Annotated in this window: 57 protein-coding genes, 2 tRNA genes and 1 pseudogene (1 of these 60 running past the window's edge); 23 read left to right on the forward strand and 37 right to left on the reverse strand. The window is 65.0% G+C overall.

Going from position 1 to position 54827, the window contains the following annotated elements:
* The first annotated feature begins 547 nt into the window (after positions 1-547).
* The 4 genes from dctP (at position 548) to RXV88_RS11875 (ending at position 3937) form a co-directional block, all read left to right on the forward strand.
* Entirely contained in the window at positions 548-1561 is a 1014-nt protein-coding gene (dctP, locus tag RXV88_RS11860) for a TRAP transporter substrate-binding protein DctP (protein ID WP_316293106.1), read from the forward strand.
* Between the two features lie 73 nt (positions 1562-1634).
* Positions 1635-2264 carry a TRAP transporter small permease gene (locus tag RXV88_RS11865; protein ID WP_316293109.1) on the forward strand — a complete coding sequence of 210 codons (630 nt, stop codon included), beginning with the start codon at positions 1635-1637 and terminating at the stop codon, positions 2262-2264.
* Complete coding sequence (locus RXV88_RS11870; RefSeq protein ID WP_316293110.1) at positions 2264-3664, forward strand: TRAP transporter large permease; 1401 nt, start codon at positions 2264-2266, stop codon at positions 3662-3664. Before RXV88_RS11865 ends, RXV88_RS11870 begins: the two co-directional genes overlap by 1 nt.
* 84 nt (positions 3665-3748) lie before the next feature.
* Complete coding sequence (locus RXV88_RS11875; protein WP_316293259.1) at positions 3749-3937, forward strand: PLD nuclease N-terminal domain-containing protein; 189 nt, start codon at positions 3749-3751, stop codon at positions 3935-3937.
* Between the two features lie 23 nt (positions 3938-3960).
* Here the strand turns inward: RXV88_RS11875 and RXV88_RS11880 are convergent, their stop codons facing one another.
* Complete coding sequence (locus RXV88_RS11880) at positions 3961-4761, reverse strand: response regulator (RefSeq protein WP_316293111.1); 801 nt, start codon at positions 4759-4761, stop codon at positions 3961-3963.
* Between the two features lie 108 nt (positions 4762-4869).
* Between RXV88_RS11880 and RXV88_RS11885 the strand changes: the two genes are divergently transcribed.
* The 5 genes from RXV88_RS11885 to RXV88_RS11905 are packed head-to-tail and all read left to right on the forward strand — an operon-like array spanning position 4870 to position 8993.
* Positions 4870-5034: a NepR family anti-sigma factor gene (locus RXV88_RS11885; RefSeq protein WP_316293113.1), complete on the forward strand. Its 165-nt coding sequence runs from the start codon at positions 4870-4872 to the stop codon at positions 5032-5034.
* Positions 5031-5588, forward strand: a complete 558-nt coding sequence (locus RXV88_RS11890) for an RNA polymerase sigma factor (protein WP_316293115.1) — start codon at positions 5031-5033, stop codon at positions 5586-5588. Before RXV88_RS11885 ends, RXV88_RS11890 begins: the two co-directional genes overlap by 4 nt.
* A complete protein-coding gene (locus RXV88_RS11895; RefSeq protein WP_316293117.1) occupies positions 5588-7303 on the forward strand; it encodes a sensor histidine kinase in 1716 nt (571 codons plus the stop codon). The genes RXV88_RS11890 and RXV88_RS11895 overlap by 1 nt, the downstream gene beginning before the upstream one ends.
* A 17-nt stretch (positions 7304-7320) precedes the next feature.
* Positions 7321-8268, forward strand: a complete 948-nt coding sequence (locus RXV88_RS11900) for an amidoligase family protein (RefSeq protein ID WP_316293119.1) — start codon at positions 7321-7323, stop codon at positions 8266-8268.
* Entirely contained in the window at positions 8265-8993 is a 729-nt protein-coding gene (locus RXV88_RS11905; protein WP_316293120.1) for a gamma-glutamyl-gamma-aminobutyrate hydrolase family protein, read from the forward strand. Before RXV88_RS11900 ends, RXV88_RS11905 begins: the two co-directional genes overlap by 4 nt.
* Here RXV88_RS11905 and RXV88_RS11910 read toward each other — a convergent pair.
* Complete coding sequence (locus RXV88_RS11910; RefSeq protein ID WP_316293122.1) at positions 8975-9664, reverse strand: PRC-barrel domain-containing protein; 690 nt, start codon at positions 9662-9664, stop codon at positions 8975-8977. The genes RXV88_RS11905 and RXV88_RS11910 overlap by 19 nt on opposite strands.
* A gap of 144 nt (positions 9665-9808) precedes the next feature.
* On the opposite strand from RXV88_RS11910, the gene RXV88_RS11915 reads away from it, so the two are divergent.
* A complete protein-coding gene (locus RXV88_RS11915) occupies positions 9809-9952 on the forward strand; it encodes a hypothetical protein (RefSeq protein WP_316293124.1) in 144 nt (47 codons plus the stop codon).
* A gap of 52 nt (positions 9953-10004) precedes the next feature.
* Here the strand turns inward: RXV88_RS11915 and RXV88_RS11920 are convergent, their stop codons facing one another.
* The 7 genes from RXV88_RS11920 to RXV88_RS11950 all read right to left on the reverse strand — a co-directional run bounded on the left by RXV88_RS11920 (position 10005) and on the right by RXV88_RS11950 (position 16835).
* Positions 10005-10934 carry an AEC family transporter gene (locus RXV88_RS11920; RefSeq protein ID WP_316293126.1) on the reverse strand — a complete coding sequence of 310 codons (930 nt, stop codon included), beginning with the start codon at positions 10932-10934 and terminating at the stop codon, positions 10005-10007.
* Between the two features lie 114 nt (positions 10935-11048).
* Positions 11049-11846 carry an MBL fold metallo-hydrolase gene (locus RXV88_RS11925; protein ID WP_316293127.1) on the reverse strand — a complete coding sequence of 266 codons (798 nt, stop codon included), beginning with the start codon at positions 11844-11846 and terminating at the stop codon, positions 11049-11051.
* The gene (locus RXV88_RS11930; RefSeq protein ID WP_316293129.1) at positions 11839-12645 is read right to left on the reverse strand and encodes a TatD family hydrolase; all 807 of its coding nucleotides are present in this window, start codon (positions 12643-12645) and stop codon (positions 11839-11841) included. Before RXV88_RS11930 ends, RXV88_RS11925 begins: the two co-directional genes overlap by 8 nt.
* A 54-nt stretch (positions 12646-12699) precedes the next feature.
* The gene (locus RXV88_RS11935; protein ID WP_316293130.1) at positions 12700-13830 is read right to left on the reverse strand and encodes a DNA polymerase III subunit delta'; all 1131 of its coding nucleotides are present in this window, start codon (positions 13828-13830) and stop codon (positions 12700-12702) included.
* 205 nt (positions 13831-14035) lie between these two features.
* Positions 14036-14659, reverse strand: a complete 624-nt coding sequence (gene tmk, locus RXV88_RS11940; protein ID WP_316293131.1) for a dTMP kinase — start codon at positions 14657-14659, stop codon at positions 14036-14038.
* Positions 14656-15828, reverse strand: coding sequence for a D-alanyl-D-alanine carboxypeptidase family protein (locus tag RXV88_RS11945; RefSeq protein WP_316293132.1), 1173 nt, complete (start codon positions 15826-15828; stop codon positions 14656-14658). The genes tmk and RXV88_RS11945 overlap by 4 nt, the downstream gene beginning before the upstream one ends.
* A gap of 104 nt (positions 15829-15932) precedes the next feature.
* On the reverse strand, positions 15933-16835 hold the full coding sequence (locus RXV88_RS11950; RefSeq protein WP_316293134.1) for an SPOR domain-containing protein: 903 nt from the start codon (positions 16833-16835) through the stop codon (positions 15933-15935).
* A gap of 218 nt (positions 16836-17053) precedes the next feature.
* Between RXV88_RS11950 and RXV88_RS11955 the strand changes: the two genes are divergently transcribed.
* Together RXV88_RS11955 and RXV88_RS11960 are read left to right on the forward strand one after the other, a co-directional pair.
* Positions 17054-17143: transfer RNA gene (locus RXV88_RS11955), tRNA-Ser, on the forward strand.
* A 147-nt stretch (positions 17144-17290) separates the two neighbouring features.
* Positions 17291-17584 carry an Arm DNA-binding domain-containing protein gene (locus tag RXV88_RS11960; RefSeq protein WP_316293136.1) on the forward strand — a complete coding sequence of 98 codons (294 nt, stop codon included), beginning with the start codon at positions 17291-17293 and terminating at the stop codon, positions 17582-17584.
* 47 nt (positions 17585-17631) lie between these two features.
* On the opposite strand, the gene istB is transcribed toward RXV88_RS11960, so the two are convergent.
* The 6 genes and pseudogenes from istB to RXV88_RS11990 form a co-directional block, all read right to left on the reverse strand.
* A complete protein-coding gene (gene istB / locus RXV88_RS11965) occupies positions 17632-18396 on the reverse strand; it encodes an IS21-like element helper ATPase IstB (protein ID WP_316293137.1) in 765 nt (254 codons plus the stop codon).
* The gene (gene istA / locus RXV88_RS11970; protein WP_316293261.1) at positions 18393-19838 is read right to left on the reverse strand and encodes an IS21 family transposase; all 1446 of its coding nucleotides are present in this window, start codon (positions 19836-19838) and stop codon (positions 18393-18395) included. Before istA ends, istB begins: the two co-directional genes overlap by 4 nt.
* Before the next feature lie 157 nt (positions 19839-19995).
* The gene (locus RXV88_RS11975; protein ID WP_316293140.1) at positions 19996-20670 is read right to left on the reverse strand and encodes a hypothetical protein; all 675 of its coding nucleotides are present in this window, start codon (positions 20668-20670) and stop codon (positions 19996-19998) included.
* A 212-nt stretch (positions 20671-20882) separates the two neighbouring features.
* Positions 20883-21542: a recombinase family protein gene (locus RXV88_RS11980; protein WP_316293141.1), complete on the reverse strand. Its 660-nt coding sequence runs from the start codon at positions 21540-21542 to the stop codon at positions 20883-20885.
* 266 nt (positions 21543-21808) lie between these two features.
* Positions 21809-22480, reverse strand: a pseudogene (locus RXV88_RS11985) (YecA family protein).
* Between the two features lie 51 nt (positions 22481-22531).
* On the reverse strand, positions 22532-22837 hold the full coding sequence (locus tag RXV88_RS11990) for a DUF1330 domain-containing protein (protein ID WP_316293143.1): 306 nt from the start codon (positions 22835-22837) through the stop codon (positions 22532-22534).
* A 408-nt stretch (positions 22838-23245) separates the two neighbouring features.
* Between RXV88_RS11990 and RXV88_RS11995 the strand changes: the two genes are divergently transcribed.
* Positions 23246-23968, forward strand: coding sequence for a response regulator transcription factor (locus RXV88_RS11995; protein WP_316293145.1), 723 nt, complete (start codon positions 23246-23248; stop codon positions 23966-23968).
* 257 nt (positions 23969-24225) lie between these two features.
* Here RXV88_RS11995 and RXV88_RS12000 read toward each other — a convergent pair whose 3' ends face one another.
* The 4 genes from RXV88_RS12000 to RXV88_RS12015 all read right to left on the reverse strand — a co-directional run bounded on the left by RXV88_RS12000 (position 24226) and on the right by RXV88_RS12015 (position 26785).
* Complete coding sequence (locus tag RXV88_RS12000) at positions 24226-24939, reverse strand: Arm DNA-binding domain-containing protein (protein ID WP_316293147.1); 714 nt, start codon at positions 24937-24939, stop codon at positions 24226-24228.
* A gap of 149 nt (positions 24940-25088) precedes the next feature.
* Positions 25089-25178: transfer RNA gene (locus RXV88_RS12005), tRNA-Ser, on the reverse strand.
* 166 nt (positions 25179-25344) lie between these two features.
* The gene (locus tag RXV88_RS12010; protein WP_316293149.1) at positions 25345-25656 is read right to left on the reverse strand and encodes a MocE family 2Fe-2S type ferredoxin; all 312 of its coding nucleotides are present in this window, start codon (positions 25654-25656) and stop codon (positions 25345-25347) included.
* Positions 25657-25666: 10 nt separating this feature from the next.
* Positions 25667-26785 (reverse strand): fatty acid desaturase family protein, encoded by a 1119-nt coding sequence (locus RXV88_RS12015; RefSeq protein ID WP_316293151.1) that lies wholly within the window; start codon positions 26783-26785, stop codon positions 25667-25669.
* 138 nt (positions 26786-26923) lie between these two features.
* Here RXV88_RS12015 and RXV88_RS12020 point away from each other — a divergent pair, with 138 nt between their 5' ends.
* On the forward strand, positions 26924-27955 hold the full coding sequence (locus tag RXV88_RS12020; protein WP_316293153.1) for a LacI family DNA-binding transcriptional regulator: 1032 nt from the start codon (positions 26924-26926) through the stop codon (positions 27953-27955).
* Here the strand turns inward: RXV88_RS12020 and iolE are convergent.
* The 10 genes from iolE to RXV88_RS12070 all read right to left on the reverse strand — a co-directional run bounded on the left by iolE (position 27952) and on the right by RXV88_RS12070 (position 40091).
* Positions 27952-28860, reverse strand: a complete 909-nt coding sequence (gene iolE / locus RXV88_RS12025; protein ID WP_316293155.1) for a myo-inosose-2 dehydratase — start codon at positions 28858-28860, stop codon at positions 27952-27954. The two genes, RXV88_RS12020 and iolE, sit on opposite strands and share 4 nt — an antisense overlap.
* A complete protein-coding gene (iolD, locus tag RXV88_RS12030) occupies positions 28857-30698 on the reverse strand; it encodes a 3D-(3,5/4)-trihydroxycyclohexane-1,2-dione acylhydrolase (decyclizing) (protein WP_316293156.1) in 1842 nt (613 codons plus the stop codon). Before iolD ends, iolE begins: the two co-directional genes overlap by 4 nt.
* 2 nt (positions 30699-30700) lie before the next feature.
* Positions 30701-32635, reverse strand: a complete 1935-nt coding sequence (locus tag RXV88_RS12035) for a bifunctional 5-dehydro-2-deoxygluconokinase/5-dehydro-2-deoxyphosphogluconate aldolase (RefSeq protein ID WP_316293158.1) — start codon at positions 32633-32635, stop codon at positions 30701-30703.
* A complete protein-coding gene (gene iolG, locus RXV88_RS12040) occupies positions 32632-33642 on the reverse strand; it encodes an inositol 2-dehydrogenase (RefSeq protein WP_316293161.1) in 1011 nt (336 codons plus the stop codon). Before iolG ends, RXV88_RS12035 begins: the two co-directional genes overlap by 4 nt.
* Before the next feature lie 134 nt (positions 33643-33776).
* Positions 33777-34559 carry an ATP-binding cassette domain-containing protein gene (locus RXV88_RS12045; protein ID WP_316293263.1) on the reverse strand — a complete coding sequence of 261 codons (783 nt, stop codon included), beginning with the start codon at positions 34557-34559 and terminating at the stop codon, positions 33777-33779.
* Between the two features lie 40 nt (positions 34560-34599).
* A complete protein-coding gene (locus tag RXV88_RS12050; RefSeq protein ID WP_316293164.1) occupies positions 34600-35682 on the reverse strand; it encodes an ABC transporter permease in 1083 nt (360 codons plus the stop codon).
* Between the two features lie 97 nt (positions 35683-35779).
* Positions 35780-36724, reverse strand: coding sequence for a sugar ABC transporter substrate-binding protein (locus RXV88_RS12055; RefSeq protein ID WP_316293166.1), 945 nt, complete (start codon positions 36722-36724; stop codon positions 35780-35782).
* Between the two features lie 79 nt (positions 36725-36803).
* Positions 36804-37619 (reverse strand): TIM barrel protein, encoded by an 816-nt coding sequence (locus RXV88_RS12060; RefSeq protein WP_316293169.1) that lies wholly within the window; start codon positions 37617-37619, stop codon positions 36804-36806.
* Positions 37620-37778: 159 nt separating this feature from the next.
* Positions 37779-38807, reverse strand: a complete 1029-nt coding sequence (locus RXV88_RS12065; RefSeq protein WP_316293170.1) for a LacI family DNA-binding transcriptional regulator — start codon at positions 38805-38807, stop codon at positions 37779-37781.
* 120 nt (positions 38808-38927) lie between these two features.
* Positions 38928-40091 carry an alpha-hydroxy acid oxidase gene (locus RXV88_RS12070; RefSeq protein WP_316293172.1) on the reverse strand — a complete coding sequence of 388 codons (1164 nt, stop codon included), beginning with the start codon at positions 40089-40091 and terminating at the stop codon, positions 38928-38930.
* Between the two features lie 149 nt (positions 40092-40240).
* Here RXV88_RS12070 and RXV88_RS12075 point away from each other — a divergent pair, with 149 nt between their 5' ends.
* Positions 40241-40690: a MaoC family dehydratase gene (locus tag RXV88_RS12075; RefSeq protein ID WP_316293173.1), complete on the forward strand. Its 450-nt coding sequence runs from the start codon at positions 40241-40243 to the stop codon at positions 40688-40690.
* A gap of 186 nt (positions 40691-40876) precedes the next feature.
* The gene (locus RXV88_RS12080; protein WP_316293176.1) at positions 40877-41302 is read left to right on the forward strand and encodes a cytochrome c; all 426 of its coding nucleotides are present in this window, start codon (positions 40877-40879) and stop codon (positions 41300-41302) included.
* Positions 41303-41310: 8 nt separating this feature from the next.
* Here RXV88_RS12080 and RXV88_RS12085 read toward each other — a convergent pair whose 3' ends face one another.
* Entirely contained in the window at positions 41311-42105 is a 795-nt protein-coding gene (locus RXV88_RS12085; RefSeq protein ID WP_316293178.1) for a hypothetical protein, read from the reverse strand.
* Positions 42106-42172: 67 nt separating this feature from the next.
* Positions 42173-42964, reverse strand: a complete 792-nt coding sequence (gene trpA / locus RXV88_RS12090; protein ID WP_316293179.1) for a tryptophan synthase subunit alpha — start codon at positions 42962-42964, stop codon at positions 42173-42175.
* Positions 42965-43081: 117 nt separating this feature from the next.
* Here trpA and RXV88_RS12095 point away from each other — a divergent pair, with 117 nt between their 5' ends.
* Positions 43082-43975, forward strand: a complete 894-nt coding sequence (locus tag RXV88_RS12095) for an NAD(P)-dependent oxidoreductase (protein WP_316293182.1) — start codon at positions 43082-43084, stop codon at positions 43973-43975.
* Between the two features lie 351 nt (positions 43976-44326).
* Here the strand turns inward: RXV88_RS12095 and RXV88_RS12100 are convergent, their stop codons facing one another.
* On the reverse strand, positions 44327-44644 hold the full coding sequence (locus RXV88_RS12100) for a potassium channel family protein (protein ID WP_316293184.1): 318 nt from the start codon (positions 44642-44644) through the stop codon (positions 44327-44329).
* A gap of 598 nt (positions 44645-45242) precedes the next feature.
* On the opposite strand from RXV88_RS12100, the gene RXV88_RS12105 reads away from it, so the two are divergent.
* Both RXV88_RS12105 and ppk2 read left to right on the forward strand, forming a co-directional pair.
* Entirely contained in the window at positions 45243-45818 is a 576-nt protein-coding gene (locus tag RXV88_RS12105) for a Crp/Fnr family transcriptional regulator (protein ID WP_316293186.1), read from the forward strand.
* Between the two features lie 68 nt (positions 45819-45886).
* Positions 45887-46816, forward strand: coding sequence for a polyphosphate kinase 2 (gene ppk2, locus RXV88_RS12110; RefSeq protein WP_316293188.1), 930 nt, complete (start codon positions 45887-45889; stop codon positions 46814-46816).
* A gap of 9 nt (positions 46817-46825) precedes the next feature.
* On the opposite strand, the gene RXV88_RS12115 is transcribed toward ppk2, so the two are convergent.
* Positions 46826-47479, reverse strand: a complete 654-nt coding sequence (locus tag RXV88_RS12115; RefSeq protein WP_316293190.1) for a TIGR02453 family protein — start codon at positions 47477-47479, stop codon at positions 46826-46828.
* Positions 47480-47592: 113 nt separating this feature from the next.
* On the opposite strand from RXV88_RS12115, the gene RXV88_RS12120 reads away from it, so the two are divergent.
* The 3 genes from RXV88_RS12120 to RXV88_RS12130 are packed head-to-tail and all read left to right on the forward strand — an operon-like array spanning position 47593 to position 50525.
* Complete coding sequence (locus RXV88_RS12120) at positions 47593-48216, forward strand: DUF1007 family protein (protein WP_316293191.1); 624 nt, start codon at positions 47593-47595, stop codon at positions 48214-48216.
* Positions 48207-49094, forward strand: coding sequence for a hypothetical protein (locus RXV88_RS12125; protein WP_316293193.1), 888 nt, complete (start codon positions 48207-48209; stop codon positions 49092-49094). The genes RXV88_RS12120 and RXV88_RS12125 overlap by 10 nt, the downstream gene beginning before the upstream one ends.
* 60 nt (positions 49095-49154) lie before the next feature.
* Complete coding sequence (locus RXV88_RS12130) at positions 49155-50525, forward strand: MATE family efflux transporter (protein WP_316293195.1); 1371 nt, start codon at positions 49155-49157, stop codon at positions 50523-50525.
* Here the strand turns inward: RXV88_RS12130 and RXV88_RS12135 are convergent.
* On the reverse strand, positions 50512-50910 hold the full coding sequence (locus tag RXV88_RS12135) for a VOC family protein (protein WP_316293197.1): 399 nt from the start codon (positions 50908-50910) through the stop codon (positions 50512-50514). The genes RXV88_RS12130 and RXV88_RS12135 overlap by 14 nt on opposite strands.
* 100 nt (positions 50911-51010) lie before the next feature.
* On the opposite strand from RXV88_RS12135, the gene ychF reads away from it, so the two are divergent.
* On the forward strand, positions 51011-52108 hold the full coding sequence (gene ychF, locus RXV88_RS12140) for a redox-regulated ATPase YchF (protein WP_316293198.1): 1098 nt from the start codon (positions 51011-51013) through the stop codon (positions 52106-52108).
* Between the two features lie 221 nt (positions 52109-52329).
* Here the strand turns inward: ychF and RXV88_RS12145 are convergent, their stop codons facing one another.
* From RXV88_RS12145 to iolC, 3 genes are all read right to left on the reverse strand, one after another.
* On the reverse strand, positions 52330-53154 hold the full coding sequence (locus RXV88_RS12145) for a class II fructose-bisphosphate aldolase (RefSeq protein WP_316293200.1): 825 nt from the start codon (positions 53152-53154) through the stop codon (positions 52330-52332).
* A gap of 70 nt (positions 53155-53224) precedes the next feature.
* Positions 53225-54064 (reverse strand): 5-deoxy-glucuronate isomerase, encoded by an 840-nt coding sequence (locus RXV88_RS12150; RefSeq protein WP_316293203.1) that lies wholly within the window; start codon positions 54062-54064, stop codon positions 53225-53227.
* A 15-nt stretch (positions 54065-54079) separates the two neighbouring features.
* Positions 54080-54827: the 3' portion of a 5-dehydro-2-deoxygluconokinase gene (iolC, locus tag RXV88_RS12155; RefSeq protein ID WP_316293204.1), read on the reverse strand. 230 nt of this gene lie beyond the right edge of the window; only the last 748 of its 978 coding nucleotides appear in the window; the start codon falls outside the window, past its right edge — the gene reads right to left on this strand; the stop codon is at positions 54080-54082.

Here is a 54827-nt window from a genome sequence, read left to right on the forward strand (position 1 = left end):
CGATACCGACCGCGCATACATCTCCTCATAAGCCGCAGCATCGACATTCGCCGCAGCGACAAGATCGTCGGACGGCGGAAAAACCGCCATGCCGGTCGGGTTTGGAGTATGGGTCGTCATATCAGGATCCTCCCTCGGAATGTTTCCTCGGACGGGGCGGTGCCTCTTGGGCGGCCCCGTTACTGCAATTGCCACGAAGATACAGACGTCAGCAAAAAAATAAATAACCTACTGTATTTAAATGTTTAAACTGTCAAAAATTTGCGCTCACTATGGAAAAAATGTAAAAAAACTTACCTTGAACGGATTAAGTGCCTTGCGCTGTTGACTCTTTTGCCACCCGCCAAATGCCGCTGCGTCAAGCGCGTCCGCAGTGTTAGCGCCAATAGTCATCCCCGGCGCGGGTGTGACAAAACGATGCGCCATGCCGCATCGCCGCATCGGGGCCGATTCAGCAAGCGTGACCGAGTCGCTTGCACACCGGGCGCGATCCTCTAAGTTTACGCGCAAGGTGGGACATGCCGCCGTACCCAACGGGAGAGAGACCATGAATTTTGCAGCGAAACTGACCGTGGTCGCCATCAGCGCGACCTTTGCCACCGAAGCTTTGGCGACCGAATGGAACGTGTCCGTCTGGGGCAAGCGCCGCGCCTTCACCGAACACATCCACAAGCTGGCCGAACTGGTCGAGGAGAAGACCGGCGGCGAGTTCACCATGAACATCAGCTACGGCGGTCTGTCGAAAAACACCGAAAACCTCGACGGCATTTCGATCGGCGCCTTCGAGATGGCGCAGTTCTGCGCCGGCTATCACCCCGACAAGAACCGCGCGATCACTGTGTTGGAGCTGCCGTTCCTCGGCGTCGCCAACCTCGACGAAGAGGTTGCCGTCAGCCACGCGATCTACGACCACCCCGCCGTGGCCAATGAAATGGCGCAGTGGAACGCCAAGATGCTGATGACCTCGCCAATGCCGCAGTACAACCTTGTCGGCACCGGCGAGCCGCGCGACGAACTGTCCGAATTCGATGGCATGCGCGTGCGCGCCACCGGCGGTCTGGGCAACGCCTTCCGCGCCGTGGGCGGCGTGCCGACCTCGGTGACCTCGTCCGAAGCCTATCAGGCGATGGAATCCGGCGTCGTCGACACGGTGGCCTTCGCCCAGCACGCGCATCTGTCGTTCGGCACGATCAACCAGGCCAGCTGGTGGACCGCGAACCTCAACCCCGGCACCGTGAACTGCCCGGTCGTCGTCAATATCGACGCCTACGAGGCGCTGTCGGACGAAGAGCGCACCGCGCTCGATGAGTCGGTGGACGAGGCGATCGCCTACTACCTCGAGAACTACGGAAAGCTGCTGGAGCAGTGGGACACCGTTCTGGAAGAGAAGGGCGTTCAGAAGGTCATGTTCTCGGACGAACAGCTGGCCGAGTTCAAGAAGGTCGGCGGCGCGCCGATCCATCAGGCCTGGCTGGAAGAGATGGGCGCGCAGGGACTGCCCGCGCAAGAGCTCTATGACCTGGTCTTCGAGACCCTCGAAAAGCAGCGGATGAGCAACTAAGCGATCCGACGCGGCCCCGGCCTCTGCGCCGGGGCCTCTTGCTTGAACTGCCTTTCATCGACAGGAAAACGCCATGGCCGGAGCCTCTACGGTTTTGCAGGACGACAGCCTGCTCAGCCGCCTCGATCGCGGATTGGAACGGGTCGAACGGTTCACGGCCCTGGTCTCGGGGATCGGGGCCTTCATGCTGATGGTCCTGGCCGTGGTGTCGGTGACGGGGCGGAGTTTCTTCAACAGCCCGCTGCCCGGCTATGTCGACTGGATCGAGTCGGCGATGCCGCTGATCGCGATCTTCGGCATTGCCTACGTGCAACGCAACGGCGGCCACATCCGGATGGACATCGTGGTGGGCCGGCTGAAGGGTCGGGCGCTCTGGATCGCGGAATTCCTGACGACGCTGGGCGTTCTGCTTTTGATGATCGCGCTGGTCTGGGGCAGCTGGGCGCATTTCGACCGCAGCTTCGATTTCAGCGCGCCGAACTGGAGCCGCGACAGCTCGATCGACATCGGGTTGCCGATCTGGCCCTCGAAGCTGATCGTGCCGGTGGCGTTTTCGATAATGGCGCTGAGGGCGGCGTTGCAGCTTTGGGGCTATGGACGCGCCATCGTGCTGGGGCTCGAGCGGCCCGTCGCGGTGCCGCTGATCCAGTCGGCGGCGGAACAGGCGGCGGCCGAGGCAGAACATATTCAGGGGCGCGACTGATGGACAGCATCGAGATTGGCCTGTGGGTCACCGGCGGGCTTCTGGTGATGGTGGTGCTTGGCATGCGGGTGGCCTTTGCCGCCGCATTGGCCGGGATCATCGGACTGATCTGGATCTTCTGGGACAAGCGCGATTACGACATGGCACAGCTGGGCTGGGCCATGACCGTCGCGATCAAGACGGCGGGGCAGGTGCCCCACGGCAAGGTGGCCAGCCAGGCGCTAAGCCTGATCCCCACCTTCATCCTGATCGGCTATCTGGCCTATTACGCTGGTTTGACGCGCGCCCTCTTCGAGGCCGCCAAGCGCTGGATCGCCTGGGTGCCTGGGGGCCTCGCGGTGTCGACGGTCTTTGCGACCGCCGGGTTCGCGGCGGTGTCGGGGGCGTCGGTCGCCACGGCGGCGGTGTTCGCGCGCATCGCGATCCCCGAGATGCTGAAAGTGGGCTACGACAAGCGCTTTGCGGCGGGCGTCGTGGCCGCAGGCGGCACGCTGGCGAGCCTCATTCCGCCGTCGGCGATCCTGGTGATTTACGCCATCATCGTCGAACAGGACGTGGGCAAGCTGCTGCTGGCGGGCTTCATTCCGGGGATCTTCTCGGCCTTCATCTATGCGCTGATCATCATCGGGCTGGCGCTGACGCTTAAGAATTTCGGTCCTCCGGTGACCGGGTTCACCTGGAGGCAACGCTTTGCCAGCCTGCCGCCGGCCCTGCCCATCGTGGCGGTGGTCGTGATCATCATCTTCTTCGTCTATAACCCCTTTGGCGGCGACGCCTGGGGCACGCCGACAGAGGGCGGCGCGGTGGGCGCCTTCATCGTATTCTGCATGGCGGTGTGGCGCGGCATGCGCCTGCCCGAGCTCAAGGATGCGCTGATCGAAACCGCCAAGCTGTCGATCATGATCTTCAGCATCATCTGGGGCGTGCTGATCTATGTCCGGTTCCTTGGCTTCGCCGATCTGCCGAGCGCCTTTTCGGACTGGATCACCTCGCTGCATTACTCGCCGATGCTGATCCTGGTCTGCATCCTGCTGGCCTATGCCGTGCTGGGCATGTTCATGGACGCGATCGGCATGCTGCTTTTGACCCTGCCGGTGGTCTACCCGGCGGTCATGGCGCTGAACGGCGGCGAGATGGTGAGCGCGGCGGACAGCACCTTTGGGATGTCGGGGCCGATGTGCGCGATCTGGTTCGGGATTCTTGTGGTCAAGATGGCCGAATTCTGCCTGATCACGCCGCCCATCGGTCTGAACTGCTTTGTGGTCGCGGGGGTTCGTCCGGACCTAAGCGTGCAGGACGTGTTCCGCGGCGTGACGCCGTTCTTCGTGGCCGACGGGGTGACGATCGCGCTGCTGGTGGCCTTCCCGGCCATCGTGCTCTGGTTGCCGTCGCTCGCCTGACGGGGAACCGAACGCGGGGCGGATGCGTTCTTCCCTCAATGCCGGCGCAACGCAGGCCCGGCTTGAGGGAAGGAGCGGATGATGATGGAAGTTGCAGGTCTTGGCGGGCTGATCGTTCTTGGGCTCGATCTTTGGGCGCTGGTGTCCATCATCGGATCGAGGGCTGGAACCGGCGCCAAGGTGCTGTGGATCCTGCTCGTGATCGTGATGCCCGTGCTGGGCTTCATCATCTGGCTGATCGCGGGGCCGCGGGCCGCAGACAGTGCTGCGTGACCCGCTGAGCCCTCACCCGCCCCTCAGGCGCGGAGCGTTTCCGTCGACGAAAAGAACATCGCCTGGCTGACGGCTGATCGCACCTGATCCTCGGAATAGGGTTTGGCGATCAGGAACGCCGGTTCGGCCCGTTCGCCGGTCAGCAGGCGTTCGGGGAAGGCGGTTATAAAGATCACCGGACGCGAGCCCAGTTCGCCGAGGATGTCGTTCACCGCATCCACGCCCGACGAATTGTCCGCCAGCTGGATGTCCGACAGGATCAGATCGGGCACATCAGAGCCCGCCAGCTTGCGCGCGCCTTCGCGGGTGCGCGCCACGCCGGTCACCCGGTGGCCAAGGTCGGTGACGATGCTTTCCAGATCCATCGCGATGATCGCTTCGTCCTCGATGATCAGCACGCGGCCCGACACCGCATCGGCCATTTCGCGGCGCGCGATTTCGACCAGATGCTGCGCCTCGTCCGCGCCCACCTCCATGATTTCGCCGACCCGGGCGAAATCGAAACCTTCGACCGTGTGCAAAAGCAGCGCCTCGCGGCTGCCGGCGGTCAGCTTGGCCAGTCGCTCCTGCGCCTTGGCGTCGGGGCCCTCGGGGTCGATTTCCGCCGGTGCGCCGGTCGTCACCCAGATGCCGTGGAACACCGCGAAAAGCCCGGTTTTCGGGTCCGAACATTGATCCACGGTCGACCGGTCCGACAGCACGGCCTCAAGCGTGGCGGCGGCGTAATTGTCGCCGCTGGTCTGGTTGCCTGTCAGCGACCGCGCGTAGCGCCGCAAGTAGGGGAGCGCCTCGCCAATGGCCGAGCTCAGTTCTTGTTGTGACATTTTTTTCCCTTGTCATCCTTTTTTCGGGAACCCAACGCATCAAATTAAGGTTGGTTCCCCGGGCCACCGCGCATGCCGCGGGGCCGCAGGCAGCGTATAAGGGAAAAAATGGGTCACGACGACAAAAAGGCAAAGTCGAGCCAGGTCATAGATCAAAGCCTGAAGCAGGTGTACGACCAGATGCTCGAGGAAAAAGTGCCTGACCGCTTTCTTGACCTGCTCGCCCAGCTGAAAGAGCAGGAAAATTCCGGATCGCGGGAGAGCGGTCAATGAGCGCGTCCGACCCGCGTGATGAAATCGTCGAACATCTTCCGGCCCTGCGGGCGTTTGCGCTGAGCCTGACGCGCAACGGCGCGCTGGCCGACGACATGGTGCAAGACGCGCTGGTGAAGGCCTGGACCAAGATCCACCTCTTCGAGCCTGGCACCAACATGCGCGCCTGGCTCTTCACGATCCTGCGCAACACCTATTATTCCAACCGCCGCAAGGCGGGCCGCGAGGTGGCGGATGTCGACGGCATCCACACCGAGGCAGTGTCGGAAAAGCCCGCGCATGACGGGCGGCTGGCGCTGGCCGATTTCAAGGTGGCCTTCGACCAGCTGAGCGATCAGCAGCGCGAGGCGCTGATTCTGGTCGGCGCGTCGGGCTTTTCCTACGAAGAGGCCGCCGGGATGTGCGATTGCGCCGTCGGCACGATCAAGAGCCGCATCAATCGCGCGCGGGCCCGGCTGGCCGAACTCATGCAACTTGACGAAAACGAGGCGCTGGAGCTGACCGACAACGCCACCATGGCGGTTGTCGCCGGTCCGAAATCAGCGACGATCTGATGCCCTGGAAATCGCTGTCCCAGATTTTGCCTTCGGGGTTGGCAGCGCGCATCATTGCGTTTCTCTCCATCGCGCTTGTACCGATCGGCATCATTTCCTTTGTCCAGACCGCGCAGCTGGCCAAGGAAACCCGGCTGCGTTCGCAGCTCGATCTGGTGGCGCTGACCGAAACCGCGGCCTCGTCGGAACGGGCGGCGATAGTGCGGGCGGGCGGGGCGGCGCTGGCACTGGGGGCCGCGGGCGGGGTGTTTCGCGACGACATGGCGGCCTGCCGCGCCTACATGGCGGAGTTCGTGCGCAAGAACCCGGCCTATTCCTTCGTCGGGCTTCTGACCCCGGAAGGCACCATGCGCTGCGCGTCGCGCGCCAACGACATGGATTTGTCGGGCGAAGAGGGCTTCGCCGATCTGATGGGCGCTGCGCAATCCGATATCCACATCGATCCCAGGACCCCGGTCAGCGACCGTCCGGTGATCGTCGTGTCCGAGCCGTACCAGGTGGACGGCGCCTTTGCCGGATATGTCAGCCTGTCGCTACCCGCTGCCAATCTGAGCTTTGACCGGAGCGTACTGGCGCAGACCGACATGGAAGATCTGGTTCTGTTCAGCAAGCGCGGGCAGATCCTCGGGTCGCATATGGGGCGGATCGAAGACGGCGGTCTGCTGCCCCAAGACGCCGATCTGGCGCAGTTGGCCAGCGCGCAATCCTTTTCCTTCGCCAAGACCAGCGCCGACGGCACCGAGAGAATCTTTACCGTCACGCCGCTGGTCCCGGATGTGGTCTATGCCATGTCGATCTGGCCGCGCCGCAGCACCGCGGCGCAGGCGGTGGCGATCAACGGGTTCGCCGGGCTCTTGCCGCTGGCGATGTGGGGGGCAAGCGTTCTGGTGGCCTTTCTGGCGGTCAACCGCCTGGTGATCCGTCCGATCCGGCTGTTGGGGCGGCGGATGGGGCGGTTCGCGCTGACCCGCAACATCTCGACCCAGTGGGTGACCGCGTCGCTGTCGCAGGAATTGCAGGACATGGAGACCGCCTTTGTCCAGATGGCGGAATCGATCCTGCAGGACGAGGCCGCGCAAGAGGACGCGCTGCGCGAAAAGTCGATCCTGCTGAAAGAGGTGCACCACCGGGTCAAGAACAACCTGCAACTGATCAGCTCGATCATGAACATGCAGATCCGGCGCTCGGACGAGGCCGAAACGCGGGCGGTTCTGATGGGGCTTCAGGACCGGGTGAGGACGCTGGCGACGATCTATCGCCAGCTTTACCAGACCGAGGATCTGGGCCATGTGGACGCTGCGCATCTGCTGGGCGACGTGGTGAGCGAGATCCTCCAGCCGCGCCGGGACGCCGCCCGCAGCCGCACCTATGTCGAGCTGAACCCGGTCGAGCTTTACCCCGATCAGGCGGTGCCGCTGTCGCTCTTCGTCGCCGAGGCGCTAAGCAATGCGCTGCGCTTTTCCCCGGCGCCCGAGGGCCGCGTCGAGCTGCGTTTCGGTCCGGTCGACGAAGGCCACGCGCGGGTCGAGCTTTGCAACGACCTGCCGCCCGATTGCGCGGCGGCCGAGGCCTGCGACGGTCTGGGCACCCGCCTGATGCGCGCCTTCGCGATGCAGCTGGGCGGAGAGCTGGAAACCACCCGCAGCGACGGACGGCACAGCGTCGCCGTGACCTTCGCCATTACCGACTTCAAACCCGAAATCGTCGATTACTGACCCTGAAAGGTGGCTCCATGTCACGCGACCTGAAAACCCTGCCAACACCGACCACGACCGACGAAGGCCGCCGCCGCGTCGGGATCGAGGTCGAGCTGGGCGGCTTGCCCGAAGCCAAGGTCGCAGAGATCCTGCGCCAAGAGCTGGGCGGCGAGGTGCGCAAAGATCCCGAAAAGGGCCTGAAGGTCTGCGGCAGCGCCATCGGCGATATCGAGGTCTATCTCGACAGCCGTCCGCTCTACAAACTGAAGTCCGAACTGGGCGAGGCGGTGCAGAACATCGCCCGCCACGTCGTGCCCATCGAGTTCGTGACCGGCCCCATCGCCCCCGAAGACATCCCGCGGCTCGACGCCGTGATGGCGGCGCTCAGGGCGGCGGGGGCGACGGGCACCAGCGCGGGGATCCTTCTGGGCTTTGGCGTGCATCTTAACCCCGAGGTGACCGGCGAAGGGCTGGGGGACGTCCTGCCCACGCTGACCGCCTTTGCGCTGGCCGAGGACGCCATGCGCGCCGAAATGCAGATCGACATGTCGCGCCGCGCGCTGCCCTTCGTCGACCCCTATCCGCGCAAGCTGATCGATGCGCTGGTCAGCGATCCGCCCGCCAGCATGGAGGCGCTGATCGACCTCTATCTCGACCTTGCGCCGTCGCGGAATTTCGCGCTGGATATGCTCAGCTTCTTTGCCCATGTCGACCGTGACCGCGTGGCGGCGGTGATGGACATGGAGTCGATCTCGCCCCGGCCGACCTATCACTACCGCCTGCCCGATTGCCGCATCGATGAAGACGGTTGGGACCTGGCGCTGGAATGGAACCGCTGGGCCCATATCGAGGACATCGCGGCCAATGCGCCACTGATGAAAGCGCTAAAATCCGCCTGGAGGGTGCATCGCGCCTCGCTGACCACCACGCGTGGCGACTGGGCCAAGACGTCGGCACGCCTGATCGAGGAGGCGCTGGCATGACCCGGCCTCTGATCGGTGTCACGGTGTCGCGCCGCACCGGCTGGCGCGTCTATCCGCTGATGGCGCTGAACATCTGGCTGGCCGGGGGGCGGGCGACCAAGTGGCACAGCGCCCGAGAGGTCGACATCGGCACGGTCGACGGTGTGGTGATCGGCGGTGGCGACGATATCGCGCCGACGCTCTACGGCGGCGAGATCCGCGTTGGCGTCCGGCTGGACCCGGCCCGCGACGCGATGGAAAAGGCCGTGCTGGAAAGCGCCTTTGACAGCAACATCCCCATCCTCGGCATCTGCCGCGGTTCGCAGATGCTCAACATCGTTCTGGGGGGCACGCTGCATCAGGATGCCTATTCGGTCTATGCCTCGCGCAAATACACCACGATCCTGCCGCGCAAGACGGTCACGGTCGAGCAAGGCAGCCTGCTGGCGCGGGTGGCGGACCGCGATTGCGTGAACGTCAATGCGCTGCATTCGCAGGCGGTAAAAGATCTGGGCCGGGGCCTGCGCATCGCCGCGCGCGACGAGGGCGGGATGGTGCAGGCCATCGAGCGGGTGCGCGACCCCTTCGCGCTGGGGGTTCAGTGGCACCCCGAACATCTGTTCTATCGCCGCGCCCACCGGCGGCTTTTCCGCGCGCTGGTGCAGGCCGCCAGGGCGCGGCGCGGGGCGCAGATCAGCGACGCCCGCGCGGACGCCGCCGAGACGGCTCAGACCGGCGCGACATAGGCCCCGGCGTGGGGCGCGATCATGTGCCGGGCCAGCGGGTCGCCGGTCTCGACGACCGGGCTTGCGGCGAAGTCGGTCTTGCCGATATCGAGCACCAGATGCCCCGGATCGCCCTCGGCCCGGTGGCGCAGGGCGGTGACCGGCACAATGCGGCAGGCGCCGTTGCGCGCGCCCGCCTCGGCGATGATGAGATGGGTTAGCGCGCCTGCCTCGATGTCGAGGACGAGGTCGGCCAGCTTGCCCAGCTCGCCGTCGCGGGCAAAGACTGGCGCACCGATCAGCTCTTGTCCGCGCAGGTGGCTTTGCAGGATGTATTCGGCGCGCGGATCGGGGTCGTTGTTTTCGGCAGCGCGCTGCGCGGCGGACATGACCAGCGGCGCGTGGGTCGCGCCGAACGGGCCGACCACCAGCGGTGGCATCGCTGCCAGCATCTGCCCCAGCGCTTTTGGCGCGCCGCTCCAGACCGGCGCATCGCGCAGGTCCTGGTCGCTGGCATCGACGTCGAGGGCCGTGCCGTCCTCCGACGGGCTGACGGATGATGCGGCGGCCAGCAGCCAGTTGCTCTCGGTCCAGCCGCCTGTGTCGATGACCACGTAGCGCAACGCGCGCGCGTCACCGGCCAGAAGCACGTCCCTCACAGGGTGAGACGTGCCGGCAATTGTGGCTTGCATGGCTTGAATATCGGTCAGGCGTTTCATCATTGAAAAGGTCCTCCTGCCAATGAAACCCGCATGGGGCGGCGAGAGTTCCGGAACCAAATGGCGTCTCACGGGTTTGAGAGGTGGAACCGAAACACGGACAGAAAGGAGAAAGCGATGACGACGAACCTGTTTCTGGCCGGTCTTGCGGCGCTGACCCTGATTGCTGTCATGATCTTCGCTGTGACGAGCAAAAAGCGCGTGGACGAGGATTTCGACGATACGGACCACGAAAAATCGTCGCTGGCCCGCGACAATTGACGCCCCAGCGGGACGAGCATGAGCCGAGCGTCGGTTTGACCCGCGACGAGGTTCAGGGCAGGAGCGCCAGCCAGACCCAGGCGGTGCCCACCGACAGGATCGTCGCGCTTAGAACCGACGATGCTGCGACGCGCCGCGCGCGGCCGTACATATTGGCGAAGACATAGGTGTTGATGCCCGGCGCCATGGCCGCGGTCAGCACCGCCGAACGGAACGCCCCGGTCGAGAGCTGTGTGAGCGTTCCCATCACCCAGACGATGCTGGGATGCAGGATCAGCGATACCGCGCAGACCATGGCGATGATACGCCCGTCGCCTTGCGGCTTGTAGCGGTAGAGCACGCCTCCCATGGCGAAGAGCGCCACCGGCAGAGCCGTGCGGATCACCATGTCGAGCGCGTCGGTGAAGGGCGTGGGCAGCGCGACGCCAGCAAGGTTGAAGGCCAGGCCGAGCGCGATGCCGATCACCAGTGCATTGCGGAACATCGCGCGCAGCACCTTGCCGGGCACGGCGCCCGCGGGCGTGCCGCGGGCGCGGACCACCTCCATCGCGGTGATGCCGATGCCGTAGCAGAAGGGCGAGTGCAGCGCGACGATGGCGTAATTCGCCTCGAGCGCGTTGGCCCCGTAGGCGCGTTCGGTCATCGCCAGCCCCAGCATCACCGAATTGGCGAAAAGGCAGCAGAAGCCGATGGCGACCGCGTCCTCCCAGTCGCGCTTGAAGAGATGCCGCGCGGCCAGCAGGCCCACGGCAAAGCAGGTGCCCGACCCGGTATAGAAGCTGAGCAGCAGCCAGGGGTCGAGCCCGGCCTGCAGGTCGAGCGTCCAGAGCGCACGGAAGAGCAGGCAGGGGATCGCGAAGGTCTGGGTGAAGCTCATCAGCCCGTCGACGGCGCTGTCGGAGAACCAGCCGCGCCAGACCAGCGCATAGCCCGCGCCGATCACCAGAAAGACCGGCAGAATGACGTCGAGCAGGGCCTGCATCAGATTTTGCGCCGCGGTGCCCGCGTCGCCCGGGCAGGGGGGCGCTGCCCCCCTCTGGCCTGCGGCCATTCACCCCCCGGGATATTTTTGGATCGATGAAGCCGGGGGGCGGGGCTAGTCGGCATAGCGGATCACCATGCCGTCGTAGGCGGGTTCGATGTGATCGGGCGTTTCGGCGGCGACGGTGGCATAGTCGAGGTCGATATGCATGTTGGTCAGCACGCCGCGTCTGGGGGCGGCGCGGGCGATCCACTCCAGAGCGAGGTCGAGATGGGCATGGGTCGGATGCGGCGTGCGGCGCAGCGCGTCGAGCACCCAGCAGTCGAGATCTTGCAGATGCGGCCAGACGTCGTTGGGGATGCGGGCGACGTCGGGCAGGTAGGCGAGGTCGCGGACGCGGAACCCCAGCGCGTCGATGCTGCCGTGATTGACCTCGAAAGGCGTGAGGCTGATGGTGCCCCCAGCGCCCTCGATCTCGAAGGGGCCTTTGATCGTGTGCATGTCGAGGATCGGCGGGTAGGGGCTGTCCTCGGGCTGCACGAAGGCGTAGCCGAACCGCGAATAGAGCGCGTCCTGCGTGTCGCCATCGGCCCAGACCGGCAGGCGGCGGCGCATGTTGAAGACGATCATGCGCAGATCGTCGATCCCGTGCACGTGATCGGCATGGGAATGGGTGTAGACCACCGCGTCGATCTCGCCGATGCCGGCGTCGAGCAGCTGGGCGCGCAGGTCGGGCGAGGTGTCGATCAGCACGCGGGTGGTGCCGGTGTCGGTTTCACGCTCGACCAGCATCGAGCAGCGGCGGCGGATGTTACGGGGATTATTCGGGTCGCAATCGCCCCAATGCCCGCCCAGCCGCGGCACGCCGCCCGAGGAGCCGCAGCCCAGGATGGTGAACCGCAGCTCAGCCATGGGGGGCATCCCAAGTGGCGGCCTTGGCGAAGAGGCGGTTGAAATTGGCCTCGGTCGCGTCGGCGAAGGCGTCGTAGTCGAGGCCGAAGAGCTCGGCCCCGACGGCGGCGGTGTGCACGGTGTAGCCGGGCTCGTTGCGTTTGCCGCGATAGGGCGGCGGCGCGAGGTAGGGGCTGTCGGTTTCCACGAGGATGCGGTCGAGCGGGGCGGCGGCGAAAATCTCGCGCAGATCCATGGATTTGGGGAAGGCGGCGATGCCGGACATCGAGAGGTAGAACCCCAGATCGAGCGCGGCGCGCGCGAGCCCCGCGCCCGAGGAAAAGCAGTGCATGACGCAGGTGTAGGGCTGGGCGCGGTAGCCCTCGGTCAGGATGCGGGCCATGTCGTCATCGGCCGCGCGGGCGTGGATGATCAGCGGCAGGCCGGTTTCCTGCGCGGCCTCAATATGGATGCGCAGGCTTTGCTGCTGCACCTCGGCGCTTTCGGCGGTGTAATGGTAATCAAGCCCGGTTTCGCCGATGCCCACGAATTTCGGATGCGCGGCCAGCGATTTCAGCTGGTCGACCGTGGCCAGGGGTTCGTCGGCGGCGCTCATGGGATGGGTGCCGGCGGCGTAGAAGACGGGGGCGTGGGCCTCGGCGATGGCGCGCACCTGCGGTTCGTTCCTCAGACGGGTGCAGATCGTGACCATGCGATGGACGCCGCCCTCGACCGCGCGCTGCACGATGTCATCGCGTTCCGCGTCGAAATCCGGGAAGTCGAGGTGGCAATGGCTGTCGGTGATCGGGTGTCGGGTCATGGCGGTTCCTTTGCCACGGGATATCTAGGATGGGCCGGGCAGGGTCAAGCAGGGTCAGGCGGCGGGCGCCCTGGCCTGCAGGCCGAGGAAGAGGTCGAGCATCAGCGCCGCCGGATCGACATTGACGCCGCGCGCGTGGCGGGCGCGGTCGCCCGAGGATTGCGCCAGCGCCGCCCATTGCCGGCCGGCGGCGGCGTCGGGGGCGAGACGGCGCAGGATCTCGGCCTCGCCCTGAGCGGCTTCGGGCTGGGGCGGCTGTCCGGTCACGCCGGTGCGGGCCAGCCGCGCCAGCGCCACGTCGATCAGGGTGAGCGCCAGGTCGAGCCGCGCCTCGCGGGTCTTGCCGGCGCAGCTTTCGGCGAGCGCGATGGTGGCGGGGCGGTTGAGCCGGGGCAGGCTGCCCAGAAGGCCGAGGATCTCGGCGTAGAGTTTCAATCCATCGAGGTTCAGCAATCGCACCGCCGCCCCGACCGAGCCCGCCGAGAGCGTGGCCAGCGCGCCGGTCTGCGCGGGGCTTGCCTCGGCCCCGGCCTGGGCGAGGGCTGTGGCCATGTCCTCGGGCCCGAGCGGCGAGAGGCGCAGCTCGCGGCAGCGCGAGCGGATCGTCGGCAGCAGGCGCGCGGGCTGGTGGCAGACCAGCAGCAGCGTGGTGCGGGCGGGGGGCTCTTCGAGCAGCTTGAGGATGGCGTTGGCGGCGTTGGGGTTCATCTCGTCGGCGGCATCGACGATGACCACGCGCCGGCCGCCATCGGCGGCGGAGAGGGCGAAAAAGTTGCGCAGGCCGCGCACCTCGTCGACGGTGAGCTGGGTGCGCAGGCGCTTGGCCTTGTCGTCCCAGCCACGCCGCAGCAGGAAAAGGCCGGGTTCGGACATGGCCGCGATGCGGCGCGCGACCGGGTGATCGGACGGGATGTCGAGCGTGTCGGGCGGAGGCGGCGCGCCGAACATGTCGTCGGCATCAGGGGCGGGGGTGGCCAGCAGGAAGCGCGCGATGGACCAGGCGAGGGTGGCCTTGCCGACGCCGCGCGGGCCGGTCAGCAGCCAGCCGTGGTGCAGCCGGTCGCTGGTGTAGGCGGTCAGGAAATCCTCTTCGGCGGCGCGCTGGCCGATCAGCCGCGCGGTGTCGCGGGGATGCGGCGCGCCGTCGATGCGGTCGGGTTCCGGGCGGTCTGCAAGGTCGGTCATGGCAGAGGGATAGCGCGTCTGCGGAGGCTCGGCCATGGCGAAATGCATCGCTGGGCGCGCGCCATTCCGGGCCAGAGCGGCGGACCGGGGGCAACCTTGTCCCGGGCTTGACCCGGGACCTCGGGGCTGGCCTGAGATGGAGGCCCCGGATCGGGTCCGGGGCTGCGGTGCGCGTGGGGCGAAGACCTGCGCGGACCTGACGGGGTCAGAGCAGCGGCGCGACGACCTTTCGAACCTCGGCGGCGACCGCATCGGTCGGGTGCGCGCCGTCGATGACGCGGAACCGGTCCGAAAACTCCTGCGACAGGTCCAGAAAGCCCTTGCGCATGGCCTGCTGCAACCCCTCGCCAAAGTCCTCGAAGCGTTCCTCGGCCGTCGCGCGGGCCTTGGCCCGCGACAGGGCCTCGCCCGGGTCCATGTCGATCAGCAGCGTCACGTCCGGTTCGACCCCGATCATCAGATCGTGCAGCGTGTCCACCGCGCCGCGCAGATCGCCGCGTGACAAGCCCTGATACATGCGGGTGCTGTCGGCGAAGCGGTCGCAGATCACTACCGCGCCGCGCTCCAGCGCCGGGCGGATGGTGCGTTCCAGGTGATCGCGGCGCGCGGCGGTGAAGAGCAGCAGCTCTGTCTCGGCGGACCAGCGGTCCGGATCGCCCTGGAGCACCAGCGCGCGGATTTCCTCGGCCCCCGGGCTGCCGCCCGGCTCGCGCGTCAGCACGACGTCGTGCCCCGCGGCGCGCAGATGATCGGCCAGCCGGTGCGCCTGGGTGGATTTGCCGGATCCGTCGATGCCCTCGAAGCTGATGAAGAGGCCCTTGCCGCTCACATCGTCCCCTCAGGCCCGCTTTGCAGGCGCTTCAGAAGAACCTGGCTGACCGTCATCATCCTGTTGAAAAACCCGCCGCTGTCGACCGCCTCGGCGGCGAAGAGCGGGACCCGGTGCGCGGGAAGACCATCGGGGCGGATGATCAGCTCGGCCAGTTGCTGGCCCTCGGCGATGGGTGCCTTGATCGGCCCGGTATAGACCACCTCGGCCGCCAGAGGCTGGCCCGGCGTGATCGGCAGCAGCAGGTTGACGTCCTCCTTGGTGACCAGCCCGACGCTGTCGGCGGCGCCCATCCAGACCTCGGCATCGGCCACGCGGGTGCCTGCGCGGGTGACCTCGCGCTCGGCGAACTGGCGGAACGCCCAGTTGACGATGGCCTCGGCTTCTTCGGCCCGGGCGCGGGTGCTGTCGAGCCCGGTGATCGCGAAGATCACCCGACGATCATCTTTCGTGGCCGACCCGACCAGCCCGTAGCCCGCCTCTTGCGTGTGCCCGGTCTTGAGCCCGTCGGCCCCGATCCCAAGCCCCAGAAGCGGGTTGCGGTTCGACACGTTCTGTGGGGCGCGCCCGTCGAATTCGAACCGGCGCTCCGCGAACATCGGATAGAAATCGGGGAAGTCCTCGATCAGCCGTCCGGCCAGCAGGGTCAGATCGCGCATCGACATGCGGTGGCCCGGCGCGGGCCAGCCGCTGGCATTGACGAAGGTCGAGCTGGTCAGCCCCATCTGCTGGGCGCGCTGGGTCATCATCCGGGCAAAGCCCGCTTCGGTGCCGTCGGGGCTGAGCGCCTCGGCAATCACTGCGCAGGCGTCGTTGCCCGACAGCACGACGATACCGCGCAGCAGATCCTCGACGCGCACCCGGTCGGTCGTGTCGAGAAACATGGTCGATCCGCCATAGCTCATGGCGTGGCTCGACACCGGCAGCCGCTCGTCCAGCTTCAGGCGCCCGTCGCGCACGGCCTCGAAAGCCATGTAAAGCGTCATGAGCTTGGACATGGACGCGGGCGGCAGCGGCTGGTCGGCCTCCTTGGCCAGCAGGACCGTGCCCGTGGTCTGGTCGAGAACAAAGGCCGCCTTGGCGCGCGTGTCGAATGCGAGGGCCGCGCTGGACAGGGCGAGCAGCGCGACGAGCGCCGCCAGCGCCGGGCGTATCTGTTTGGCGATCATGATGCGGCCTCCTGTGTCCTGCGCATTGGGGTTTATGCGTTTCTCATATCAACCGCGCGGCCCGGTCGCCACCACTCACAATTGTGTGCACCGTACCGCGGGGATCAGTTGGTGACGGCGTAGGCGTCGGTAAAGCCGGTGCCCTTGATCTTCTTCAGCAGGGTCGAAAGCTCCGACTTGCTCTGCGCCGGTCCGACAAGCACCCGCCAGAAGGTCTTGCCCGAGGAGCTTTGCTGTTTCACCGTCGGGACCATCCCGGCCTGCCGCATTGCCGTAGCGGTGTTGCGGGCGTTCTGTTCGACGCTGAAGATGCCGATCTGGATAAAGGGCTTTTCCAGCGCGCTCGCGGGGCGGGGCGGGGCCGCGGGGGCGGCCGCCGGTGTCGGGGCAGGTGCGGGTGCAGCGCTGGGCGTTGCCTCGGGCGCGTCGAGCGCCGCGGCCGCCGTCGCGGCCACCGGGTCGATCGGGCCTTCCGAGATATCCGACGGCGCGGGCAGCGCCGCGCTCTCGGCGGGTTCGACAGGGTCCGACGCGGGCTCTGGCGCGACCTCTTCGCGGCGCAGCGCCACGACGTTCAGGTTGGCCGGAGCGCCGGCCAGCATTCCAAGCGCCGCGGCGGCATCCGAGGACACCTGGAACCGCGGCCCGGGCGCTTCGCGTTCGCGCCGGAACAGCGCGCCGATGACGAACTGACCGTTCTGTTCGTTGCGGATGATGACCCGCTCGGGGTCCTTGACGTCGGGATGCGCCACCCAGACGCCGCCCAGCGAGGGCCGCCCGTCCCAGAGCCCCGCTTCGCTGGCCTGAAAGATCTCGGGCGCCTCGATGTCGCGTTCCACTGTGCCGCCCGCGCGGGTCACGGCGCCGTCTTCGGCGGGCGCCGCGTCGCGTGCCTGCAGAAACCCCGGCATCTGGCCCTCTTCGCAGGCGGCCAGCAGGCCGAGCCCCGCCAGAAGCGCCAGACCGCGCACCGCTTTTCCGCGCCGAGCCGTGATGCGTCCGATCATGTCATGTCCCTTGCCTGTCGTGCCCGCCATCGCGCGCCGTCCACTCTCTGGTTGCCGGTTGATCCGGTCTTCGATGCCCCGCCCGCGCCGGACCGGCGCAGCTTTGCGCAAAGGTTACCCGGATCGCCGTCACAAGAAAAGCCTGCGCTGCGGGATCGGCGAATTTTCCCGCGCCCCGGCTTTCAGAATCGCCCGCCGCGCGCTAGAGCCCGGCAGACGGAGGTTTGGCAGAGTGGTCGAATGCGGCGGTCTTGAAAACCGTTGGGCGTGAGAGCGTCCCGTGGGTTCGAATCCCACAGCCTCCGCCACCTACACATTTTTTCCGATTTTACTGACCGGCCTAAGGCCACCTAAAGCTCTGATTTCTTAAGATTTCAACCTTGCCTCCGGATTCATTCGCTTTTGTTGTGTTTTGCCTGTACGCTTTCCTTGCGTGGTATGGATAGTGGTACAACATGGCCCTTAGCGGCAGACTTACAAAGAAGCTGGTCGAGAATCTGGGGCCGGGGCGGCACGGCGACGGGTCCGGCCTCTATCTCGTGGTAGACCCGTCCGGCGCGCGGCGCTGGATTGTGCGCGTTACCGTCAAAGGTCAGAAGAACCGCAAGGGCGCACCGCTGCGCACTGACTTCGGGCTGGGCGGTGCCGACATCGTTTCTGTCAACGGCGGCGTAAAAACCTGCCACCTGGGCGGAGCAAAAGTCGGCCAGTTTGGCGCGCGCGCCTTGGAGCTTGCGGCCCTCAATTAGCAAGCACGGTCCAAGGCGCATTGGCCGTCAGGCCAATTCCTTGAGGCTCAGTTTCTGGAGTTGGCGAGGCGGGCGCGGCTCTGGTTGAGGCGGTAGCTTTCGCCGTTCATTTCCAGGATGTTGACGTGGTGGGTTAGCCTGTCCAGCAGGGCGCCGGTCAGGCGTTCGGTGCCGAGGGTCTCGGTCCATTCTTCGAAGGGCAGGTTCGATGTGATGAGCGTGGAACCGCGCTCGTAGCGCTGCGAGATCAGCTCGAAGAGTAGCTCGGCACCGGTCTTACTGAGAGGCACGAAGCCCAGCTCATCGATGATCAGCAGCTTGACCTTGGCCAGTTGCCGCTGGAGCCGCATGAGGCGTTTCTCGTCGCGGGCCTCCATCAGTTCGTGAACCAGCGAAGCGGCTGTCACGAAGGCGACCGGCAATCCCTTTTGGCAGGCGGCCAGCCCCAGCCCGAGGGCGACATGGGTCTTGCCGGTGCCGGACGGCCCAAGCGCGATCACGTTCTCCTTGCGCTCGATCCATTCGCAGCGCGCCAGCTCCAGCACCATCATCTTGTTCAGTGACGGGATCGCCTTGAAGTCGAAGCTATCGAGGCTTTTTACGGCCGGGAACTTCGCCGCCTTGATCCGGCGCTCAACCATGCGTCGTTCCCGGTCGATCAGTTCCAACTCGGTCAGCCGGGCCAGGTAGCGCACATGGTCCACGCCCTCTGCGGCGCAGATGCGGGCCTGCTTGTCATGCTCGCGCAGGAAGGTGGGCAGGCGCAGGGTCTTGAGATGATGGGCGAGCAGCAGTTCGGGGGTGTCCGTCATGCCTCACCGCCGGCCAGCAGGCTCATGTAGGACGCGGCGGAGGTCGTCGCGATATTGGTTCTGGGCAGAAACGGATAGAGGTTCAGATCCAGTCGGGGCGGTCGGCGTTCCACACGGCATAGCAACAGGTGCTTTATGGCGTCGAAGCTGACGGTCCGCATCTGCAATGCGTCTTTGACTGCGAGGTGCAGCATCTCCATCTCGAAGCGCTCCAGAAGCCGTAGAACCTGCACGTACTCTCGTTTGCCAGCCTTACCCTGCCGGGCTTCCAACAAACGCTGCAACGTGGAGAATGCCTCAGGCAGTTCCCACCCCTGCAAGGGCGCTGCCTGATCGAAGGACATGATCTTGCGCTCGATCAGCGGCAGGTAATGAACCGGATCGAACATCATGTCGCCCGTGTCATAAGAGCGGGGATGGTCCGCGATGACCTCGGCTGCGCATCCGATGACGACGCGGTCAACGAAGCCCTTGATCCAGACCTCGCGGTGACCGTAAGCCACGGGCACCGAGTAATCGTTGCCACGGTAGCGCACTTGGGACGTGGACGTGACCTGGCCGCTACGCAGATCGCAGGCCTCAAAGGGTGCGGCGGGTAATTCCCTCATCGCGGCCAGATCGGCCACCAGCCGGTCGCCAATGCTGATCTTGTGCCCGCGCAGGATATCGGCCTGCCGTTTGCGGCATTGTTCTTCCAGGTAATCGTTGAACGCATCCCAATCCGCAAAACGCGGCATCGGCACCATGAAGTTGCGACGCGAATAGCCGACCAAGCCCTCGACCTTGCCTTTGTCATTCCCCTTACCAGGGCGGCCGTAGCGGTCGCCGATCACATAATACGAAAGCATCGCACTGAACCGCTGTGTTCGATTGCGGGTGCCGTCCGGCATGATCTTGGCCACAAGGCAGCGGTCATTGTCGTAAAGGATGGAGCGCGGCACTGCGCCGAAGAAGGCAAAGGCATGCACATGTCCATCCAGCCAGGCTTCGGTGTTGGCCGCAGGATACGCTCGGATGTAGCACGCATCACTGTGCGGCAGATCAAACGCAAAGAAGTACGCCTTCTGCTCGATCCCGCCGATGACAACCAACGCTTCGCCAAAATCCGCCTGGCCATGCCCCGGCGGATGGCTCAAGGGGACAAACATCTCCCGCGAGCCACGCTTGGCTCCACGCACATAGTCTTTGACAATCGTGTAGCCGCCAGAAAATCCACACTCATCCCGCAGACGCTCAAATATCCGTTTCGCCGTGTGCCGTTGCTTGCGCGGACGGTTCTTGTCTTCAAAAAGCCAGCCATCAATGATGGCAACAAACGGATCAAGCTTGGGGCGCCTGATCGGCACTGTCCGCCGATACCCAGGCGGCTCCGAATAGCCCAACATTTTTGCGACACTATCTCGGCTGATCCCAAAATCCCGAGCAATCTGACGCCCGCTCATCCCTTCCTCGAAGTGAGCGTGACGAACCTTCAAATACAAATCCACGGTGAATATCCCCAAGCCCTCCCGAAAATCGAAAGGACAAAAGTGGCCGACTTTTACGCCGCCCGCGACAGCGCAATGCCGCCGCTACCGTGGCCGAGTATTGCTCCGCCGTTCAGAAGCCACTCCTCAAACTCTGTTGAACCTGCCAAAAGAACCAAATTTCTCTTGGTAACGCCTCGTATAAAAGCCCAAAGGCATCAATAACTTCCTCTTTGCATGAAGAGCCGTAAGCCATTGTTTTGCAAAAAACCCCTGGGGATAACTCAGGGAGTTTCACAAGTTCTCTCAGGGGCTTATTTGACGGCTTCCTTCCAAAAATAGACGTTCTCATTTGTCTGGCCGCCATGTTTCGCCAGCTGATATACTCAATTTCAAATATACTCTCTAATATTTTTAAAAAGGCTTGCGTGTCAACCTCCGAAATCCAATCTGCAAATCTCTGCGCGCCTCCAAAATCCCGCTTATAGTTAAAATGACCATATTCATCGAGAATGTGAAAGCTAATGCCATTAAAATGCTCTTTTGCTAAAGATTTAAAATCCTTTGAATTCAATTTCTTTGCGGCAAGAAACTGAGCCTTCAATCCAATTCCAATTACACCGCTCGGTATATGTGTGCCCTGCCATCCTTTTGACAAATAGTAATCAAGAACTGCAATCTCAACGACCTGAGGCTTCGCGCTTTCACCAGAAGACCACATTCGGGGAAGAGCGGAACCATCTTCTGCTTTTTTCCCGACGTGCTCATGTAGTGGGATATAAGTTGTTGGCCAATCAAGGTGCCCCATATAAAACCTCTAAATCTTCAAATCATGTTAGCGGTGAGAGCCTGTACTTTAAGCAATCAAGTGAGATGAGGGTATCGCCCTTGAATCCTCAGTTGCAAGTTTTTTTATTTTGAATTTTTTATCTCGAGAGCACAGGTAGATACAGCGGCCAGAAAAACCTGTACGCCAAAAAACAGAGGGTCCCACGCGCTAACGCAGGACCCCCAACATTGTCAGCCGCGCTTCTTGCGGACTTGTTTTGTGCTCCATCTGTCAAGTTTGGCCTGCGCTTCTGCTGGATCACGTTTGATGCGAGACACCAAGTTCACGTTCAGGTTCAGATCACGTGCAATCTGCGAGACACCAGTGCCGACAGATAGTTGCTCAATGACCTGATTGAGCTGCTCCTGTGAATAGCTAGGTTTGCGCCCGAGATACTTTTGAGGAGCAGTGGCCTTTGCATGGGCAATACCGGCGTCCCTCGCCTGTGCCGTTGCTTCTGCCTGTGCTTCACCAAGAGCAGCCATGAAGGACAGAAGAGCATCACGTATAGCCTTGTGCATTGGATCACGTGGTTTCGCGTCAAAGGTCATGCCGTTGATAACAGTCCGGATGGTCACACCCATCTGCATGAACTCTTGGATCACGTCCTTTACATCATCATAGTTACGCCCAAGACGATCAATCCAGCGCACTACCAGTGTGTCACCCTCTCTGAGTTTATCGAACAGGCGTTTGCCCTGGGGACGTTCCTTAAGTCTTGTGCTGACACCTGACACGCCTTCATCTGCAATCGTGCAATCAATCTCAAAGCCTGCTGCCTCTGCCTGCTTCACTTGGTGTGCGACGGTCTGATCTGCTGTCGAGACTCGGGCATAGAACACAGTAGTCATAGAGGCGAATCCTTATCATATGGGTCATTATCATAGATATCATGTCATATACCCTGATTCAACCCTTGTGACACAGGAATCCAGCCCTATTTCAGTGTGTCGTTAGGGAATACTCTTGTGACATGACTTGGAATGAACAGAGAAGATTAGCCTGCACCCACCTGATGAAAGCTCATCCCCACGGCGGAAATTGAGGCGATTTGCGTCAAGCCATCCTTAACAGACGGTAGGGCTGCCTGTGAGTTGCCATTACTGGGTAGGGTTTGTTAGTGCTCAGCCCAAAACTGACGGATTCCAACAACAGCAGAGGGAATGTCCTGAGCGGCTTGATCAAGGCTCTCGGCAATCTTCTCCTGGGAAATCCCAAGCTCAGAGGCACCGTTTTCATCCAGTAAGTGGTAGAGGATTGGGGTCATTAGAAACCCATGTGTGCCACTCTCGGTGAGCCTCAGCCATTCCTTGGGTCGTAGGGCGACTGCATCCATGAACCCCTCACATCAATCCATTGCGATCACATGGCCTTCCTTGGCCTCCCAGAAGATAGGTTCGACCTCAGGTGTCTCGCTACAAAGCCCTTCAACGATATTGACGTAGAGCACCGTGATCATCCGCAGCACCCAAGAGGGCACATCTCTGGGGTCACCTCCAAGGGCAACTGGAACCCATTCCTCAGCAGCGATCAGCACTGGAGAACAGGCGATCCCGTGCATGAACCCATCAAGGTCCGATAACATCATGCAGTTCTCGGGCCTGTCATCTGAGGACAGGTAATTGTCCAGGTCTTCAAGGTTCATTGAGGCGGCAATCCCGTCTGCTGTGCTGCACAATGCCAGGATGACAGATTGCTCCGAAAATGACCAACTCACCGCAGTTGGGTTCTCTAGATACGACCTATGACGGCTAGAGCACCAGTAGCTGCTTCCACCGACACCAGACATTCGCCAAAATTAAGGCTACGACCGGAGCGCGGACGGAGAGGTCATTCTGGATTATGGAGAAACCGGGCTCGTCTCCAAGGCTACCAAAGTGCTGGTCGCTGATCGTAAGCGGATTTTGCGCGCCGGGGCATACTCGGGACTGTCATACCAAGCCTTGAGCGCCGCCATGTCCGGAAACTCGACGATCACCAAGCGATCAGGAATCCAAGTGGAGCTTGTTTCCAACACTTCGAGTGCTGCGCCTCGGGCGAGGAAACGTCCTCCGAACTTTTCCAAGGTTGCAACAACCGCGCGCTTATAATCTTCGAACAGTTCCGGTTCGGTGATCGTCTCATTGACGATAAGTAGTGCTGGCATAAAAAATGCTCTCTAACTCCCTGATTGGGTAGACAGTAGCCGCCACATTGCCGAATGAACAAATCAAAACGTCCACTCCGGGCTCTTCTGAGACATCTGAGCATTTCCTTCAGATGACCGTTGAGTACCGTCGAGCGGTCGTTCGGTCACCGACAGCCTAACTTTCAGCTCTCAATGCCCGCTTCGACCAAGAACGGACATTCGCGAAAATCGGGGCTACGACTGGAACGCGGACAAATCTGCCCTTCAGTGCTGTGCCTTCAATGGCTGCTTTGAGGTTCTCTCGTGTTCTGTTACAACGCTTTGTGGATTGCAGGCCGAAGGCTGGCCTGTTCTGGATGACGACCAATCTCGCCTCACGAGACCTCCTACATCAGGCGTACCCTCCTACCTTGAAAGGGGTTACGCATGAGTGCTGGACGTATCCTTGTCGTGGACGATGAAGAACCTGTTCGGAAACTCATTCGCAACTGCTTTGAAGATGACGGTTATGATGTAGACGAAGCCGAAAGCATGGCGTCGGCACACACCGCATTGGCCGAGCGGGCATATGATCTGATCACACTTGATACCGTCATGGGATCAGAGAACGGCGCACAACACCTGCAGTCCATCAAAAATCAGCACGGTGTGCTCGTCATCCTGGTCACTGGAAAAAACGAGGTCATAGATCGCGTTGTTGGTCTTGAACTGGGTGCAGATGACTATGTGACAAAGCCGTTCCATGTTCGTGAACTTCTTGCCCGAACCCACGCGCTACTTCGGCGAAAGGCTGGAAACAACGAGAGTGACGCTTCACCTCCCCATGATCACCTTTTCCGCTTTGATGGTTGGTTACTCGACATGAACGCGCGCGAGCTAACTGAACCAGATGGCAAACAAGTCGCTCTCACAACGGCTGACTACAGTCTCTTGCTAGTTTTTCTCAAGAACCCGCGAAGGGTCCTGTCGCGCGATCAACTGATGGATTTGATTGGAGGTCTCAACTGGACGCCACTGGACCGGACCATCGACAATCAAGTGGCAAGGCTTCGAAAAAAGATTGAGCGCGATCCTCAAAAGCCAGAATGGATAAAGTCTGTGCGAGGGGTCGGCTATAGTTTCACTTCAAATGTATCTACTGAAGCATAAGCAGCCGTTCCGACAACGCGCAGCATGCAGTAGAATTGGGCTCTTCTGAGACACCTGAGCAAAATGATCAGATGACCGCTGGACGGCGGTGAACGGCCGTCAGAGCCGACGAAACCGCAGAGACACGCTCGAACGACGGCTTCCAGTGGTACCGGACGTTGGCGGCAATCGAGGTCAGGTCCGGATTGTGGACGAAGCCGAAGCAAACTTCTAACCTGCCAGTGGTCTGACTTGCCTCACGGCGCACTTAGGCTGCTTCAGTACAATCCTCTTTCTCTACCAAGACGCTGGAGGGCCGATATATGGGCATTATCAGAATGGTGGATACCACCAGGGACGTCGCGCCAGTCCAGTGCCCTGTGATGCTTGGCCTTCGCGCCAGCATCGCGGATCGCCGTGACCGGGTTCTCACCCTCTCGGAAGCCTTTGGAGCGCGCCACGTCCAGCACCGTCTTGATCCGTTGCGCCACGCGCCGCGCCGTCTCGTGCTTTTCCGTCCAGATCGGCGACAAGACCGCCAGAACCTCGGGCTGGCCGATGGTATCGACGGGCGGGCGTCCGATCTTGGGATAGGCATGGGTCTCCAGCGTCGTTATGAACTGCGCGGCGTGCTTGGCGTTCTTCCAGGTCGGCAGGCGTTCGACATGCACCTGCCGCGCGATCTCCTCGAAGCCGGGGATGTCCTTCACCCCATGAAACTTCGGATGCAGTCCCGCCCGCGCCAGCCGCGGGTATTCCAGCGCCCGTGCCCGCGCCTCATGGAGGGTTGCCAGATCGGCCCCGCCCAGCCCGAAGTCGGTCCGCAGAGGTTTGCCCGCACGGTTCTTCTGCCTCTTCACCGTCATCCGCACGATCCAGCGCCGCGCGGCGGAGGGGTCAACGACAAGGTAGGGGCCATTGCCATCCGCGTGCAGCCCAGGCCCCAGAGCCTTGACGAGCGCCTTGGTCAGCTTTCCTGAAAGATGTGACATCGGGATTATACCTCACTCCATACCACGCAAGGGAATGAACTGAAGGCAATCGAAAAGAAGCCAAGCGCAAGCTTTGGGTGGTTCTGCCCATATTTTATGGGTTACAACGCATCGTCAACAGTCAGCGCAAATCACAGATTGAGGTAGGGTGGCGGAGACGAAGGGATTCGAACCCTCGAGACGGTTTCCCGCCTACTCCCTTAGCAGGGGAGCGCCTTCGACCACTCGGCCACGTCTCCACCGACGCGTATAGCCAAGCGGGGCTTGGGGTTACAAGGTGAAATCGCGGGAATTTCGAAATTACCATTGGGATTTGGGGCAGCAACGCCTCGGGCGGCGGGCGGTCCGGGTCTGCGCGGGCAAGCTCCAGACGGGCGGCGGCCGCCTATGCGCCTTGCTGGCCGGTCAGATCTCGACCCATACCCGGCCGTCTTCGACCCGCGTTGCATAGGTGTTGAGGTTCACGCAGGCGGGCGCGCGCAGGGCCTCGCCGGTGCGATAGTCGAAGGTGGCGTTGTGCTTGGGGCATTCGATCTCGTACTCCATCACCAGCCCGTCCTCCAGATGCACCTGTTCGTGGGTGCAAAGCCCGTCGGTGCAGTAGAACCCGCCGTCGGGGCCGTGGTAGATTGCGAAAGTGCGGCCCGCGTGATCGAAGCGGATCAGGTCCTCTTCGTCGATCTCGTCGGCCGCGCAGGCGTCGATCCAGTTGGTCATGGGACACTCCTTATTCTGCCGGAACGGCGTTTGGCGTTGCTTTGTCCTGTGCGGCGGCGGCCCCGCCGAGCGCGCTCTGGTGCAGGTCGGTGCGGTAGGGGCGGGCGGTGGGCGGCAGGTCGCGGGTCAGGAAATCGTCGTGATAGGCGAGCTGGCGGCGCAGGATCGGCAGGATTTCCCGATAGGCGTGCCAGATCGATGGGTTCGGGGCAGGCAGGTCGTGCCTGATCCGGGCATGCAGCGCGGGCAGCTGGTGGTAGGGCACCATCGGGAACATGTGGTGCTCGACGTGGTAATTCATGTTCCAATAGATGAACCGGCTGACCGGGTTCATGTAGACCGTGCGCGAATTCAGCCGGTGGTCGAGCACGTTGTCCGCCAGCCCGGCGTGTTGCAGCAGCCCCGTCAGCACATGGTGCCAGGCACCGTAAAGGCGCGGAAGGCCGATCACCATCAGTGGCAGGATCGACTGCATCGCAATTGCAAGCGCCAGCGTCGCGGCATAGATCGCGGTCCAGATCCGGGCGATGCGGATCACCTTGGGGGCTTCGCTCTCGGGGATATAGCTCGCCTCTTCGGGGTCGAGCCGGCCGCTGGCGTTCAGCAGCATCCGCTTCCAGCCGCCCCAGGCGTCCAGAATGCCAAAGAAATTCAGGAAGATGCGGAAGAGGGCAGGGGGCCGCATGGCGACGATCTCGGGGTCGCGGCCGACGATGATCGTGTCGGTGTGATGGCGCGCGTGGCTCCAACGCCAGGTGACCGGGTTGCGCACCATGCAGAAGCTGGCGATCTGGTAGAGCCAGTCGTTGTAGCGCCGTGTCTTGAAGGCCGTGCCGTGGCTGCATTCGTGCCAGCGGCTGTCCATGGCCGAGCCGTGAAGCACGCCGTAGGCCAGCCAGAACGGCGCCGATCCCCACGACGGCCAAAGCGCGATGCCGATCCCCGCAAAGACGATCATCGCGGCGAAAAGCAGGATCGTGTCGCGGATGGCGGGCCCGTCGCTGCGCTGCATCAGCGCCTTCATCTCCTCGCGGGGCACGTCGGTGTGATACCACTCGGCGGCGGCAAGGCCGCTGTCCACAGCGCGGGCCGCGTCGGGGCCCAGCATCGAATAATCGCGTTTTCCCATGGTCTCCTCCCGGGGGCGTTGGCCGGTGTCGGAACCATATCCCCGCGCAGGCGATTCCCGATGGGATTTCGTTGCAAATAACATCAAAAAGCATCAAAAAGTAGGTCCTATATGAGGTTATCACATCAAGAGGGCCGCATGGCGCGCCGACCGACGCTTAAGGATCTTGCCCGCGCCGCAGGGGTTGGCGTGGCAACCGTGGACCGCGTGCTTAACGGCCGGCCGCATGTGCGAGAGGCGACGATCGCGCGCGTCGCCGAAGCCGCCGCGCGCATCGGCTATCCGACGCCGATGCTGGAGGCCCGCCAGGCGCAGGCCGCCGCCCCGCGGCTACGGTTCGGCTTTGTGCTGCACAAGGGAGCGCAGGAATTCTACCGGAACTTTGCGCGCGAACTGGAACAGGCCGTGGCGGCGCGTACCGACCTGCGCGCCAGCTGCGAGATCCGCTTTTCGCCCTCTCAGGCGCCCTCGGATTTCGCGGCAGAGATCGAGGCGGCGGCCGGCACCTGCGACGTGATCGCCACCTCGGCCATCAATCACCCCAGCCTGACCGATACAGTGCAGCGGGTCACCGCCTCGGGCGTTCCGGTCTTTGCCCTGCTCAACGATTTCGCGCCAAGCGTGCGGCAGAACTACCTCGGGCTCGACAACATGAGGGCCGGGCGCATCGCCGCCTGGATGATCGTCACGCAGCTGCGCGATCCGGGCAAGCTGGCGCTCTTTGTGGGCGGCAACCGGTGGCACGGCCACCTTCTGCGCGAGACCGGTTTCCAAAGCTATCTGCGCGAATGCGCGCCGGGGTTCACGCTGCTGGACACCAAGGTCAACCTAGAGACCCGGCAGGTGACCTATGAGGCGACGCTCGATCTGCTGAACCGCCACCCGGATCTGCGCGGCATCTACGTGGCGGGTGGCGGCATGGAAGGCGCCATCGCCGCGCTGCGCGAGCTGCGCCCGCCGGGCAAGGTGGCGCTGGTGGTGAACGAGCTGACCTCCGACAGCCGCAGGGGGCTCGCGGATCGCTATGTCAGCCTGGTGATCGGCACACCGCTCGCGTCGCTCTGCCGCGATCTGGTCGGGCTGATGGCCAAGGCGGCCGGGGACGGGCCGAACGCGCGACCCGGCCAGCACTTCCTGACGCCCGAGCTTTACTGCCCGGAATCCGTCTAGCCCTCTGCCACCTCGATCCCGGCGGTGCGGCACATCCTCAGAATGCTGTCGTACCCCAGCTTGGCATAGTCATGAGGCGGGGCTTTGGCCGGGTCCTGTTCGGCTTCGACGACGATCCAGCCTTGATAGTTCATGGCCTTCAGCCGGTCGGTGACGGCCTGAAAATCGATGCAGCCTTCGGGATCGCCCGGCACGGTAAAGGCCCCGCCCGCGACGGCGTCCAGAAAGCTGCCGTCCTCCGCGCGGATGCGGGCGGCCACCTCGGCGCGGACGTCCTTGTAATGCACATGGTGGATGCGGTCGCCCCAGGCGTCCAGCACCGCCAGCGGGTCGGCCCCGGCGAACTGCAGGTGCCCGGTGTCGTAGAGCAGTTTCAGCGCCGGATCGCTGCCTTGCATCAGCCAGGCGATGTCCTCGGCATCCTCGATCATGCTGCCCATGTGGTGGTGATAGGCCAGCGCGACACCCCGATCCGCCGTCCATCTGGCCAATTCCGACAGCTTGGCCGCATAGGCCGTCACCGCGTCGCGGCTCAGCTTTGGCCGCTGGCTGACCGGCGTGGCGATCTGGCCCTGCACGGTGTTGGAGCATTCGGCATAGACGATGCAGGGGGCATCGAGGGCGGCGAACTGGTCGACCTGTTCGCGGATCGCGGCCTTTTCGGTCTCCAGGTCGTTCACCATCAGATTGCCCGAACACCAGCCCCCGCAGAGCGCCAGCCCATAGCGGTCGAGATAGGCGCGCAGGCCTTCGGTGTCGGCGGGCATGCGGCGGCCACGCTCGACACCGGCATAGCCGATGCTTGCGGCGTCCTCCATCGCGCCCTCGATGGTGAAGGCGGCGGTCAGATCCGGCAGGTCGTCGTTCTGCCAGGCGATCAGCGAGACCCCGATGCGGACGCTCATCCCTCGGCCCTCTGGCGGGACTTGTTGCCCTCCCAGGCGACGCGGGCGGCGCGGACCTCGGCCCGGTCCGACACCTCGGGCACGCCCACTTCCCACCAGGTGCCGCCATGCGGCGTCGAGGGATAGGGGTCGGTGTCGATCACCACGACATAGGGTCCCTTGACTTCGTGCCGCCGGGCCAGCGCCTTTTCCAGCTCGGCGACCGAGCCGACCTTGACGCTGGTGGCGCCCAGGCTGGCGGCATGGGCGGCAAAGTCGATGGCCGAGGGCACCTCGTGCACAGTGTGCTCCAGCAGGCAGTTGAACTCGGCCCCGCCGGTGCCCATCTGCAGCCGGTTGATGCAGCCGAAACCGCGGTTGTCGGTGATCACGACGGTGAAACCGATGCCCATCATCGCCGCCGTCGCCAGCTCGGAATTGGCCATCAGATAGGTGCCGTCGCCGGTAAAGCAGATCACGTCGCGGCCCGGGTCGGCCATCTTGATGCCCATCGCCCCGGCGATCTCGTAGCCCATGCAGCTGAACCCGTATTCCATGTGATAGGACCCCGGCCGGTCGGCTTTCCAGAGCTTGTGCAGCTCGCCCGGCATGGTGCCGGCGGCGCACATCACCAGCGTGTCCCCGGTGGCCGCGCGCTGCACCGCGCCCACCACCTGCATGTCGGTGGCCAGCGCGTTGGCGCCCTCCGCTTCGGGCGCTGCGGTCAGCGGATCGACCTGCGCGAACCACTCGGCCTTGAGCGTCGCTGCCGGGGCTTCGGCCCGGTGCCCGCCAAGCGCCGCGCCCAGCTCTTCCAGCCCGAGGCGGGCATCGGCCATAAGCGGCATCGCGCCGTGCTTCATGGCGTCATAGGCGGCAACGTTGAGGCTGACCAGCTTGCGTCCGGGATGCGCGAAGAGCCCCCAGGACCCGGTGGTGAAATCCTGAAACCGCGTGCCCACCCCCAGCACCAGATCGGCCTCGGCGCAAACCGTGTTGGCGGGCGCGCCCCCGGTCACCCCGATGGGCCCGAGGTTGAGCGGATGATCCCAGGGCAGCGCCGATTTGCCCGCCTGGGTCTCGGTCACCGGGATGCCATGCGCCTCGGCAAAGGCGCGGAGCGCCTCGCAGGCCCCGGCGTAATGCACGCCCCCGCCGGCCACGATCACCGGGCGCTCGGCCGCCCTGATCGCCTCGGCCACACGCGCCAGTTCGCCTTCGTCGGGGCGGATGCGGCGCTGGTGCCAGACGCGCGGCTCGAAGAAGCTGACCGGGTAATCATAGGCCTCGGCCTGCACGTCCTGGCAGAACGACAGGCAGACCGGCCCGCAGTCTGCCGGGTCGGTCATCACCCGGAAGGCGCGGGGCAGGGCGGTCAGCAGCTGCTCGGGCCGGGCGATGCGGTCGAAATAGCGGGTCACCGGGCGGAAGCAATCGTTGACGCTGACCGTGCCGTCGCCGAAATCCTCGATCTGCTGCAGCACCGGGTCCGGCCCGCGATGGGCAAAGACGTCGCCCGGCACCAGCAGCACCGGCAGTCGGTTCACATGCGCCAGCGCCGCCGCCGTCACCATGTTCGTGGCCCCCGGCCCGATGGACGAGGTCACCGCCATGGCGCGGCCCCGCCGCATCTGCTTGGCATAGGCGATGGCGGCATGGGCCATGGTCTGCTCGTTATGCCCGCGCCAGGTCGGCAGTTCTTCGCGCGCGGCATAAAGCGCCTCGCCCAGCCCGGCCACGTTGCCGTGGCCGAAGATCGCCCAGAAACCGGCGATGAAGCTTTCGCCGCTTTCGGTCTTCTGCGCCGCGATATAGCGCGTCATCGCCTGCGCGGCGGTCAATCGGATCGTTCCCGTCATGGTCATGCCTCCTGTCGTTGCGGCGCCGGGGCCTCTGCCCGCGCCCTGTCCCATATCCCGCAGAGCCGCGCATAGCGCTCCGCCATCTGCGCCACCGCGTCGGTGTCGCTCATGCCGCCGGCCAGCCAGGCCCGGGCGGCGTCGCCGAATATCGTCCGGCCCACCGCAAAGCCCCTGACCAGCGGCTGCCGCGCGGCCAGCGCAAAGCTTTGCGCCAATTCGTCCTCGGGCGCGTCCAGCCCCAGCACCACGATCCCGCGCGTGCGCGGGTCGTTGCGACGGATGGCGTCAACCGCATGGGTCCAGGCAGCCTCGGTCCGGAACGGCTCGAGCTTCCACCAGTCGGGGAAGACCCCGGTGTCGTAGAACTGCTGGATCAGAATCGCGGTGGTCATGTCGTCCACCGGGCCCACCTTCGAGGGGATCACCTCCAGCAGGAACTCCAGCCCATTGCGCCGGGCCGCAGTGTAAAGCCGCTTCACCCGCGCCTCTTGCAACGCACGCGTCGCGGCGTCGTCATTGGGGTGGCAGAAGACCAGCAGCTTGACCACGGTCCCGCGCGCCCAGTCCTGCACCCCGCCCAGATCGTCGCCCAGTTCGGGCTCGAATTCGATGGGCCGCGAGCCTGGCAGCTCGGCCGGCCGCCCGATCCAGAGCCCGGTGCCCGCGGCGCGGTGCAGTGCTGCGCGCCCGATGCGGTCGTCACAAAGGATGCCGTAGCCCGGCCGCCCGTCCTGCACCCGCAGCGACGCGTCGAGGCAGAGCTGCTTGAACGCCGCGCCTTTCTGGCGCGTGTAGCCCGGCATCTCTTCAAGCTGCAGGCGGTGGTCGAAGGCAAAGGTCCGCACCTCGGGCCAGTCGCCGCCGGGGCGGGTGTGGCGGGTCGTGGCCCAATGCACCTGCTCGAGCTCTGTGTCGTTGCGCAAGTCGGGCCGCCGGATGCCCCGGTCCAGAAAGAACCGCAGCTCCTCCCAGCTGGGATAGGCCGGGGCGCAGCCGTGCCGGCTGACCGCGAAGGCCCCGCAGGCGTTGGCGTATTTCAGCGCCACCGGCCAGGGCTCGCCGTCCAGCCAGCCTTTCAGCAGCCCCGACATGAAACCGTCGCCCGCCCCCAGCACGTTGAAGACCTCGATGGCGAAGCCCGGCCCGGTCTCGCCCTCGTCGAGGTTGCCCGGGATATCGCCGGTAAAGGCCACCGCCCCCATCGGCCCCCGCTTGCAGACCAGCGTGGCGCCGGAGACCGCCCGCACCGCGCGCAAGGCCGCGATCGTGTCGGTCGAGCCGCCCGCGATGTGGAACTCCTCCTCGGTGCCGACGATCAGGTCGAAAAGGTGCAGCGTCTCCTGCAGCTTGGCGGTCACCTTGCCGCTTTCGACGAAGCGGCTTTCGCCCGCGCCATGCCCCGCCACACCCCAGAGGTTCGGGCGATAGTCGATGTCGAGCGCCGTCTTCTGCCCGTTCCCGCGCGCCAGCCGCAGCGCCTTGAGCGTCGCCGCCTCGACCCGCGGGTGGCTCAGATGCGTGCCCGTGGCCACCACGGCGCGGGCGCGCGCGATGAACGCGGGGTCGATGTCGTCCTCAGTCAGCCCCATGTCGGCGCAGTTCTCGCGGTAGAAGATCAGCGGAAAGCTGTGTTCGTCGCGGATGCCCAGCAGCACCAGCGCCGTCAGCCGTTCGGGATCGACCTTCACGCCTGTCGTATCCACCCCCTCGCGCGCCAGCTGCTCGGTGATGAAGCGCCCCATGTGTTCGTCGCCGACCCCGGTGATCACCGCTGACCGCAGCCCCAGCCGCGCGGTCCCGCAGGCGATGTTGGTGGGCGAGCCGCCGATATACTTGTCGAACGACCCCATATCCTCAAGCCGCCCGCCGATTTGCGCGCCGTAAAGATCGACCGAGGACCGGCCGATGGTGATGACGTCAAGCGGGTGGGTCATGCCTGCCCCGTGACCTCGGACAGCCGCACCACGCGCCCCTCCGCGACCGACAGCAGCGCCGCATCGGCCAGCGCCAGCGCCATCAGCCCGTCCTGGCCGGTGGTGGGCGGCACCGCGCCCTCGGCGATGGCGGCGACAAGCGCGGCGATCTCGTTGGCATAGGCGGCGGTGTAGCGGGTCATGAAGAAATTCAGCAGCGGCGGCGTGGTGAACCCGCCGCCATCGGCCAGCTCGATATTGGCCTCGGCCATGTTGCGGGCGCTGACCATGCCTTTCGAGCCCAGAACCTCGATCCGCTGGTCGTAGCCATAGGTGGCGCGGCGCGAATTGGTGATCACGCATTGCCGCCCGCTGGCGGTGGCCAGAATGACGTTGGCGCTGTCGTAATCGCCCATAGCGCCGATCTCGGGATCGACCAGGACCGAGGCCTGCGCCTGCACGGTCTCGACCTCTTCGCCCAGCAGCCAGCGGGCCATGTCGAAGTCGTGGATCGTCATGTCGCGAAAGATGCCGCCCGACACCTGGATATAGCCATGCGGCGGCGGGCCGGGGTCGCGCGAGGTGATGGTGATCATCTCGACCGCGCCGATCTTTCCTGCGTCGATGGCGGCCTTAAGCGCCATGAAGTCCGGGTCGAACCGGCGGTTGAAACCGACCATCAGCGTGGCCCCCTCGGCCTCGACCGTGGCCAGCGCCGCGCGTACGCGGGGCAGGCTGAGGTCGATGGGCTTTTCGCAGAACACCGCCTTTCCGGCGCGGGCGAATTGCTCGATCAGGTCGGCGTGGGTGTCGGTGGGGGTGCAGATCGCCACGGCGTCCACATCCCCGGACGCGGCGATGGCGTCGATGCTGCGGATGTCGCAGCCGTGGTCCCGCGCCACCTTTTCGGCGGCCTCGGCGACGGGATCGGCGATGGCCACAAGGCGCGCGCCGGGGGTCGCGGCGACCGCGCGGGCGTGCACCTGGCCGATGCGGCCGGCCCCGAGAATGGCAAAACGAACGGTCATTGGATCCTCATGTCAGAAGCGCTGCATCGCAGGCGCGCGGGAAAAGGGGGTGTGGCCGGCGCGGGAGGACACCGGCCACGCACGGTGCGCCGCCGGTCCGGCGCGCCGTATCGGCAAATGCGGGCGTCGGCCGCTCAGGCCGCGGCGTCGGCGTATTCGTCCTGCGTCTTGGCACCGGTGATATAGGCCACCACGTCCTCGCCGGTGACGTCGCCGCCGGTGATGTCGAGGTTGGCGCAGATGCGCCCGCGCCGGAACACCACGATACGGTCGCAGAGATCCATCACCTGCCGCATGTTGTGGCTGATCAGGATCAGCGGCTCTCCGGCCTCTTTCAGCGTGCGGATGATGTTTTCCACCTGCGCGGTTTCCTGCACCCCCAGTGCCGCTGTCGGTTCGTCCATGATCGTCAGCTTGGAATGGAAGGTCGCGGTGCGCGCGATGGCCACGCATTGCCGCTGCCCGCCCGACATGTTCTGGATGGTGTTGCGGATGTTGGGGATCTTGACCCCGGTCTTTTCCAGCGCCGCCATCGTGTCCTGCCGCATGGACTTGTAATCGAGCAGCCGGAACGGCCCCAGCCAATCCAGCATGGTTTTTTCGCGCCCGAGGAAAAGATTGTCCGGCACGTCCAGATGATCGGCCAGGGCCAGCGTCTGGAACACCGTTTCGATCCCCGCGCGGCGGGCATCGAGCGGCCCGTCGAAATGCACCGGGTGGCCGTCAAAGATGATCTCGCCCCTTGTGCGCTGTTCGACGCCGGTGATCTGGCGCACGAAGGTCGACTTGCCCGCCCCGTTGTCGCCCATGATCGCCACGTGCTCGCCCTTGCGGAGGATGAAATCGGCGCCCTCCAGCGCGTGCACGCCGCCGTAGTACTTGGTCAGATCGCGCGTCTCGAGGATGATGTCGCCCATATCGCGCAGTTCGATACCCGTCATTGCATTTCCTCCCGTGCTATATTCGCGACGCGGCGCGTTGCTGCCGCCATTGGTCGAGAACCACGGCGCTGATGATGATGATGCCCATGGCCATGATCTGGAAATAGGCGTCGAGCTTGACGTAGGTGAAACCCGACTGAATGACGCCAAAGACCATCGCCCCCAGCACCGTCCCGATGATCGACCCGCGCCCGCCGGTCAGGCTGACGCCGCCGATGACGGCCATGGCGATGGCGAAAAGTTCGTAGAACAGCCCCATGCCCGACTGCGCCGTGAGGTTCTTGGAACTCAGCACGATGGCCGCGAAGGCCGCCAGCATCGAGGCGATCATGTAGATCAGGATCTTGTGGCGCTTGACGTTGATCCCCGACATGCGCGCGGCGTCCTCGTTCGAGCCGATGGCATAGGTGTGTTTGCCGTAGACCGTGAAACGCAACAGAACGTGGCACAGGATCGCCAGCAGCAGGAACCACACGACCGGCATCATGCCCGCGCCGAGTGCTGCGTAGCTGTCGGTGGGGAAGGACACCGGCTGGCCGCGCGTCCACCACTGCGCGATGCCGCGGCAGATCAGGAACATGCCCAGCGTGGCAATGAAGGGCGGAATGCGGGTGAAGGCGATCAGCGTGCCGTTGATCCCGCCGATCAACGCGCCGAAGGCCAGCCCGACCATCACCGGCACGATCACCGGCAGGTCGAATGACCACGCGCCGAAGACCGCCTTGGGGTTGGGGTTGCCGTTCACGAATTCGGTCTGCGCAAAGGACATCACGATCATCGCCGTCGCCGCCACCAGCGGCCCCGACGACAGGTCGATCCCGCCCGAGATGATCACCTGCGTCACCCCCAGCGAGATGATGCCGATGATCGCCACCTGCAGGATGATGATCTTGAGGCGCGCCTCGTTGAAGATCGAGTCGAAGCGGTCCTGCGTGTCGAAAAGAAAGCTCTGCCCGTTCATGTAGGGCAGGAACTGCCCCAGCGCCTCGAAGATCGCCACGATCAGGATCAGGGCAAAGAAGATGTTGAACTCGTTGGGCCAGGCTTTCTTGGACTTGTCGTACTTAAGTCCGCCGATCCCTTCCGCTTGCTGCGCCATGCGTCGCTCTCCCGATGGTCCTTTTCGTGCCGGGCTCTCGTCCCGGCAGGGCTGGCGGGGCGCGCGTGCTGCGCCCCGCCGGATGGCTGTGCGCCGATCAGTTGCGCTGCAGGAAGTCCGCCACGTTGGCGGGCGTCACCAGCTTGAAGGGGATGTAGACCTTCTGGTCCACGTCCTCGCCGCGGGCCAGCGCCAGCGCCGCGTCGACCGACCCTTCGCCCTGGCCGAAGGCGTCCTGGAACACGGTGGCGTCCAGATCGCCCGCCTGCATCGCCACCAGCGCGTCCTGGGTGGCGTCGACGCCCACGACGATCACGTCCTCCATCGAAATGCCCGAGGCCTTCATCGCCTGGATCGCGCCGATCGCCATCTCGTCGTTGTTGGCGAAGACGATGTGGAACTCCTCGCCCGAGGACAGCCAGTTGGTCATAAGGTCCTGCGCCTTGTCGCGCGACCATTCGGCGGTCTGGCGGTCGATCACCGAGATGAAGTTGCACATGTCCATGCCGATCACGTCGTCCACGTCCTTGGTGCGCTGCACCGCGGCCTGGTTCGACAGCTGACCCATCAGCAGATAGGCCTTGGCGCCGCCCGCCAGACCGGCGGCACGTGCCAGCTTGCAGGCCTCGAACGCGGCCAGTGTGCCGGATTCGATCTCGTTGGAGGCTACAAAGGCCTGGTTGTCGGGCAGCGTATCGACGTTGATCGGCTGGCGGTTGACATAGACCAGCGGCACGCCGGCCGACGCGGCGGCCTGGCTCATCGCGTCGGTGGCCGAGGTGTCGACCGCATTGACGATGATCGCATCCACGCCCGAGGCGATGAAGTTGTTGATCTGGTCAAGCTGCTTGGCCACGTCGTCGGTCGCGTCCTCGACCTGCAGATCGACCCCGTCGATCCCCGCCGCGTAATCGACCATGCCATTGCGCATCACGGTCAGAAAGTTGTCATCGAACCGCGCAATCGAGGCGCCGATGGTCTCGGCCATGGCCGTGGTCGACATTAGCGCCGCGAGACCGGCTGCAAAAAGGGTCTTTTTCATGGATTTCCTCCCTAAGTTGGTGTCCGGCACACCATTTACCTGCCGGAAGCCCCGTTGGCCGGGGCAATGAAATCCTCGCTCAGGCGGCATGCGCCCGAAGCTGCGAGGAAATGAAATCGAACGACGTGCGGATCGCCGTGTACGGATCGGCGAGGGCCTGCGTTTCAGGCGAAAAGCATTCGTAAGAGAACGGCCCGTCGTAGCCCGCCGCCAGCAGCGCGGCGATCTGCCCGACGTTGTCCAGCCGGTCGTTCTCGTCGATCAGGACGCGGTGTTCGTCCTCCATCCGCTCGACCGGCAGATCCGGGTCGGTGACGGCCGAGATGTGCACGATCCCGGTCTCTTCGGGAAAGATCGGCCCGCCCCCCGCCAGCGTGTGGTGAAACGTGTCGTGCACCAGCTTGAAATGCGCCGCACCGCCGATCGCCTCGATCGTGTCCACCAGATCGCGTTTCGACCGCAGCGACGAGCGCAGAAAGCCCAGCGGCTCGACCAGCGCGGTCATGCCCGTCTCTTGCAGGATCGGCAGGATCGCCTTCATCGCGACCCGCAGATTGGCCTGCCGCTCGCCGTTCCCCAGCGCCTGGCCGTCGTTGCGCGGGATCAGGCTGACGGTCTCGGCCCCGGCCTCTATGGCGGTGTCGATCAGCGCGCGGACCGCCGCCTCGCGGTCGTCATTCCAGTCGTTGAACGGGTAGACCTGGCTCAGCCCGACCAGCCGCAACCCCTTGTCGGCGGCCATGCGCCCCGCCCCGGCGGCGTCCATGCCGTCAAAGAGCGGGCGGGCGATGTCGTTGCGCACCTCGACCCCGACACAGCCCAGCCGGGCCGCCAGATCGAGAAAGTCGGCATAGGCCAACCCCGGCACCGTCATGTAATTCAGTGCGGTCTTCACGATGTCCTCCCATCCGCGCCCGGCCGGTCTGCGCCAGCCTTTCAGGACGCGGTCGAGGGCAACGGTGGTTCACAAAGTAGGATTCGGTCAATTCTTACGGTGTCATTTTCCATCAATAATGACGGATTTTGCACCCGCAGAATGATGGTTTCTCGTCATTTACAGCAGCTCTGGCACGATGATCCGCGGCGACAGAAAGTGCTGCCCCGCGACGCCGTCGTCATCGTCCTGCGCCTTGACCATATGGTCGACCACCTCGCGGCAGAGCTCGGCCAGCGGGGTTTCGATCACCATCGTGGCGTAGCCGTCGATCAGCGCGGCGCGGCTTTCGGCGGTCAGCTCGTTGATCACCAGCGCGACCTTGGGCGTCTCGTGCGCCTCGCGGAGCGCCGCAATCGCGCCCTCCATCCCGCCGCCCGCCACGTAGAGCCCCCTGAGATCCGGGTGGCGATACAAAAGGTCCAGCGTTGCCTCATAGGTCAACTGCCGGGTTTCCAGGTTGACCAGCGTGTCGAGCATCGTGAACCCCTGGCCCGCCTCTCGCACGAAGGACCGAAAGCCGACCTCGCGCAGGTCATGCCCGTGCCAGCGGTTGCCGCCCACGAAGATCGCCAGCTTGCCCGCCTGCGGCGAGGTCTTGGTGATCATCCAGGCGGCCAACCGTCCCACCTTCATGTTGTTCAGACCGATATAGTTTTTCCTGATGCCTTGCGCGAAATCGTTGAGCATCGAGATCACCGGCACGCCGTTTTCCTTCATGTCCTGCACGATCTGGCTGAGCCGCTGGTCATTGACCGCGCCGCAGGCCACCGCGTCGCATCGCGCGCCAAGATCGGTCAGCAGCTCGGCATACTCGGCGGGCGACTGGGACGAGGCATAGCGGATCTCGGCCCGGCCCCGGATGTCGGTCCGGGCGGCCACGGCCTGTTCGATTTCTCTGGCAAAGTTGCGGTAGAACTCTTGCGATTTCTTGGACAGCACGAAGCCCAACCGCAGCTCGGGGGCAGAGCTGTTCAGCCGGCTTTGAAGGATGCCCTTGCCGTGATAGCCGACGCGATGCGCGGCCTCGGCGATCTTGCGGATGGTGTCCTCGCGCACCTTCGAGCGGCCGTTGAGGGCGCGGTCGACGGTGGTGACGCTGACCCCGGCCTCGCGGGCGACATCGGTGAGGGTGGGCCGGTTGGCCATGATGGGCTCCGTGACGGGTTTTCGTCATTCTGCCACAGGCAGGGCCGCGCTCAAAACGGTTTGCGTCGGGCAAAGAAAAACCGGCAGCGGGCGGCCCGCTGCCGGTTCCAGAACGTCCTGTCAGGCCCAGCGGCCGGCAAAGCCCTCGGGGATCATCAGGATGTCGCGGTCCACGTCCTTGACGTCGCGCCGCCCGCAAAGCGCCATGCTGAAGTCGAGCTCTTTGTGGATCACCTCCAGCGCGCGCGTGACCCCCTGCTGGCCCATCGCGCCCAGCCCGTAGACATAGGCGCGCCCGATATAGGTGCCCTTGGCCCCCATCGCCAGTGCCTTGAGCACGTCCTGCCCGGACCGGATGCCGCTGTCGATATGCACCTCGATCTTGTCGCCCACCGCATCCAGGATCGCCGGCAGCGCCCGGATCGAGCTGAGCGCGCCATCGAGCTGCCGGCCGCCGTGGTTCGACACGATGATGGCGTCCGCGCCGACGTTCAGCGCCTCGAGCGCGTCGCGCGGATCCATGATGCCCTTGATGATCAGCGGGCCGTCCCACATCTTGCGGAATTCGCGGATGCGGTCCCAGTCCAGCGACTGGTCGAAGGCCTGGTTGGTCCATGTGGTCAGCGACGTGGGATCGCTGACGCCCTTGGCGTGGCCGACGATATTGCCGAAAAAGCGCCGCTTGGTCGACAGCATCCCAAGGCCCCATTGCACCTTGGTCATCATGTTGGCTACGGATTTCGCGGTCAGCTTGGGCGGCGCGGAAAGGCCGTTCTTAACGTCCTTGTGCCGCTGGCCCAGCAGCTGCAGATCGACGGTGATGACGGCGGCCGAGCATTTCGCCTCTTTCGCGCGGTCGAAAAGCCGCTGCATGAATTCGTCGTCCTTCAGCGTATAGACCTGCATCCAGAACGGTTTCGAGGTGTTGGCGGCCACATCCTCGATCGAACAGATCGACATGGTCGAAAGCGTGTAGGGCACGCCGAATTTCTCGGCGGCGCGGGCGGCCATGATCTCGCCGTCGTAATGCTGCATCCCCGTCAGGCCCACCGGCGCCAGCGCCACCGGCATCGACACGTCCTGCCCGATCATCTGGGTGGTGGTGTTGCGCCCGGCCATGTCCACCGCGACGCGCTGGCGCAGGTAGATGCGGTCGAAATCCGAGCTGTTCTCGCGAAAGGTCTGTTCGGTCCAGCTGCCCGATTCCGTGTAATCGTAGAACATCTTGGGCACGCGGCGCCGGTAGATGCGCTTGAGGTCCTCGATTTCGGTAATAACAGGCATTTCCGGAGCCTTTCGCTGTAATTGGTTAGGTTTTCATACCAATGGGCCCGATGCCGCGCAATGCGACAGGATGGACGCGGGCTATGGCGCTCTGATCCGCGTCGGGTAAGCTGGGCCGCAGTGCATTCTGGCGCAAGAAGGAAAAGACCATGACCAAGCGATATTTCGACGATCTGCCCGCGGGGTTCCGGTTCGAGACCGACGCGCAGCGACTGACCCTGGACGAGATCCTGGACTTTGCCCGGCAATGGGACCCGCAGCCCTTTCACACCGACGCGGCGGCGGCGGCGGACTCGCCCTTCGGCGGGATCATCGCCAGCGGCTTTCACACCATGCTGGTGGGCTTCGTGCTGACGCTGAAGGCAGGCGTGTGGAACGCCGCCTCGATGGGCAGCCCGGGGATGGACGCGATCCGCTGGCTGAAGCCGGTGCGCCCGGACGACGAATTGCACGTGGTGGCCGAGGTCATGTCCTCGACCCCGTCGCGGTCGAAACCCGACCGCGGGGCCACCGTCATCCGCTACGACGTGCTGCGGGGCGACGGTGAAACGGTCATGTCCTACACCGCCACCCACATCCTGCGCCGCCGCCCCGCCTGACCACCCGGCCTGATCCAAAGGAGCGCGTGCGCGCGCATGATATCTCGGGCCCCGCCCCGGCGGGTCCCTCGGGCCGCCCGGTGGCGGGCCGAATTCTGCAGATGAGTTACATGTTCTTGTGGCGGCCCGGCTTTGCTAGGCTGGCCCCGGAAGCGCGCGAACAAGGTCGGTCAAAGGAGGAACGACATGAGTGTTCGCTTGAAATTCGCGCCAGCTATCGCCGCTGGCGTCATGGCACTTGCGGCGGCGCAAGGGGCTTCGGCGCAGGACTTCACCTATGGCGAGCAGATGTTCCGCCAGAACTGTGCGGTCTGCCACGGCGATAACGCCGAGGGCGATGGCCCGGTGGCCGAGCTTTTCGCGCAGAAACCCGCCAACCTGCGGGAATTGTCCAAGGGTAACGGCGGCGCTTTCCCGTTCAGCGAGGTCTACCAGTCGATCGACGGCCGTCGCCAGGTCAAGGCGCATGGGGTGTCGGAGATGCCGGTCTGGGGCGATCTGCTGATGGAGGAGGCCTATCCCGCCACGATTCACCCCGGCGTGACCGCCGAGGATATCGTGCAGGGCCGCGTCCTGGCGCTGGTTTACTACCTGCAGTCGATCCAGCACTAGCGCCGCGTTCAGACCAGCGTCAGGTCGAGCCCCGGCAGGGCGATACCGTCCAGCCGCGTCTGCCAGCGTTGTCCCCGCGCGACGGGCACCGCATCGGTCAGCGTGCCGGTGGTGACGACCTCGCCGGGCCGGATCGGCCCGGCTGCGGGATGGCGTGTCAGCAGGCCGACCAGATGCGCCAGCGCGTGCAGCGGGTCGCCCAGCACGTCCCGCGCCTCGCCGCGCAGGGTTCTGTCCGGGCCGGTCAGCGTCAGCGCGAAATCCTCCAGCCCCGCCACGTCGAAGGCCGTTGCAGGCCGCCGTGGCCCGATCCAGAGCGCGGCGTGCATGCCGTGGGCGGCGGCGGTGTCGGGGGCGGTGAAGCGCCAGCCGGGATAGGCCGAGGCCGAGGTCACCAGCTCGACCCCATGCGCGACCCAGTCGAGGCAGCCCAGCAGGGCGGCGGCATCCATGCCGGAGGCGGGGCTCCGGGCAAAGCCGAAGACGATCTCGGGCTCCAGCCGCAGTTCGGGCCTGTCGGGCAGGGCGATGCGTCCGTCCTCGGGAATGTCGTGCAGGCCGCCCTCCCACATCCAACCCCAGACCGTGGCCGAGACGTTGTAGATGGGCCAGATGGTGCGGTTGGTGAAGCCGATTTTGCGCCCGAGGGTCCGCTCGCCCCGCGCCTGGCGCATAGCGGCGATCCGCGCGGCGATGGCATAGCCTTCGTCCAGCGTGATCCCGGCGCCATCGGACAGCGGCGCGATCTGTCGTTTGCCGTCCCACGCCGCCAGCAGCGCCTCCGCCGCTTCGTCTATCCGCACTCCGCTCACGTCCGCGCAGCGCAGTGCCGGGCCTGCCCCGGGACCTCCCGGCTTGCCCGCGCGCCGCTCATGCGCGATGCGCGCCGTCGGCCAGCGATTTGACGAAGCTCAGCACCTCGTCCACCGGCTTGCCCGTGGCCAGCTCGGCCACGATGGCCGAGCCCACGACGCAGCCATCGGCCACACCGGCGATGCGCTCGGAGGCCTCGGGCGTCTTGATGCCGAAACCCACGATCACCGGCAGATCGGTCTGCGCCTTGATCCGCGCCACCTCTGGCCCGACATCCGCCGCCTGGGCCTCGGCAGCCCCCGTGATGCCGGTGATCGACACGTAATAGACAAAGCCCGAGGTGTTCGTCAGCACCTTCGGCAGGCGCTTGTCGTCGGTCGTGGGGGTGGCCAGCCGGATGAAGTTCAGCCCCGCCTTCTGCGCCGGGATGCAAAGCTCTTCGTCCTCCTCGGGGGGAAGGTCGACGATGATCAGCCCGTCGATGCCGGCCTCGCGGGCCTGTTCCAGGAACCGGTCCACGCCGCGCGAATAGATCGGGTTGTAATAGCCCATCATCACGATGGGCGTGGTGTCGTCGCCCTCGCGAAAGCTGCGCACCATTTCCAGCGTGCGGTCGAGCGTCATTCCAGCGTCCAGCGCGCGCTGCCCGGCCAGCTGGATCGTCGGCCCGTCGGCCATCGGATCGGTGAAGGGCAGGCCCAGCTCGATGATGTCCACGCCTGCGCCGGGCAGCCCTTTGACCAGCCGCAGCGCGGTGTCGTAATCGGGATCGCCCGCCATGACATAGGACACAAAGGCCTTTTTGCCCTCGGCCTTCAGCTGCGCAAATTTCGCGTCGATCCGTGTCATGGCGTCCCCCAAGCATTTCCCTGCGGGATGTGCCGGATGCGTGCGGGAAAATCAATGGGGCACTGGACCTCGGGGCGGCGGCCATGCTGAATAGCCCCCAAAAGGGAGGACCTCATCATGCGAATTCTCTTCACCGGCGGCAGCGGCAAGGCGGGGCGGCACGTGATCCCCTATCTGCGGGAAAGGGGCCACCGGGTGCTCAACGCCGATCTGGTGCCGCTGGCCGATCATCCCGACAACCTGCAGGTCGACCTGACCGACAGCGGGCAGGTCTTCGGCGCGATGACCTCTTATGCGAATTTCGACGATCTCGATCTTGACGCCGGTGTGCCGCGCTTCGACGCGGTGGTGCATTTCGCCGCCATCGCGCGGATCCTGATCACGCCCGATGCCGAATGTTTCCGGGTCAACACGCTCTCGACCTACAACGTGATCGAGGCGGCGGTGAAGCTGGGCGTGCCCAAGGTGATCTTTGCCAGTTCGGAAACCACCTATGGCATCTGCTTTGCGGAAGGCGAGAAGAAGCCCGACTACCTGCCCGTGGACGAAGATCACCCAACCCTCCCGCATGACAGCTACGCCATGTCAAAGGTCTGCAACGAGGCCACGGCGCGCAGTTTCCAGGCCCGATCCGGCATCGACATCTACGGGCTGCGGATCAACAACGTGATCGAGCCGCACGAATACGCAACCGATTTCCCCGCCTACCTGAACGACCCCGACCTCAGGCGCCGCAACATCTTCGGCTATATCGACGCGCGCGATCTGGGCCAGATGGTCGAGTGCTGCCTGACGACCGACGGGCTCGGCTATCAGGTTTTCAACGTCGCCAATGCCGACATGTCCGTGGGTCTGTCCAACGACGCCGTCCGCGCGCGCTATTACCAGGGCGTGCCCGTCAAGCGCGATATGGGCAAAAACGAGACCTTCTACGCCATCGACAAGGCCCGCAAGCTGGTGGGGTTCGACCCGAAACACAGCTGGCGCGACGTGCTGACGAAAGAGGTGTGATCCCCGATGGATCCAAGGCCCGGGTTTCCATGCTCCGCAGAATTTATGGATCTCGGTCTTCGTCGTGTTGGCCGAAAAGTGCCGGCATCAAACCAGATCTTTGTCAGGGTCTTGATACAAAAGCCCTTTCGATGACCGCCGCGAGAGTTTGTCGGACTTCAGAGCGATTGTTTTCCGCTCCGACGGACAGGCTTACAAGTAATTTGCAATGTTTTACGCGAAAAGCTATACGTCGTACGAGTGAGGACAGAATGAGCAACCAGCGATATCGCAAGATTCAGTCGTACACACTGCCTTTGGCAGCTGTGTTGATGGCTGTTGGCATTATCGCTCTGCTGATCGGGTGATCCCTCAGCGTCGGATGGCGGCGAACGTCGCGCCGACAATCATCCCTAGATGAAGATTGCCGAGCAGGGCTTGCGCCGCTGCGATTATTCTTGCGGATGGATGCGGTGCGAAATCACCATATCCCAATGTCGAAAACGTCACCGCCGAGAAATAGATCGCATCCAGCGCGCTGGGGCGCACGAAGTCATTGCCCGCGACAAGGCCGACATTCTTGTACAACACCGAAAAAACAACGATCATGAATGCTGCTGAAACCATCGTGTCAAGAACCAGACGCCAGGCGTCGAGCTGAAAGTCCTCGTTGTTGTCCCGAAAGGGCATCAACAAGACGATTTGAAAGAAAATCAGTAAACTTGCACCGATAAAGGCAGTCGCGGCAACCGATGTTGCGACGGAGTATGCCGACGGAGGCGTTGACGCAGTGAACAGCGCCCAACCGAAAAAACAAGGTTCCAATACAAGCAGAGCCGCATGGTCATCCGACGCGCATCACTGCCTGGTGTAGAGCTGCCCTTCAGCCCCAGGATGTGAACCTTGCCTCTTTCAATAATTGCCTTCGATTTGGACGCGGCAACGCCAAGTTTCCGTTTTATTCGGTCAAACATCGAGACTCTCTACGATCACATTTGTCAAATCCTGGATAATTCAAAGCTGGAACAGGGCGCAATATTCATATCTTTGTAATTGGCACCCACGTGATGACCGGCTTCGCCAATTCTCTCATGCGTGCGCATATGCTTACCAAAGGACGTGACCTGCTGCTGCACTGCGGACCGACTCCCGATAGCAGGCCCGATTTGCGCATTGTGACAAAGCGCCTTTTTTTGACCCGATTCATTCGGCCGCTCCTTGGCCGTTGATCCACGCGCCCGCACCCGGCGCGTGACAGAACCGCCCGATCCGCGTTATGATTGCGATCATGAGTTATCCTGCGCCTTTCGACAGCCTGCCCGAAACCGCCTGCCGGGCGCGGGATATGGGGGCGGGGGATCTGCTCTTTCGGCAGGGCGAGAACAGTTCGGGGCTCTGGCTGGTGCTGGACGGCGAGGTGCATCTGGTGCGCCACGGCGAGGCCGGGCACCGGGTGGTGCTGGCGCGCGCCGCCGCCGGGCAGACGCTGGCCGAGGCCAGCCTTTTCGCCCCCACCTATCACTGTGACGCCGAGGTCGTGGCGCCGGGCCGCGCGGTGCGGTTTCGCAAACAGGCGCTCTTGCAGCGGATCGACCGTGACCCGGGTTTCGCCCGCGCGCTGATGCAACGGCTGGCGCGGCAGGTGCAGGCGTCGCGGCGGCAGGTCGAGCTTTTGTCGATCCGCAGCGCCGAGGACCGCGTGCTTGCAGCGCTTGCCGATGGCGGGCAGACCGGCACCGTCATGGCGCTGGCCGCGCAGATCGGCCTGACGCACGAGGCCACCTATCGCGCGCTGGCGGCGCTGGTGCGGCGAGGGCTGGCGCAAAAGCTGGGGCGCGGGCGCTATCAGCTCTCTCCTGTTTGACCCGGATCAAGGTTTGCGGCGCGTAAAACCGCTATCCTTGACCAATATTTGCGCGACAGGAGAGATGCATGCCCGATACGCTGAAGCAGACCGCCGCCGAGGTTGCCCCCAAGCAGGCCGCTCTCGTGGCCGCCGAGACCGAGGGCCCCGAGGCCGTTGCGAAAAGGGCCGAGTTCGAGCAGGGGGCCTATCCCTATGCCGACCGCCTCTCGCGCCGCAGCTACGAGCATCAGAAGGCCAAGCTGCAGGCGGAGCTGCTGAAGATCCAGCACTGGGCGCAGGACACCGGCCAGAAGTTCGTCATGCTTTTCGAGGGCCGCGACGCGGCGGGCAAGGGCGGCACGATCAAGCGCTTCACCGAACATCTCAACCCCCGCACCGCGCGGGTCGTGGCGCTTAACAAACCCACCGATGTCGAGCGCGGGCAATGGTATTACCAGCGTTATGTCGAACACCTGCCCACCTCGGGCGAGATCGTGCTTTACGACCGGTCGTGGTACAACCGCGCCGGGGTCGAGCGGGTGATGGGCTTTTGCGAGCCCGGCGAATACCTTGAATTCATGCGCCAGACGCCGGAATTCGAGCGGATGCTGACCAATTCCAACATCCGGCTTTACAAATACTGGTTCTCGGTCACCCGCGACGAACAGCGCCGCCGCTTCCAGTCGCGCGAGACCGATCCGCTGAAACAGTGGAAGCTGTCGCCGATCGACAAGGCCAGCCTCGACAAGTGGGAAGATTACACCGAGGCGAAAGAGGCGATGTTCTTTTACACCGACACCGCCGACGCGCCCTGGACGATCATCAAGTCCGACGACAAGAAACGCGCGCGGCTGAATTGCATGCGGCATTTCCTGTCGACGCTGGATTACCCCGGCAAGGATCCCAAGGTCGCCACCGAACCCGATCCGCTGATCGTGGGCGGCGCGGGCCATGTGATCCACCGCTCGGACCACATCCTGGGCAAGGCGCTGCACCCGGCGACGCGGCGGGGCTGACGCCGCGGTCTAGCTCTGGTCCGCGACGCAGCGGCCCAGCCAGTCCTGCACCGGCTGCAGATCGTCGAAGGCCGCCATCAGGCCGGTCACCGGATCGGGGCTCAGTTGCGCCTCGATCCCGTCGCGCCACATCACCAGCCCCTTGCGGCGCAAGAGCTCGCCCCGGGGGTGATCCGCCGGATAGGGCTGCGGCACCCGTTTGAGCGTCGGCGGATCCATGCGCCCGCCGATGGTCCTGAGACAGGCGTCCAGATTTTCGCCCTCGGGCCCGTCCAGGGCGTCGCGGTAGGCGCCCAGCTGTTCGGCGTCGAAGGCCATGATCCCCGCCCCGGCGGTGGCGTATTCGGTGGAGAGCCCGAAATACCATCCCCGCCCGTCCTGCAGCGACCAGAGCATGTGCAGATGGGTATGAAATGGGGTCTTGTCCTCGGAAAAGCGGATGTCGCGGTGCGGGCGGAAAAGCTTGGTGCGCACCGGCGCGCCGCTGCGCGCCTCGAGCGCGGGCGCGATATCGGCCAGAATGCGCTCGGCGGGACGCTTGAGATCGGCATCGTAAAGGCTCTTGTTCTCGCGGAACCAGTCGCGGTCGTTGTTGTGCGTCAGGTCGGACAGGAACACGCGCACTTTCGCAACGAAATCGGTCAGATCAATCGGGTCGGGCATAATGCCACTCCGGCAGGAAGAATCGGTTGAAATATCCTCCGATGGTAGCATGTTCCCGCCGTCCGCGCCGCAGCCGTCTTGCCTGCGCGCGCGCCTGCGCATAGGAAACTGCCATGACCCGTCTGCTGACCGCCTTTCTGTGTCTCTGCATGGCCCCCATGGCCTGGGCGCATCCGCATATTTTCGTCGATACCCAACTGCGCATCCATGTCGATGCCGACGGGCTGGCCCACAAGGTCGAGATGACCTGGCACTATGACGATTTCTTCACCCTCCTGATCCTCGAGGACGAGGGGTTAGACCCCGATGCCGACGGCCTCCTGACGCCCGAGGAAGAGGCGCGGCTCAAGGGGTTCGATCTGGAGGTCTGGCCCGAGGGGTTCGAGGGCGATCTTTATGTCTTCTCCGGCGACCGAAAGCTCGACCTGCCCCGGCCGGAACCGGTGTCGGCCACGGTCGAGAACGGGCGCATCGTGTCGACACAGACCCGCGACATCCCGCCGTCGCCGATCGCCGATCTCACGATCCGGCAGTACGACCCGACCTATTACGTCGCCTACACCGTGCGCGAGGTTGTTGTATTCTTTGCCGATTGCCAGACCGAGATCGCGGCACCCGACCTGGCGGCGGCCGACGCGGCGGTGAAGAAAGAGCTCGATACCATGCCCGAGGATATGTTCGAGATCATGAAACCGGGCGCGCATTACGCCCAGACCATCCGGTTCCAGTGCGCCTAGCGCTGCTGATCGGGGCGGCGGCGGTTCTGGCCGCCGCTCTCTGGCTCTGGGGGTTCGGCGGGGCCGACCGGCTGACGGTGCTGGCCGCCGAGGGTCAGCGCACGGCGCAAAACGCCATGGCGCAGGGGCTGCGCGCGCTGCGCGCGGGCGAGCCCGGCGCGCTTTGGGCGCTGATGGGCGTGTGCTTTGCTTACGGCTTCTTTCATGCGGCGGGGCCGGGGCACGGCAAGATCCTGATCGGCGGATACGGGCTGGGACGTCGGGTGCCGGTGCTGCGGCTGGGCCTGCTGGCGCTGGTGTCGAGCCTGGCGCAGGCGATTACGGCCATCGCGCTGGTCTGGGCCGGGATCGTGCTGCTGGGCTGGGGCCGCGAGGTTCTGGTGGACCGGGCCGAGGCCTGGTTCGCCCCCGCGAGCTATGCCGCAATCGGGGCCATCGGGCTCTACCTGATCTGGCGCGGACTGCGGCGGCTGATCCGCGATCTGCGCCATCCCGTGGCCGACGACGGCACCTGCCGGACCTGCGGGCACGCGCATGGCCCCACGCTTGACGAGGCCGAAAAGGTCACCAGCCTGCGCGACGCCGCGGCGCTGGTTGGCGCCATCGCGCTGCGGCCCTGCACCGGCGCGCTCTTCCTGCTGATCCTGACCTGGCGGATGGACATCTGGGGTGCGGGCGTGCTGGGCGCGCTGGCGATGGGGCTGGGCACGGCGACGATCACCATCGCCGTCGCGCTGGCCTCGGCCCTGCTGCGCGAAGGCGCGCTGACGCGGGTCGCCACAGGCCCGGCGGCCCTGCGCGCCATGGGGGTGATCGAGGCGGCGGCGGGCGCGCTGATCATGGCGCTTGCGGCGCAATTCCTGCTGGCGGCGCTTTAGGCCCCCCGGGGCCTGCAACCGTGGCTTGCCAGCGCCCGAGGGCTGGACTAAGCGCGGGTGATGACCACCCACGCCATGACATACCGCCAGCATCTGCGCGCCATCCTCGGCCTCGGCCTGCCGCTGATCGGCGGGCATCTGGCGCAATTCGCCATCGGGCTGACCGACACGGTGATGATCGGCTGGTACGGCGTGCCCGAGCTGGCGGCGCTGACGCTGGCGGCGACGCTTTTCTTCACGCTCTTTCTGGTCGGGTCGGGCTTTGCCTGGGCGGTCATGCCCATGGTTGCCAATTTCGCCGCGCGCGGGGAGGAGACCCAGATCCGCCGCGCCACCCGTATGGCGCTGTGGCTGTCCATCGCCTATTTCGCGCTGAGCATGCCCGCGCTGTGGTTCGCCGATCCGATCCTGCGGGCGCTGGGCCAGACCGAGCAGATCGCGGCGGATGCGCAGACCTATCTGCGCATCGCCGGGTGGGGCATGTTGCCCGCGCTTTTCGTGATGGTGCTGAAAAACTACCTCGCCGCGCTCGAGTTCACCCGCGTCGCGTTTTGGGTCACCGTGGTGGCGGCGCTGGCCAACGGGCTGGGGAATTACGCGCTGATCTTCGGCAATTGGGGCGCGCCGGAACTGGGCCTGCGCGGCGCGGCCATCGCGTCGATCGTGACACAGGTGCTGAGCGTGCTGGGCATGTTGGGCTATGCGCTCTGGCGGCTGCCCGAACACACGCTGCTGCGGCGGTTCTGGAACCCCGACACCGAGATGCTGGCACGGGTCTTTGCGCTGGGGGTGCCCATCGGCCTGACCAGCCTGGCCGAGGTCGGCATGTTCGCCGCGACCGCCGTGATGATGGGCTGGCTGGGCACCGTGCCGCTGGCCGCACACGGGATCGCGCTGCAGATCTCGTCGGCCACCTTCATGGCGCATCTGGGTCTGGCCAACGTGGCGACGGTGCGCGCGGGCAATGCGCTGGGGCGCGGCGATGGCGACCACCTGCGGCGCGGCGCGGCGGTGGCGCTGGCGGCCTCGGGGGCGGTGGTGGCGGCGACGATCCTGCTGTTCCTGGGGGCTCCGGCGTGGCTCATGGGCCTTTTCGTCGATCCGGCGGATCCGGCGCGGGACGCAATAGTCGCGGCGGGCGTCACGTTCCTGGCGGTGGCGGCGCTGTTCCAGCTGGTCGACGCCGCACAGGTGGTGACGCTGGGGCTGTTGCGCGGGCTGCAGGATACCCGCGTGCCGATGCTGATCGCGGCACTCGCCTATTGGGGCCTGGGCCTGCCCGGCGCTTACGTCTTCGGCCTCACGCTGGGATACGGCGGGCCGGGGATCTGGTTCGGCCTGGTGCTGGGGCTGGGCGTTGCGGCGGTGCTGCTGCTGACGCGGTTCCAACGGCACAGCCGCGTGGCAATTCCCGCGGCTACTGGCAGTTGACCATCCACGGCACGCCGAAGCGGTCGGTGCAGGTGCCAAAGCCCTTGGCCCAGAAAGTCTCGGCAAAGGCCATCGTCACCTCGCCGCCCTCGGCCAGCCGGTCAAAAAGCGCCTTGCCGCGTGCCGGATCGCCGCAGTTGATCTGCAGCGTCACGCCGCGATAGCCGCCCTCGGCCCCGGGCATGTCCGAGGCATGGATCTCGCCGCCCTCGAAGGTCACATGGCCATGCGCCAGCATCTCGCGGTTGGCGTCGGTGACCCAGCTCTGGTCCGGCATGTCGGCCATTTTCATCAGCGAGGCGACCTCGCCGTCCAGAACGCGGGCGTAGAAGTGCAGGGCGGTGGCGGCATTGCCGCCGAAGCTCAGGTAGGGGTTGAGTCGCATGGGCGTTCCTCCGGTTGCCGTGCCAGGATAGCACATCTTGCACCCGGCCCGCCCCCCGACTAGACACCGCGCGGAACCGCGCGTGGCAAGGAGATGGGACATGGGCTTTAAAATGGGGATCGTGGGGCTGCCCAACGTGGGCAAGTCGACGCTCTTCAACGCGCTGACCCGGACGGCGGCGGCGCAGGCGGCGAACTTTCCGTTCTGCACCATCGAGCCCAACGTGGGCGACGTGGCGGTGCCCGACGCGCGGCTCGACAGGCTGGCGGAGATCGCCAAGTCCAAGCAGATCATTCCCACCCGCATGACCTTCGTCGACATCGCCGGGCTGGTGAAGGGCGCGTCCAAGGGCGAGGGGCTGGGCAACCAGTTCCTGGCCAACATCCGCGAGGTCGACGCCATCGCCCATGTGCTGCGCTGCTTCGAGGATGACGACGTGACCCATGTCGAGGGCCGCGTCGATCCGGTGGCCGATGCCGAGACCATCGAGACAGAGCTGATGATCGCCGATATCGAATCGATCGAGAAGCGGTTGCAGAACATCGTCCGCAAGGTGCGCGGCGGCGACAAGGAGGCGGTGCAGCAGGAACGGCTGATGAAGGCCGCGCTGGAGGCGCTCGAGGCCGGCCACCCCGCGCGCACGGTCGAGGTCGACGCCGAGGACGTCAAGGCCTGGCGGATGCTGCAACTGCTGACGACGAAGCCGGTGCTTTATGTCTGCAACGTCGACGAGGCCGAGGCCGCGACGGGCAACGCGCTCTCGGCCAAGGTGGCCGAGATGGCGGCGGCGCAGGGCAATTCGCACGTGGTGATCTCGGCCAAGATCGAGGAAGAGATCAGCCAGTTGGACCCGGAAGAGGCCGAGATGTTCCTGTCGGAGATGGGGCTGGAGGAGCCGGGGCTCGACCGGCTGATCCGCGCGGGCTACGAGCTCTTGCAGCTGGAGACCTATTTTACCGTGGGCCCGAAAGAGGCGCGCGCCTGGACCATCAAGCGCGGTACGCTGGCGCCGCAGGCGGCGGGCGTGATCCACGGCGATTTCGAGAAGGGCTTCATCCGCGCCGAGACGGTGGCCTATGACGATTTCGTCAGCCTGGGCGGCGAGCAGGCGGCGCGGGACGCTGGCAAGCTCAGGGCCGAGGGCAAGGCCTATGTGGTCAAGGACGGCGACGTGCTGCACTTCCTTTTCAACACCTGAGGTGCGGGGACGGTGCGCAGTGAATGCGCACCCTACGGCGGTGGGATGGTAGTTGGGTCAGCCATGCTGACGTTTAACTTATTGAAACGTTAGGTTTTATTTCTGAGTGTTGAAGGCGGCGGGGACGGTGCGCATGAATGCGCACCCTACGCTGCGGGGGTCTGCCGATCCACCGAATCAATCGTTGAGGCAGATGTCGGACTCCTGAAGGCGGCGCGCGCTCAGCGCAGCCCCGCGATCACCCGCCGCGCCGCCGCTTCCAGCGGCGCCTCGGTGGCGCGCAGGATCGCAATCCGGTCGAAGGCGTCCGGATCGGCGTCAAGCGCGCCGCGCAGCGCCGCGCCGAAGGCCATGCGCAGTTCGGTCCCGATGTTGAATTTGCAGATCGCCGAGCCGTGCGCCAGCGCGCGGCGCTGCGCGTGGGGCACGCCCGATCCGCCGTGGATCACCAGCGGTACATTCGTCACCGCCTCGATGGCGCGCAGGCGCGCCTCGTCCAGGCCCGCGCCCGCCGCCTGCTGCAGGTGCACGTTGCCCACCGACACCGCCATGGCGTCGACCCCGGTCTCGCGCGCAAAGCGCCCGGCCTCGGCCGGGTCGGTGCCATGGGAGGCCGCGCCGCCGTCATAGCCCACCTCGCCGATCTCGCCTTCGCAGGACACGCCAGCGGCATGGGCCATCTCGGCGATGGCGCGGGTCCGGGCGATGTTGTCGGCGAGCGGCAGCTTCGAGCCGTCGAACATCACCGAACTGAAGCCCACCTCGATGGCCGCCGCGCAATCGGCGGCGTCGCAGCCGTGATCGAGATGCGCCACCACCGGCACGGACGCCGCTTCTGCCAGTGCGCGGAACATCGCGCCCCAGACCGGGATCGGCATATGCGCCCGTGCGCCGGGCCCGGCCTGCAGGATGACCGGCGCGCGCTCGGCCTCGGCGGCGCGGACATAGGCACGCGCGTCCTCCCAGCCCAGGCAGACCACACCGGCGACCGCATGGCCATGCGCCAGGGCCGGGCCCAGAACCTCGCTCAGCGTTACCAGCGGCATGGCCGGCCCCCTGGCGCTGCGCGTGGGTCCCGAGGAAAGGCCGCAAGGGCTTGACGAGGGGCGCGCCGGATCATTTGAACTTGGCGACCATGTCCATGATGCCGGGGATCGTATGCAGCTGCTCGGCATGGGTCGGCTGGAAGTACTGCTTGAGCGAACGCTGGGTCAGGCCGCCGAGGATGGTAAAGTAATACATCTCGTAGCCCGGCAGCACGCAGCAGGGGTGATACCCCTTGTCGATCAGCACCGTCGAGCGGTCCATGATGTGATAGGCGTCGCCCGGCTCGTTATCGACCCGCTGCAGCATCTGCAGCCCCGAGCCGTAATTCGGGCGGAAGCGGAAGTTGTAGGTCTCGTCGTGCCGCGTCTCGTCCGGAAGCCGGTCGGTGTCGTGCTTGTGGCTGGGAAAGCCCGACCAGCCGCCCGCACCGACTGTGAACAGCTCGCTCACCAGCAGGCGGCCCACGCGGTCGTGGTACTGCGCGCCGAGAATGTGCTTGATCTTGCGGTGGGTCTTGGTGCCGTCCGAGCCGTATTGCACCACGTCGAGATCCTTGGCGCGCACGTCGAAGGGTTTCAGCACCTCGTCGTATTTCGCGCCCGCAACAAAGCATTCGGTGTCGGTGCGCGCGGTGATGCGGGTGGCCGCGCCGGACGGCACGTAGACGCCCTCGGGATCGCCGTCCCAGACGTCGACGCCACGGTTGCCGATGTCGGCGAAGGTCTCGCCGCAGGTCTCCACGGTCACGGTGCCGGTGGCTGGGGCGACGCAGGTCTCGTAGCCCGGCACGGCATAGTCGAAGGTTTCGCCGGCCTTCAGCGTGACGATGTTGAAGTAGTTGAGCGGCACCAGGTCGTGATCGGGGCCGACGATGGGTTCGTTGCGATTGTCGTGCGGGGGGATGTGCATGGGCATTGTCCTTTGTCAGGGATCGGTTGGGCCGGGGTGGCCCTGCAGAAAGGCGGCAAGCTCGGGGCGGGTCGGCATGGCCGGGGCGCAGCCCGGGCGCGAAACGGTGACCGCCGCGCAGGCCGAGCCGCGCAGCAGCGCGTCGTGCAGGCTGTGGCCCTCGGCCAGCGAGGCCATGAGCCCCGCCATGAAGCTGTCGCCCGCGCCGGTGGGCTTGAGCGCCTCGACCGGGTAGATCCCGGTGCGCAGCTCGCGGCCCTGAAAGAAGGTGATCGCGCCCTCGGCGCCCATTTTGTAGACCACCAGCCGCCCGTCGGCGGCCAGAGCGCGGGCCTTTTCCAACCCCTTGTCGAAGCTGCCCGCCATAAAGCCGAATTCCTCGTCGTTGCCGACGATCATGTCGCATTGCGCGGCGGCGCGGCTGAGCACATCGGCCGCGACCTCGGGGCCGGGCCAGCTGTAGGGGCGGTAATCCACGTCGAAGATGATCGGCAGGCCGGCGGCGCGGGCGCGCTCGAAAGCGGCGAAGGCGGCGCCGCGCGACGGCTCGGCGGCAAAGACCGTGCCGGCGGTGATCAGCGCGCCGTAGGCGGTGTAATCGACCGCCGCGACATCGTCCTGGGTCATCTCGAAATCGGCGGCGCCGTTGCGGTAGATCACGGTGGTGTGGCCCTCGACCCGGGAATCGTAGACCGCCAGCGAATTGCGCAGCTCGCCGCCCACCGACCGGACATGCCGCCGGTCCACGCCGTAATGATCCAGT

It is taken from the genome of Aestuariicoccus sp. MJ-SS9 (assembly GCF_032586235.1).
In the GTDB taxonomy this organism is placed as follows: Bacteria; Pseudomonadota; Alphaproteobacteria; order Rhodobacterales; family Rhodobacteraceae; genus Aestuariicoccus.

Coding starts and splice junctions, on each gene's coding strand:
- RXV88_RS12045 (WP_316293263.1), bottom strand. CDS start 34,559: ATGGGCGACATCATCCTCGAGACGCGCGATCTGACCAAGTACTACGGC.
- RXV88_RS12055 (WP_316293166.1), bottom strand. CDS start 36,724: ATGAAAAAGACCCTTTTTGCAGCCGGTCTCGCGGCGCTAATGTCGACC.
- RXV88_RS11910 (WP_316293122.1), bottom strand. CDS start 9,664: ATGCAAGCCACAATTGCCGGCACGTCTCACCCTGTGAGGGACGTGCTT.
- RXV88_RS12135 (WP_316293197.1), bottom strand. CDS start 50,910: ATGCGACTCAACCCCTACCTGAGCTTCGGCGGCAATGCCGCCACCGCC.
- RXV88_RS12020 (WP_316293153.1), top strand. CDS start 26,924: ATGGCGCGCCGACCGACGCTTAAGGATCTTGCCCGCGCCGCAGGGGTT.
- trpA (WP_316293179.1), bottom strand. CDS start 42,964: ATGACACGGATCGACGCGAAATTTGCGCAGCTGAAGGCCGAGGGCAAA.
- RXV88_RS12075 (WP_316293173.1), top strand. CDS start 40,241: ATGACCAAGCGATATTTCGACGATCTGCCCGCGGGGTTCCGGTTCGAG.
- RXV88_RS12150 (WP_316293203.1), bottom strand. CDS start 54,064: ATGCACATCCCCCCGCACGACAATCGCAACGAACCCATCGTCGGCCCC.
- RXV88_RS11875 (WP_316293259.1), top strand. CDS start 3,749: ATGGAAGTTGCAGGTCTTGGCGGGCTGATCGTTCTTGGGCTCGATCTT.
- ppk2 (WP_316293188.1), top strand. CDS start 45,887: ATGCCCGATACGCTGAAGCAGACCGCCGCCGAGGTTGCCCCCAAGCAG.
- iolG (WP_316293161.1), bottom strand. CDS start 33,642: ATGACCGTTCGTTTTGCCATTCTCGGGGCCGGCCGCATCGGCCAGGTG.
- iolE (WP_316293155.1), bottom strand. CDS start 28,860: ATGAGCGTCCGCATCGGGGTCTCGCTGATCGCCTGGCAGAACGACGAC.
- RXV88_RS11975 (WP_316293140.1), bottom strand. CDS start 20,670: ATGGGGCACCTTGATTGGCCAACAACTTATATCCCACTACATGAGCAC.
- ychF (WP_316293198.1), top strand. CDS start 51,011: ATGGGCTTTAAAATGGGGATCGTGGGGCTGCCCAACGTGGGCAAGTCG.
- RXV88_RS12115 (WP_316293190.1), bottom strand. CDS start 47,479: ATGCCCGACCCGATTGATCTGACCGATTTCGTTGCGAAAGTGCGCGTG.
- RXV88_RS11950 (WP_316293134.1), bottom strand. CDS start 16,835: ATGATCGGACGCATCACGGCTCGGCGCGGAAAAGCGGTGCGCGGTCTG.
- RXV88_RS11930 (WP_316293129.1), bottom strand. CDS start 12,645: ATGACCCGACACCCGATCACCGACAGCCATTGCCACCTCGACTTCCCG.
- istA (WP_316293261.1), bottom strand. CDS start 19,838: ATGAGCGGGCGTCAGATTGCTCGGGATTTTGGGATCAGCCGAGATAGT.
- RXV88_RS11960 (WP_316293136.1), top strand. CDS start 17,291: ATGGCCCTTAGCGGCAGACTTACAAAGAAGCTGGTCGAGAATCTGGGG.
- RXV88_RS12080 (WP_316293176.1), top strand. CDS start 40,877: ATGAGTGTTCGCTTGAAATTCGCGCCAGCTATCGCCGCTGGCGTCATG.
- RXV88_RS12130 (WP_316293195.1), top strand. CDS start 49,155: ATGACCACCCACGCCATGACATACCGCCAGCATCTGCGCGCCATCCTC.
- RXV88_RS12120 (WP_316293191.1), top strand. CDS start 47,593: ATGACCCGTCTGCTGACCGCCTTTCTGTGTCTCTGCATGGCCCCCATG.
- RXV88_RS12010 (WP_316293149.1), bottom strand. CDS start 25,656: ATGACCAACTGGATCGACGCCTGCGCGGCCGACGAGATCGACGAAGAG.
- RXV88_RS12015 (WP_316293151.1), bottom strand. CDS start 26,785: ATGGGAAAACGCGATTATTCGATGCTGGGCCCCGACGCGGCCCGCGCT.
- RXV88_RS12145 (WP_316293200.1), bottom strand. CDS start 53,154: ATGCCGCTGGTAACGCTGAGCGAGGTTCTGGGCCCGGCCCTGGCGCAT.
- RXV88_RS11990 (WP_316293143.1), bottom strand. CDS start 22,837: ATGCCAGCACTACTTATCGTCAATGAGACGATCACCGAACCGGAACTG.
- dctP (WP_316293106.1), top strand. CDS start 548: ATGAATTTTGCAGCGAAACTGACCGTGGTCGCCATCAGCGCGACCTTT.
- RXV88_RS12105 (WP_316293186.1), top strand. CDS start 45,243: ATGAGTTATCCTGCGCCTTTCGACAGCCTGCCCGAAACCGCCTGCCGG.
- RXV88_RS11885 (WP_316293113.1), top strand. CDS start 4,870: ATGGGTCACGACGACAAAAAGGCAAAGTCGAGCCAGGTCATAGATCAA.
- RXV88_RS11915 (WP_316293124.1), top strand. CDS start 9,809: ATGACGACGAACCTGTTTCTGGCCGGTCTTGCGGCGCTGACCCTGATT.
- RXV88_RS12050 (WP_316293164.1), bottom strand. CDS start 35,682: ATGGCGCAGCAAGCGGAAGGGATCGGCGGACTTAAGTACGACAAGTCC.
- RXV88_RS11980 (WP_316293141.1), bottom strand. CDS start 21,542: ATGACTACTGTGTTCTATGCCCGAGTCTCGACAGCAGATCAGACCGTC.
- RXV88_RS11995 (WP_316293145.1), top strand. CDS start 23,246: ATGAGTGCTGGACGTATCCTTGTCGTGGACGATGAAGAACCTGTTCGG.
- RXV88_RS11900 (WP_316293119.1), top strand. CDS start 7,321: ATGTCACGCGACCTGAAAACCCTGCCAACACCGACCACGACCGACGAA.
- RXV88_RS11865 (WP_316293109.1), top strand. CDS start 1,635: ATGGCCGGAGCCTCTACGGTTTTGCAGGACGACAGCCTGCTCAGCCGC.
- RXV88_RS11925 (WP_316293127.1), bottom strand. CDS start 11,846: ATGGCTGAGCTGCGGTTCACCATCCTGGGCTGCGGCTCCTCGGGCGGC.
- RXV88_RS12070 (WP_316293172.1), bottom strand. CDS start 40,091: ATGCCTGTTATTACCGAAATCGAGGACCTCAAGCGCATCTACCGGCGC.
- istB (WP_316293137.1), bottom strand. CDS start 18,396: ATGACGGACACCCCCGAACTGCTGCTCGCCCATCATCTCAAGACCCTG.
- RXV88_RS11895 (WP_316293117.1), top strand. CDS start 5,588: ATGCCCTGGAAATCGCTGTCCCAGATTTTGCCTTCGGGGTTGGCAGCG.
- RXV88_RS12000 (WP_316293147.1), bottom strand. CDS start 24,939: ATGTCACATCTTTCAGGAAAGCTGACCAAGGCGCTCGTCAAGGCTCTG.
- RXV88_RS12100 (WP_316293184.1), bottom strand. CDS start 44,644: ATGCCCTTTCGGGACAACAACGAGGACTTTCAGCTCGACGCCTGGCGT.
- RXV88_RS11935 (WP_316293130.1), bottom strand. CDS start 13,830: ATGACCGACCTTGCAGACCGCCCGGAACCCGACCGCATCGACGGCGCG.
- RXV88_RS11920 (WP_316293126.1), bottom strand. CDS start 10,934: ATGCAGGCCCTGCTCGACGTCATTCTGCCGGTCTTTCTGGTGATCGGC.
- RXV88_RS11945 (WP_316293132.1), bottom strand. CDS start 15,828: ATGATCGCCAAACAGATACGCCCGGCGCTGGCGGCGCTCGTCGCGCTG.
- RXV88_RS11870 (WP_316293110.1), top strand. CDS start 2,264: ATGGACAGCATCGAGATTGGCCTGTGGGTCACCGGCGGGCTTCTGGTG.
- iolD (WP_316293156.1), bottom strand. CDS start 30,698: ATGACGGGAACGATCCGATTGACCGCCGCGCAGGCGATGACGCGCTAT.
- RXV88_RS12035 (WP_316293158.1), bottom strand. CDS start 32,635: ATGACCCACCCGCTTGACGTCATCACCATCGGCCGGTCCTCGGTCGAT.
- RXV88_RS12065 (WP_316293170.1), bottom strand. CDS start 38,807: ATGGCCAACCGGCCCACCCTCACCGATGTCGCCCGCGAGGCCGGGGTC.
- RXV88_RS11890 (WP_316293115.1), top strand. CDS start 5,031: ATGAGCGCGTCCGACCCGCGTGATGAAATCGTCGAACATCTTCCGGCC.
- RXV88_RS11880 (WP_316293111.1), bottom strand. CDS start 4,761: ATGTCACAACAAGAACTGAGCTCGGCCATTGGCGAGGCGCTCCCCTAC.
- RXV88_RS12095 (WP_316293182.1), top strand. CDS start 43,082: ATGCGAATTCTCTTCACCGGCGGCAGCGGCAAGGCGGGGCGGCACGTG.
- RXV88_RS11905 (WP_316293120.1), top strand. CDS start 8,265: ATGACCCGGCCTCTGATCGGTGTCACGGTGTCGCGCCGCACCGGCTGG.